This is a genomic window from Campylobacter sp. RKI_CA19_01116, from assembly GCF_025771405.1.
In the GTDB taxonomy this organism is placed as follows: domain Bacteria; phylum Campylobacterota; class Campylobacteria; order Campylobacterales; family Campylobacteraceae; genus Campylobacter_D.
The window spans coordinates 113,695-171,365 of the sequence record NZ_JAKMQF010000001.1 but is presented as its reverse complement, the minus strand read 5'-3'; the positions used below and the strand labels follow the sequence as shown (position 1 = coordinate 171,365).

The 57,671-nt window shown below is 29.8% G+C and carries 60 protein-coding genes and 1 tRNA gene (2 of these 61 only partly in view); 12 read left to right on the top strand and 49 right to left on the bottom strand.

From position 1 onward, the window contains the following. Positions 1-472, top strand: the 3' portion of a protein-coding gene (locus tag L8U41_RS00935) for a membrane lipoprotein lipid attachment site-containing protein (protein ID WP_263727570.1). The gene continues 326 nt to the left of window position 1, outside the view; 472 of the gene's 798 nt are visible here — the last part of the coding sequence; its start codon lies beyond the left edge, outside the window; its stop codon occupies positions 470-472. Here L8U41_RS00935 and L8U41_RS00930 read toward each other — a convergent pair. The 6 genes from L8U41_RS00930 to L8U41_RS00905 are packed head-to-tail and all read right to left on the bottom strand — an operon-like array spanning position 459 to position 4,648. Next, positions 459-998, bottom strand: coding sequence for a hypothetical protein (locus L8U41_RS00930; protein WP_263727569.1), 540 nt, complete (start codon positions 996-998; stop codon positions 459-461). The two genes, L8U41_RS00935 and L8U41_RS00930, sit on opposite strands and share 14 nt — an antisense overlap. After that, positions 982-1,536 (bottom strand): hypothetical protein, encoded by a 555-nt coding sequence (locus L8U41_RS00925; protein ID WP_039627963.1) that lies wholly within the window; start codon positions 1,534-1,536, stop codon positions 982-984. The genes L8U41_RS00930 and L8U41_RS00925 overlap by 17 nt, the downstream gene beginning before the upstream one ends. Continuing rightward, entirely contained in the window at positions 1,533-2,498 is a 966-nt protein-coding gene (locus tag L8U41_RS00920; RefSeq protein ID WP_263727568.1) for a hypothetical protein, read from the bottom strand. The genes L8U41_RS00925 and L8U41_RS00920 overlap by 4 nt, the downstream gene beginning before the upstream one ends. A gap of 5 nt (positions 2,499-2,503) precedes the next feature. Continuing rightward, positions 2,504-3,127 (bottom strand): lysophospholipid acyltransferase family protein, encoded by a 624-nt coding sequence (locus tag L8U41_RS00915; RefSeq protein ID WP_257928654.1) that lies wholly within the window; start codon positions 3,125-3,127, stop codon positions 2,504-2,506. Then, positions 3,111-4,409 (bottom strand): tRNA (N6-isopentenyl adenosine(37)-C2)-methylthiotransferase MiaB, encoded by a 1,299-nt coding sequence (gene miaB / locus L8U41_RS00910; protein ID WP_263724179.1) that lies wholly within the window; start codon positions 4,407-4,409, stop codon positions 3,111-3,113. Before miaB ends, L8U41_RS00915 begins: the two co-directional genes overlap by 17 nt. Next, positions 4,406-4,648, bottom strand: coding sequence for an HP0268 family nuclease (locus L8U41_RS00905; RefSeq protein WP_039617566.1), 243 nt, complete (start codon positions 4,646-4,648; stop codon positions 4,406-4,408). Before L8U41_RS00905 ends, miaB begins: the two co-directional genes overlap by 4 nt. Positions 4,649-4,771: 123 nt before the next feature. Here L8U41_RS00905 and nusA point away from each other — a divergent pair, with 123 nt between their 5' ends. Then, a complete protein-coding gene (gene nusA / locus L8U41_RS00900) occupies positions 4,772-5,863 on the top strand; it encodes a transcription termination factor NusA (protein WP_039617565.1) in 1,092 nt (363 codons plus the stop codon). Here the strand turns inward: nusA and L8U41_RS00895 are convergent. From L8U41_RS00895 to L8U41_RS00885, 3 genes are read right to left on the bottom strand one after another with little or no spacing between them, the layout of a single operon-like run. Beyond that, on the bottom strand, positions 5,860-6,213 hold the full coding sequence (locus L8U41_RS00895; protein ID WP_039627957.1) for a membrane protein: 354 nt from the start codon (positions 6,211-6,213) through the stop codon (positions 5,860-5,862). The two genes, nusA and L8U41_RS00895, sit on opposite strands and share 4 nt — an antisense overlap. Then, positions 6,210-7,583, bottom strand: coding sequence for a cytochrome P450 (locus L8U41_RS00890; protein ID WP_263727567.1), 1,374 nt, complete (start codon positions 7,581-7,583; stop codon positions 6,210-6,212). Before L8U41_RS00890 ends, L8U41_RS00895 begins: the two co-directional genes overlap by 4 nt. A gap of 9 nt (positions 7,584-7,592) precedes the next feature. After that, positions 7,593-8,723, bottom strand: coding sequence for a DUF829 domain-containing protein (locus tag L8U41_RS00885; protein ID WP_263727566.1), 1,131 nt, complete (start codon positions 8,721-8,723; stop codon positions 7,593-7,595). Positions 8,724-8,884: 161 nt separating this feature from the next. On the opposite strand from L8U41_RS00885, the gene L8U41_RS00880 reads away from it, so the two are divergent. Together L8U41_RS00880 and L8U41_RS00875 are read left to right on the top strand one after the other, a co-directional pair. Further along, positions 8,885-9,733 carry an SGNH/GDSL hydrolase family protein gene (locus L8U41_RS00880; protein ID WP_263727565.1) on the top strand — a complete coding sequence of 283 codons (849 nt, stop codon included), beginning with the start codon at positions 8,885-8,887 and terminating at the stop codon, positions 9,731-9,733. Positions 9,734-9,802: 69 nt separating this feature from the next. After that, positions 9,803-10,393, top strand: coding sequence for a hypothetical protein (locus L8U41_RS00875; protein WP_263727564.1), 591 nt, complete (start codon positions 9,803-9,805; stop codon positions 10,391-10,393). Here the strand turns inward: L8U41_RS00875 and L8U41_RS00870 are convergent. The 22 genes from L8U41_RS00870 to L8U41_RS00765 form a co-directional block, all read right to left on the bottom strand. After that, positions 10,390-11,568, bottom strand: a complete 1,179-nt coding sequence (locus L8U41_RS00870; RefSeq protein WP_263727563.1) for a capsule biosynthesis protein — start codon at positions 11,566-11,568, stop codon at positions 10,390-10,392. The two genes, L8U41_RS00875 and L8U41_RS00870, sit on opposite strands and share 4 nt — an antisense overlap. Further along, positions 11,565-13,592, bottom strand: coding sequence for a capsular polysaccharide biosynthesis protein (locus L8U41_RS00865; RefSeq protein WP_263727562.1), 2,028 nt, complete (start codon positions 13,590-13,592; stop codon positions 11,565-11,567). The genes L8U41_RS00870 and L8U41_RS00865 overlap by 4 nt, the downstream gene beginning before the upstream one ends. After that, positions 13,589-13,870, bottom strand: coding sequence for a hypothetical protein (locus tag L8U41_RS00860; RefSeq protein WP_263727561.1), 282 nt, complete (start codon positions 13,868-13,870; stop codon positions 13,589-13,591). The genes L8U41_RS00865 and L8U41_RS00860 overlap by 4 nt, the downstream gene beginning before the upstream one ends. Positions 13,871-13,915: 45 nt before the next feature. After that, positions 13,916-14,737 (bottom strand): glycosyltransferase family 2 protein, encoded by an 822-nt coding sequence (locus tag L8U41_RS00855; RefSeq protein ID WP_263727560.1) that lies wholly within the window; start codon positions 14,735-14,737, stop codon positions 13,916-13,918. Further along, entirely contained in the window at positions 14,730-15,821 is a 1,092-nt protein-coding gene (locus L8U41_RS00850) for a DegT/DnrJ/EryC1/StrS family aminotransferase (protein WP_263727559.1), read from the bottom strand. Before L8U41_RS00850 ends, L8U41_RS00855 begins: the two co-directional genes overlap by 8 nt. Positions 15,822-15,845: 24 nt before the next feature. Continuing rightward, positions 15,846-17,183 (bottom strand): 2-C-methyl-D-erythritol 4-phosphate cytidylyltransferase, encoded by a 1,338-nt coding sequence (ispD, locus tag L8U41_RS00845; RefSeq protein ID WP_263727558.1) that lies wholly within the window; start codon positions 17,181-17,183, stop codon positions 15,846-15,848. Beyond that, entirely contained in the window at positions 17,180-19,897 is a 2,718-nt protein-coding gene (locus L8U41_RS00840; protein ID WP_263727557.1) for a hypothetical protein, read from the bottom strand. Before L8U41_RS00840 ends, ispD begins: the two co-directional genes overlap by 4 nt. Next, entirely contained in the window at positions 19,897-20,766 is an 870-nt protein-coding gene (locus L8U41_RS00835) for a GNAT family N-acetyltransferase (protein ID WP_263727556.1), read from the bottom strand. Before L8U41_RS00835 ends, L8U41_RS00840 begins: the two co-directional genes overlap by 1 nt. A 77-nt stretch (positions 20,767-20,843) precedes the next feature. Continuing rightward, a complete protein-coding gene (locus tag L8U41_RS00830) occupies positions 20,844-21,749 on the bottom strand; it encodes a hypothetical protein (protein WP_263727555.1) in 906 nt (301 codons plus the stop codon). Position 21,750: 1 nt separating this feature from the next. Beyond that, positions 21,751-22,419, bottom strand: a complete 669-nt coding sequence (locus L8U41_RS00825; protein ID WP_263727554.1) for an acetyltransferase — start codon at positions 22,417-22,419, stop codon at positions 21,751-21,753. A 10-nt stretch (positions 22,420-22,429) separates the two neighbouring features. Beyond that, positions 22,430-23,182: a class I SAM-dependent methyltransferase gene (locus L8U41_RS00820; RefSeq protein ID WP_263727553.1), complete on the bottom strand. Its 753-nt coding sequence runs from the start codon at positions 23,180-23,182 to the stop codon at positions 22,430-22,432. Then, positions 23,179-23,592 (bottom strand): sugar 3,4-ketoisomerase, encoded by a 414-nt coding sequence (locus L8U41_RS00815; protein ID WP_263727552.1) that lies wholly within the window; start codon positions 23,590-23,592, stop codon positions 23,179-23,181. Before L8U41_RS00815 ends, L8U41_RS00820 begins: the two co-directional genes overlap by 4 nt. Beyond that, positions 23,585-24,511, bottom strand: coding sequence for a glycosyltransferase family 2 protein (locus L8U41_RS00810; RefSeq protein ID WP_263727551.1), 927 nt, complete (start codon positions 24,509-24,511; stop codon positions 23,585-23,587). Before L8U41_RS00810 ends, L8U41_RS00815 begins: the two co-directional genes overlap by 8 nt. Further along, a complete protein-coding gene (gene rfbB / locus L8U41_RS00805) occupies positions 24,504-25,511 on the bottom strand; it encodes a dTDP-glucose 4,6-dehydratase (RefSeq protein ID WP_263727550.1) in 1,008 nt (335 codons plus the stop codon). The genes L8U41_RS00810 and rfbB overlap by 8 nt, the downstream gene beginning before the upstream one ends. Beyond that, complete coding sequence (gene rfbD, locus L8U41_RS00800) at positions 25,508-26,389, bottom strand: dTDP-4-dehydrorhamnose reductase (RefSeq protein WP_263727549.1); 882 nt, start codon at positions 26,387-26,389, stop codon at positions 25,508-25,510. The genes rfbB and rfbD overlap by 4 nt, the downstream gene beginning before the upstream one ends. Continuing rightward, positions 26,382-26,957 carry a dTDP-4-dehydrorhamnose 3,5-epimerase gene (rfbC, locus tag L8U41_RS00795; protein WP_263727548.1) on the bottom strand — a complete coding sequence of 192 codons (576 nt, stop codon included), beginning with the start codon at positions 26,955-26,957 and terminating at the stop codon, positions 26,382-26,384. Before rfbC ends, rfbD begins: the two co-directional genes overlap by 8 nt. Positions 26,958-26,963: 6 nt before the next feature. After that, on the bottom strand, positions 26,964-27,851 hold the full coding sequence (gene rfbA, locus L8U41_RS00790) for a glucose-1-phosphate thymidylyltransferase RfbA (protein WP_263727547.1): 888 nt from the start codon (positions 27,849-27,851) through the stop codon (positions 26,964-26,966). A 24-nt stretch (positions 27,852-27,875) separates the two neighbouring features. Beyond that, the gene (locus L8U41_RS00785; RefSeq protein ID WP_412175015.1) at positions 27,876-28,832 is read right to left on the bottom strand and encodes a KpsF/GutQ family sugar-phosphate isomerase; all 957 of its coding nucleotides are present in this window, start codon (positions 28,830-28,832) and stop codon (positions 27,876-27,878) included. 8 nt (positions 28,833-28,840) lie between these two features. Continuing rightward, on the bottom strand, positions 28,841-30,499 hold the full coding sequence (locus L8U41_RS00780; RefSeq protein WP_263727546.1) for a polysaccharide biosynthesis/export family protein: 1,659 nt from the start codon (positions 30,497-30,499) through the stop codon (positions 28,841-28,843). Then, positions 30,499-31,614: a capsule biosynthesis protein gene (locus L8U41_RS00775; protein ID WP_263727545.1), complete on the bottom strand. Its 1,116-nt coding sequence runs from the start codon at positions 31,612-31,614 to the stop codon at positions 30,499-30,501. The genes L8U41_RS00780 and L8U41_RS00775 overlap by 1 nt, the downstream gene beginning before the upstream one ends. After that, positions 31,604-32,275 carry a capsular polysaccharide export system, ATP-binding protein gene (locus tag L8U41_RS00770; RefSeq protein ID WP_039617525.1) on the bottom strand — a complete coding sequence of 224 codons (672 nt, stop codon included), beginning with the start codon at positions 32,273-32,275 and terminating at the stop codon, positions 31,604-31,606. Before L8U41_RS00770 ends, L8U41_RS00775 begins: the two co-directional genes overlap by 11 nt. Then, positions 32,272-33,048 carry an ABC transporter permease gene (locus tag L8U41_RS00765; protein WP_263727544.1) on the bottom strand — a complete coding sequence of 259 codons (777 nt, stop codon included), beginning with the start codon at positions 33,046-33,048 and terminating at the stop codon, positions 32,272-32,274. Before L8U41_RS00765 ends, L8U41_RS00770 begins: the two co-directional genes overlap by 4 nt. 81 nt (positions 33,049-33,129) lie before the next feature. On the opposite strand from L8U41_RS00765, the gene L8U41_RS00760 reads away from it, so the two are divergent. Beyond that, entirely contained in the window at positions 33,130-33,927 is a 798-nt protein-coding gene (locus L8U41_RS00760) for a ferritin-like domain-containing protein (protein ID WP_263727543.1), read from the top strand. A gap of 1 nt (position 33,928) precedes the next feature. On the opposite strand, the gene L8U41_RS00755 is transcribed toward L8U41_RS00760, so the two are convergent. The 4 genes from L8U41_RS00755 to acpP form a co-directional block, all read right to left on the bottom strand. Next, positions 33,929-34,004 (bottom strand) — tRNA-Phe (locus tag L8U41_RS00755). Between the two features lie 68 nt (positions 34,005-34,072). Then, entirely contained in the window at positions 34,073-35,008 is a 936-nt protein-coding gene (locus tag L8U41_RS00750; RefSeq protein WP_173787044.1) for an acetyl-CoA carboxylase carboxyltransferase subunit alpha, read from the bottom strand. A gap of 1 nt (position 35,009) precedes the next feature. Further along, entirely contained in the window at positions 35,010-36,224 is a 1,215-nt protein-coding gene (locus tag L8U41_RS00745; protein WP_263727542.1) for a beta-ketoacyl-ACP synthase II, read from the bottom strand. Between the two features lie 26 nt (positions 36,225-36,250). Then, on the bottom strand, positions 36,251-36,484 hold the full coding sequence (acpP, locus tag L8U41_RS00740; protein ID WP_039617517.1) for an acyl carrier protein: 234 nt from the start codon (positions 36,482-36,484) through the stop codon (positions 36,251-36,253). A gap of 145 nt (positions 36,485-36,629) precedes the next feature. Between acpP and tenA the strand changes: the two genes are divergently transcribed. Next, positions 36,630-37,295, top strand: coding sequence for a thiaminase II (gene tenA / locus L8U41_RS00735; protein WP_263727541.1), 666 nt, complete (start codon positions 36,630-36,632; stop codon positions 37,293-37,295). A 15-nt stretch (positions 37,296-37,310) separates the two neighbouring features. On the opposite strand, the gene feoB is transcribed toward tenA, so the two are convergent. From feoB to L8U41_RS00700, 7 genes are all read right to left on the bottom strand, one after another. After that, entirely contained in the window at positions 37,311-39,335 is a 2,025-nt protein-coding gene (gene feoB / locus L8U41_RS00730; protein WP_263727540.1) for a ferrous iron transport protein B, read from the bottom strand. After that, positions 39,335-39,562 (bottom strand): FeoA family protein, encoded by a 228-nt coding sequence (locus L8U41_RS00725; RefSeq protein ID WP_039625344.1) that lies wholly within the window; start codon positions 39,560-39,562, stop codon positions 39,335-39,337. Before L8U41_RS00725 ends, feoB begins: the two co-directional genes overlap by 1 nt. Before the next feature lie 92 nt (positions 39,563-39,654). Then, complete coding sequence (locus L8U41_RS00720) at positions 39,655-40,995, bottom strand: MmgE/PrpD family protein (protein ID WP_263727539.1); 1,341 nt, start codon at positions 40,993-40,995, stop codon at positions 39,655-39,657. Between the two features lie 6 nt (positions 40,996-41,001). Continuing rightward, positions 41,002-42,366 (bottom strand): adenylosuccinate lyase, encoded by a 1,365-nt coding sequence (purB, locus tag L8U41_RS00715; RefSeq protein ID WP_263727538.1) that lies wholly within the window; start codon positions 42,364-42,366, stop codon positions 41,002-41,004. Positions 42,367-42,369: 3 nt separating this feature from the next. Continuing rightward, a complete protein-coding gene (metC, locus tag L8U41_RS00710; RefSeq protein WP_263682646.1) occupies positions 42,370-43,539 on the bottom strand; it encodes a cystathionine beta-lyase in 1,170 nt (389 codons plus the stop codon). 13 nt (positions 43,540-43,552) lie between these two features. Further along, positions 43,553-44,992 (bottom strand): C4-dicarboxylate transporter DcuC, encoded by a 1,440-nt coding sequence (gene dcuC, locus L8U41_RS00705; RefSeq protein WP_263727537.1) that lies wholly within the window; start codon positions 44,990-44,992, stop codon positions 43,553-43,555. A 3-nt stretch (positions 44,993-44,995) separates the two neighbouring features. After that, positions 44,996-45,358 (bottom strand): Rid family detoxifying hydrolase, encoded by a 363-nt coding sequence (locus L8U41_RS00700; protein ID WP_012661024.1) that lies wholly within the window; start codon positions 45,356-45,358, stop codon positions 44,996-44,998. A gap of 167 nt (positions 45,359-45,525) precedes the next feature. On the opposite strand from L8U41_RS00700, the gene L8U41_RS00695 reads away from it, so the two are divergent. Beyond that, entirely contained in the window at positions 45,526-46,200 is a 675-nt protein-coding gene (locus tag L8U41_RS00695) for a YheO-like PAS sensor domain-containing protein (protein WP_039617503.1), read from the top strand. A gap of 1 nt (position 46,201) precedes the next feature. Here the strand turns inward: L8U41_RS00695 and L8U41_RS00690 are convergent, their stop codons facing one another. From L8U41_RS00690 to L8U41_RS00675, 4 genes are read right to left on the bottom strand one after another with little or no spacing between them, the layout of a single operon-like run. Continuing rightward, on the bottom strand, positions 46,202-47,533 hold the full coding sequence (locus L8U41_RS00690; RefSeq protein WP_263727536.1) for an anaerobic C4-dicarboxylate transporter family protein: 1,332 nt from the start codon (positions 47,531-47,533) through the stop codon (positions 46,202-46,204). Continuing rightward, positions 47,533-48,936, bottom strand: coding sequence for an argininosuccinate lyase (argH, locus tag L8U41_RS00685; protein ID WP_263706527.1), 1,404 nt, complete (start codon positions 48,934-48,936; stop codon positions 47,533-47,535). The genes L8U41_RS00690 and argH overlap by 1 nt, the downstream gene beginning before the upstream one ends. Positions 48,937-48,996: 60 nt before the next feature. Further along, the gene (locus L8U41_RS00680) at positions 48,997-49,467 is read right to left on the bottom strand and encodes an ankyrin repeat domain-containing protein (protein ID WP_263727535.1); all 471 of its coding nucleotides are present in this window, start codon (positions 49,465-49,467) and stop codon (positions 48,997-48,999) included. A gap of 52 nt (positions 49,468-49,519) precedes the next feature. After that, positions 49,520-50,944 carry a catalase gene (locus tag L8U41_RS00675; RefSeq protein WP_263727534.1) on the bottom strand — a complete coding sequence of 475 codons (1,425 nt, stop codon included), beginning with the start codon at positions 50,942-50,944 and terminating at the stop codon, positions 49,520-49,522. 243 nt (positions 50,945-51,187) lie between these two features. Here L8U41_RS00675 and L8U41_RS00670 point away from each other — a divergent pair, with 243 nt between their 5' ends. The 3 genes from L8U41_RS00670 (at position 51,188) to acpS (ending at position 52,792) form a co-directional block, all read left to right on the top strand. Further along, positions 51,188-51,826 carry a transcriptional regulator gene (locus L8U41_RS00670; RefSeq protein WP_257403836.1) on the top strand — a complete coding sequence of 213 codons (639 nt, stop codon included), beginning with the start codon at positions 51,188-51,190 and terminating at the stop codon, positions 51,824-51,826. 64 nt (positions 51,827-51,890) lie between these two features. Next, positions 51,891-52,436: a flagellar basal body-associated protein FliL gene (gene fliL / locus L8U41_RS00665; RefSeq protein ID WP_412175014.1), complete on the top strand. Its 546-nt coding sequence runs from the start codon at positions 51,891-51,893 to the stop codon at positions 52,434-52,436. Next, positions 52,436-52,792 carry a holo-ACP synthase gene (gene acpS / locus L8U41_RS00660; RefSeq protein ID WP_263727533.1) on the top strand — a complete coding sequence of 119 codons (357 nt, stop codon included), beginning with the start codon at positions 52,436-52,438 and terminating at the stop codon, positions 52,790-52,792. Before fliL ends, acpS begins: the two co-directional genes overlap by 1 nt. Before the next feature lie 10 nt (positions 52,793-52,802). Here acpS and fabG read toward each other — a convergent pair whose 3' ends face one another. Both fabG and gpmI read right to left on the bottom strand, forming a co-directional pair. After that, entirely contained in the window at positions 52,803-53,546 is a 744-nt protein-coding gene (gene fabG, locus L8U41_RS00655; RefSeq protein ID WP_263678455.1) for a 3-oxoacyl-ACP reductase FabG, read from the bottom strand. A gap of 14 nt (positions 53,547-53,560) precedes the next feature. Further along, complete coding sequence (gene gpmI / locus L8U41_RS00650; RefSeq protein ID WP_263727532.1) at positions 53,561-55,039, bottom strand: 2,3-bisphosphoglycerate-independent phosphoglycerate mutase; 1,479 nt, start codon at positions 55,037-55,039, stop codon at positions 53,561-53,563. A 78-nt stretch (positions 55,040-55,117) separates the two neighbouring features. On the opposite strand from gpmI, the gene mraY reads away from it, so the two are divergent. Next, positions 55,118-56,176: a phospho-N-acetylmuramoyl-pentapeptide-transferase gene (mraY, locus tag L8U41_RS00645; protein WP_133319598.1), complete on the top strand. Its 1,059-nt coding sequence runs from the start codon at positions 55,118-55,120 to the stop codon at positions 56,174-56,176. Then, complete coding sequence (gene murD / locus L8U41_RS00640) at positions 56,176-57,375, top strand: UDP-N-acetylmuramoyl-L-alanine--D-glutamate ligase (protein ID WP_263727531.1); 1,200 nt, start codon at positions 56,176-56,178, stop codon at positions 57,373-57,375. Before mraY ends, murD begins: the two co-directional genes overlap by 1 nt. Here the strand turns inward: murD and L8U41_RS00635 are convergent. Beyond that, positions 57,367-57,671: the final stretch of a LysR family transcriptional regulator gene (locus L8U41_RS00635; RefSeq protein WP_263727530.1), read on the bottom strand. 559 nt of this gene lie beyond the right edge of the window; the window shows 305 of its 864 coding nt (coding positions 560-864); its start codon lies off the right edge, out of view — the gene reads right to left on this strand; it ends in the stop codon at positions 57,367-57,369. The genes murD and L8U41_RS00635 overlap by 9 nt on opposite strands.

Below are 57,671 nucleotides of genomic sequence, written 5' to 3'. Positions count from 1 at the left end.
TAATATAGTTATCAATGCTAGTTTATATGAAGATAAGGTTACAAGAAATTCAAGTCTTGGAGGCGATAGTGTGGAATCTTCTTTTATGATTATTTTAGAAGCTCAAAGTCATTTAAACAATTTGCACCAAGAAGATACTTTCCAAAGTACAACAAGCTCAGCAAAATTAAACGATCCTATTATTTTAAATTATCCTATAAAAGGACAAGCAAGCATAGAAAGCTTTAGAGAGGTATACAGTGCTGTTCCAACCCAAGTTAATGAAAGTCTTGCAGCAAGTGCTTTAGAAATTGATAAAGTTTTTGTTGCTTTTTATAAAGAAATCGCATCTAGTTTAAAAACGAGTATAAAAGAAATCAAAGAAAAACCAAAAACACAAGAAAACTCAGAAGTTCAAGATGTAAAACAAGATGATAAAAAAGAAGAAAAAGCTACTCCTTATCAAAATAATGAAGTAATCATTTTTGAATAGCTTGTGCGTAAAACACTTTGATCTTAAATTTAAGATTGATGTGTTTTTCTTCGGATTTAAACTCTACAGGAGTGCTAATTTCTATTAAATTTTTATATCTTTGCAAATCATTTAAAAAAGAATAAAAAGCTTGAGGATTTTTCATCTTTACATTAGCTCCAAATTGATATTTTAGATACTCTTGCTCTTTTTTAATAGGAATGAGATTGATTTTTACATCATCAAAGTAATTTTTTATAAATTCCAATAATTCTTTTTGTGAAAATTCTGTATTGATTTGAGCTAAATTTTGCGCATTCACCTTTTGAAACTCATCAATAACTTTTTCTAAAGCTTGTAACTCATTTATTGCTTTAGTGTTTTGAATTTGCTGGGTTGCTAATCTTGAATGTTCGATTTTATAATCTTTCAAAAAAGGTACGATTAAAAATAAAATCAAAATCGCACAAAGTGCAACAAATGAAAAAGAGTAAATCAATATCTTTAATACATCAGCTTCTTCTAAGCTCTTATCGTTTTTGCTCATACATTTCCTCTGGTATAGTGATATTTACACTTACAAAGCGATACCACCCATTTTCTAATTGATAATAACTTGTTTGAGAATTGGAAAAAATACTTCTTAATGGAGCCTCTAATAACAACGCAAACATTTCTTTAGTAGGTGTAATGCCTCTTAAAATAAGTGATCTATCTTCCATTAAAACCTCATCTAAAGATATGTTTTTAGGCACTAGAGTAAAAAGATTTTGAATACTTTTTAATAAAACTTTATTTTTACCATTTTCTTGTTCTTGCTCTAAATCTCCCAAAATTAACTCTGCTTTATCATTTTGTCTTACTAATTCTTGATATTTAAGCTTATTAGCATTAATTTGTGCGATAATTTGAGCTAATTCTTCTTTTTTATTATCAAGTTGCACAGACGCATAATAGCTTTTAAAAACCACCACAATAAATACTACAAAAATCAAAGCAACACTAATACTAGTAAAATAAATCCAAATTCTAGTAAAAAGATTAAAAACAGGTTTTATCTTAGGTTTGATTAGACTATATCTCATAGTTTTAAGTCCTTCACCATAAGTTCATTCATCAAATTTAAAGTATCTACAAGTTCTACTTTAGGTTTTATAAAAAGCTCATTTTCTAAATAATCAAGCGAGGTCGGACTAAAACTTTCTTCATCAAAAATCACAATTTCTTCTAAAAAGCTATTATCATACAAAGGATTTTGATAAAACTCTTTTACACTTGAGATGATGTATTCTATCATTTTCATATCTGAGCTAAAATTTTCTAAAGATTCCATAGGAAGCTCTTCTTTTTCTTCATCTAATTCCTCAAGTTTATCAAGCTCTTGACTCATTTCTTCTAAACTTTTTAGGTCATAATTTTGCTCATTTTCTTCTTCTTGATTTTCATCATCAATTTGTAAATCAAATTCTTCTTTAATATCATCAAAAAAATCATCTTCATTATAATTTTGACTCGCTATATTAAAATAACTTCCAAATAATATAGCTTCATTTTTACAAATTAACATCGCAACAAAATCATGGTATCTATATACATAAAGGCCTATTTTTTCTTCAAAACCTCTATTTGCCATACAATGATAAAGCAAAGAAAAAGGCGAATAAAGTAAATCTAAACCGCCAAAAGCCTCATAATCTTGCTCATATGAGCTTAAAGAATGATTAGATGCATACAATAAACCATTATTAAAAGAAATACACTTAACACTACTTGCATCGACACCAAAATTAGAAAGATCTTTAAAATTTGAGCTTGGCACAACGCCTTGAGCAATAGGAGTAAAAAAAGTACATATATAATAAATTTGAAAATCTTTAGTTAAATTTTTTACATATTCTATGGCTTTTTCTTTATCTTCAAAGCTTTTTTCAAAAGTATCCACAGCTTGAGATTTTTTCCAAGTATGACATCTTATAATGTATTGTTTTTCATCATAGCAAATACAAACTAAAAGTTGTAAAATATACTTTCTAAAAAAAGATAACATAGTGTTTATCCTTTGTCTATTTGACTTATCATATCAAATTTTTCTTTTATCAATACTTTAGCTTCTTCTAAATTTAAATTTTGTATTTTAATTTCTTCACTTAGTCTATAGGTAATCTTAGAAAAAGGTTTAGGTAAGATCATTTTATCCCAGCTTTTAAATTCCCAAAAAGAACTTGCTTCATAATTTAGCAAAAAAAGTGGAGTATTTTTTTTCAAAGCTATCATCACAGAACCATCTGAAACACTATGATAAGGTCCTCTTGGCCCATCTGGAGTGATAATCACATCATCGCCTTGATCTAAAATTTTAAAAGATTGTTTTAATAAAGCTAAAGCACCTTTGCTTGTACTACCTCTTAAAGTATCCAAACCAAAAAAGGCAATATTTCTAGCAATGATTTCTCCATCTTTATGGTGTGAAATCATCACATAAGCCTTTTTTCCTTTAATACCCATTTTACGATAGGCAAAAGGCATTAGAGCAAGACGCCCATGCCAAAAAAGTATCACACATGATCTTTTTGGAAGCTTTTGCCCTAAATAAACCTTTCTACAAGTTAAAAAAATCAGCCATTGTAATAAAAAAATTCCAAAAGCTAAAAGATTAATCTTAAAGGATTTCGCCATTTAACACCATACGCCTAGGATTGGTGATTTTTACTTTTTTCATTTGTCCTAATAACTCTTCACTACCTTTAACTTGAATCAAAAAGTTATTATCACTTCTACCTGCTACAAAACCTTCGCTTCTTAATTCTTCAAATAAAACTTCAAATTCTTTATCTTTTTGTTTTGCAACAATTTCATCTAAAATTTCTGTATGTCTTGCTTGTAAAATACTCAAGCGTTTTGAAGCTATATCATCAGGAATTTGATTTGGCATAGTTGCAGCTTTAGTTAGTGGTCTTTTAGAGTATTTAAAAGAAAACATTTGCTCAAAACGCACTTTTTCAAGTACATCCATAGTATCTTCAAAATCTTTATCACTCTCACCTGGAAAAGCTACAATCACATCAGTAGAAATACTCACATCCTCACACATAGAACGCAATTTCAATGCTCTATCTAAATACCACTCTTTAGTATAACCACGTTTCATAGCTTTTAAAATTTCACTCGAACCACTTTGTAAAGGCATATGCATAGACTTACATACTTTAGGATTTTTAGAAAAAACCTCTAAAAATCTATCATCCATATGCAATGGATGTGGGCTTGTAAAGCGGATACGCTCTAAACCTTCGATTTCGCTTAGTCTTTCTAAAAGATCTGAAAAATTAATCTTTTCATGTGCATTAGAAAATCTTTTGCCATAATTATTAACATTTTGTCCTAGTAAAAAAATCTCTTTAGCACCTTTAGAAACAGCTTTTAATGCTTCATTTTTAATAATCTCAAAAGGTATGGAAATCTCATCTCCTCTTGTATGAGGCACTATACAATAAGTACAATGCTTATCACAACCTATGGAGATATTAATATAGGTTTTATAAAGGCTATTTCTAAAATCTGCAAAAGCATAATTACTCTCATCAAAATCTATATCATTACCTAAAAATTTTGGAGTATTTACAGCCTTTGTAATTTTAGAAACATTTCTAGCACCCAAAACAAAATCCACATTTGGAGCACGCTTAAAAATCTCATCTCCCAAATGTGAGGCAGTGCAACCACAAACTCCTATTTTAGCACCATTTTTTTTGATTTTTTCAAAACTTCCAACTTCTGAAAAAAGCTTATGCACGGGTTTTTCACGTACCGAGCAAGTATTGATTAAAATCAAATCTGCTTCTTTTGCGTCTTGAGTTAATTCGTAATTTTCTTTTTCTTTAAGTTCAGCTATCATATGCTCTGAATCACGCACATTCATAGCACAACCTAAAGTTTGTATAAAAAGTTTTTTACTCAAAGAATGTGTACCTCATACATAAAATCTGTATCATCTAAACCATATTTGATCGTTCTATGATAAACACATTTTCCTTTTTTTTCAAAATGCTCTACTAAAGCGATTAATTGCTTATGTGCATTGTCTTTATCAAAATAGAAAAATTTTTGACCTTCTTTATCTACAGCCTTTTCAATACTTTCTAAACTTATACTTTTTGGCTTTTCATCAACAGAGGTTCTTGCTATTTTTAAATCCATATCATCATCCTCAAGTTTTTTTAATCTGAAATTATAGCAAATTTTACTTTTAATTAAACTTATTAAAGATATAATTTTATTCTTCAAACTTTTAAAATCCAAAATTAAGGTTGTATTGTCATTATGGAAAAAATCACAGATATAATTGAATCCATTGCTAATGAGAAAAATTTACAAATAGAAGATGTAAGAGAAAGAGTTAAAAAAGCACTTATTAATACTGCTAAGAAAATTTATGGTGATAAGTATGAATTTTTTGTTGATTCAGGTAAAAATTTACAACTTTATCAAAAAATCATCGTAGTAGCTGATAATGATGAAAGATTAGAAAATGAAAATGAGCATTTTATCGCTTTAAGTAAAGCAAGAGCAGAAGCTAAAGATGTAGAAATTGGCGATGAGCTAACTTATGAATGCTCTTTAGAAAATTTAGGCCGCACTGCTGTAAATATCTTACATAAAGAATTAGAATATAACATTCAAAAACTCTTAGAAGAAAAAATCTATGAAAAATACCAAAAAATGGTAGGACATATGGTTTTTGGTAGCGTAGTAAGAGTAGATAGTGAAGAAAATACTTATGTAGAAATTGATGAGTTTCGTGCATATTTACCTAGAAAAAATCGTATCAAAGGTGAAAAATTTAAAGTTGGCGATGTGATTAAAGCTGTTATTAGACATGTATATATTGATAAATCGGGTATGAGAATGGAGCTTAGTAGAACTAGCCCTAAATTTTTAGAAGCTTTATTAAAAGCTGAAGTTCCTGAAATCAAAGATGGTCTTATAAATATTTATGCAAGTGCAAGAATTCCGGGCGAGAGAGCAAAAATCATCTTACAAGCTAATAGCCCAAGTGTTGATGCAGTAGGAGCAACTGTAGGCATAAAAGGAGTTAGAATCAATGCTGTAAGCAAAGAATTAAAAAATGAAAATATTGACTGCATTGAGTATTCTAATGAAATGGCGATTTTAATCACAAGAAGTTTAGCTCCAGCCATTATAAACTCGGTTAGTATTGAAGATAAAAAAGCTATTGTAACGCTAAATAGTGAGCAAAAAAGCAAAGCCATAGGAAAAAGTGGTATTAATATACGCTTAGCTAGCATGCTTCTTGGATATGAGATAGAGCTTAATGAAGTAAATAATGAAGATAAAACTAATAACCAAGAAGAAGCATTCAAAAATCTTAAAGCTTTATTTGGAGAAAATTAAAGTTGCTTACCGACAGTTTGTTCGGTAAGCTTTCTTTCTAAAACTAAATCTACTATAGGCTGTTCTCTTTTATTTGCCTTTTGGCAGTGATTTTTGTCAAAAAAATCTGTGATTTTAATAACTATTTTAGCCCATCTTTTATCGCGTTCTCTCCAAGCATGAGATGATAAAGACTCCCAAGCATAACCATTAAACAAAGTAGCATTGACAAAATGATCAAGCGCTCTCACACCTTGTCTAACCCTAGCAGGATTACCAAAAGTACCCACTATAACAATAAAAAGATAACTAATTACCGCTAAAGGAACGATAGCACAAAGTAGTATAGTTCCTGCTAACTTTTCTTTCATTTTTGCCTTTTTATAAATCTTATATTCATACCATTTGCTGATCTTATAGTTAGTCTTCCTACAATATCAGGTACGAAATTTTCTTCTAATTCTAACTTATAAGTCCTTAAAATATTAGCTAAAATCAAAACAGCCTCTTGCATAGCAAAGCCCTGCCCTATACACACACGCTCTCCCATACCAAAAGGCATATAAGTGTCTTTTTTAATCTTACTTTTATCTTCATGGCGACTTGGATCAAACTCATGTGGATTTTCCCAAAAACTATCATGTCTATGGATAAGCCATGGAGCTACTACTACACCTGAACCTTTTTTGATAAGCTTATCTCTCATTTTGCTTTCATTTCTTGCTTCTCTAGCAAAAAAGCCAACTGGTGGATAAAGTCTTAAACTTTCTTTAAAAACATTAGTAAGATATTTCATCGCTCTAATATGCTCTATTTTAAACTCCTCATCACCCGCAACTTGCATGATTTCTTCATAAGCTTTTTGTTGCTCATCTGGAGAAATACTTAAAATATATAACGTCCAAGTTAGCGAGCTTGCAGTAGTTTCGTGGCCTGCTAAGAAAAGCATGGCAACTTGGTCTAAAATTTCATTAAAAGAAAATCTCTCATTAGTATCTGCATCTACTACCATAAGCAATGATGATAAAATATCTTCATATTTTCCTTGATCATTTAGGGCATTATCATATCTTGGTTTTATAATATCTGATAAAACCTTGCGTATAATTCCACCTGCTTTAAGTCTTTTTCTCTCGCCCAAAAGATTTGAAAGCCAAGTTGGGAAACGAAACATTCTTCGCATAGCTGTTTTAACTGTTTCTTCTTGCACAGTTACAAAAGCATCCAAAACAAGTTTGCCTTTTTGCTCATCAAGTTTTGATGACATGATGGTTCTAAAAATCACATCTGCAGTCACAAAAGTCATAGCTTCATCTACTTCTATAATCGCTTTATCTTCATACTTTGCAAATCTTGCCATCATATCTGAAGCTGCTTCACTCATCAAATTAAAAACCTTAGAAATCCTTGTCATTTCAAAAGAAGGTCTTAAAAGCTCTCTTTGCTTTTCCCATACTCTATCATTAGTTGTAAAAATGCTTATGCCTAAAAGTGGCTCTAAAAGCTCATGCAAAAGTTGGCTTTTTGGGTATTCTCTAACCTCATCTACCATAATGCGTCTAACTTCTTTTGGATCATTTACCACATATAGATCAAATCCAGGCATTTTTACTCTGCCCATCATCATTTTATAGCTTCGCTCATAAAGCCCATCAAGCCATGATCTTCTTTTTAGTAAAAAAGTGGTTAATGTAGAAGCTTTATTTTTATAAGGCTTTGGATGAAAGGGACACTGACCCATGTTTTTCTCCTATTTGATTTTTTCTTCTAGTTTATTTTTGCCTATGATAAATTCAAAAAAGTTATATACTCCTTGAATTTGTGTAGCAAATAAATATAAAAAATGTGCTTTATATTTGTCTTTTTTGATTTTTTTATAATCTTTGCTTTTATATAAGGTATGAAATTTAGCCGAAAGGTATTTTGGGCTAAATTGTGCTTTTACCCCGCTTGTACGTATGAAATCAACTTGTGCAAAACAAGCCCCATCGATAATAGAAGTAAAATCATACCATATTAAATTTTTACTTCCTAAATACTCTAAGTCTTTTCTAAACTCAAAAGATCTTTTTTGATAGCTTACCAAAGGTATACACTCACCTAGAGTTAAAACCTTTAAATTTTTAAAAGAAACATTTTCTTTTTCACATTTTCTAAGCACTTTTGCTAAAACATTTATACAAAGTACCGTTCCTACACTATGCGCACTTAAGATGAGTTCGTAATTTTTATCATTTACATTTTCTTTTAGTTTTTCAAAAATAACCCTAGCAAAATCATCCATTCTTAACTCAAGCTCGCCTTGGGAATTTTTCTCCCAGTTTGCACAAAAAGAACAAATTCTAGCTATCCAAAAAACAGCTAATTTCTTGCCTAATTTATAAAGCATTTTTGGCAAAAATACTAATGATAAAATAAAGGCTAAAATTCCCAAAACAATATGAAAATTTTGCAAATAAAACAAGCTTCCAAAAGCACAAGCTAAAGTAAAAATCAAACTCAAAAGTACATAAAAAAATGGATAATAACCTGTGATAAGTTGGTGCGGGGATTCTTTACCAAATTTTAAAAAAAGTCCTGTGATGGTATAAATTCTAAAAAAACTATAACAATCACTCAAAGCATCTTCTATACCTTCTGACCAGTTTTTTTTAACTATATCATTCCAACCTAAAAAAGTATAAGTGGTGTTTGTATATGGGGTTTGAATTTGCCAAAAAGCATATGCATTAATCTGAGCTTTTGATAAAGTATAATCATAATTTAAAAGTGCATTTTGCTCGACTAAATTTTTTTTAAACATAGCATAATAATGCCTATATCCTCTAGGATCATAACCAGCTATATAAAAAACATCTCTTTTTTGACACAATTTATCCATTAAAATCCCAAATAAACTCAAAATGAATTTAAAAATATAGCTAAAGTTGTTATCTTTGTCAAATGCTTATTTAAAGGCAAAATAAGGGGTTTTTGCTCTGAAATTATTCATTAAAAAATATTTTATAAAATAAATAAAAATTTATAAACAAGAAAGAACTTATGGATATAATCTTACTAGGTGGTAGCAATAGTGTAGTTAAAAATGGTCTTAGGATAGGTCTTGAAAATAAAGACATTACACTACATAATTATGCTTTAGGGCTTAGCACTTCTTTACAAAATCTTTATGAGTTAATACGCCATAAAGATACTATAAATAAAAGTGATTTTCTCATTAGCGAATCAAATATCAACGATTATCTAAGTCCTATGAGTTTAAATATTATACTTAGAAATATTGATTATTTTTACGAAGAACTTTACAAAGCAAACAAAATTACCATAGTACTTATACTCCCCATACCAGCTTGCAATGATAAATCAAAAGCTATCAATGAAGCTCATAGGAAAAATTGTGCTTATTATGGTTTTAATCTAATCGATGTAGACTTTTACTACCAAAAAAATAATCTTTATGATTTTGATCAAAACTATAAATTCCACCCTATGCCACTAGCTATGCAAGAGCTTGGAAAAAACATCGTTAAAAATTTACATAACTTTAAAAAATCCAAAGAAGATATCATTTGCTCAAAAAGAAAATATCATATCTTTGCACCTTCAAATTTAACCAAAATAGAGCATAAAAACTCATTTTTTTGTGAAAAAACTACAAAGATTAAAGCTAATGAAAAAATTATTTTCCCAAAAGAGTTAAAAAACTATCAAATCTTAGGCATACACACTTGGAATCACACTAGCTCATCAACCCATGCTATATCATCTATAAGCATTGAAAACTCATCTTTTAAATTAATAAAAAATTTTGGACTTATCAATACTTTTCAAGATATACAAAATGAAAAAGCAATTTGTGATGAGCAAACCTTTTTATATGTTAATACATAAATTATCAAGCAAAGTGAGGAAAGTTCAGGTTTAAGCATAGCAAATGAAAAAACACCAAGGCTTGATTATGTGGACTTAATAGGAATTTTACTTTTAGAAAATGATAATAATAAAAAAATTGAATGTAAAATTCAACTTACAAATGCTTATGAGCTTTTGATACCACCTATAGCATTTTATAAAGAATTAGTACTAGAATACCATGAACTAAAAAAACTTGATATGCAAACATTTTTACAAAGTCAAAATCATAATCTTTTGCGTTTTTTAAATCACAAAGGCTTAAAAAATGAATATGAAATATTCATCCATCAAAACAACCAACTTTATGGAGCTAGTTTAAGGATAAAAGAAAGATTAAGCTATAAGCTTGGAGAAGCTATCATGAAAAATAGCAAAAGTTATCTAGGATATTTTAAAATACCCTTTGAATTAAGAAAAGTCAAAAAAGAGCATTTTAAAAATCAAAAAGATCAAAAAAATCTACCGCCACTAAAAGCTTATGCGGATTATAAACACGCTCAAATAGCCAAAACACACTTGCCTTATCTTTTAGGTAATGCGCTTTTGCAAGCTTCAAGAACTCCCTTTAAAATAGGCTATTTAAGCTTACCTTTTAAACTAAAAAAAATTGCAAAAAACTATAAAAAGAAATTTTAATCTAAACTAGTATTTTTGAAAAAATTCCCATTGACTTGGGTTTTATATATCACATAATTTCTAAATTTAGCGTGTAAAACAGCATCAGGCTTATATGCCCTGCATTCTTTCCAAAAAGTATGCAAGCTTTTTTGATAAGTCAAACCTTCAATATCATAAAAGGCTTTTCCCATAACTTTTAAAGGGCTATTGTGATATAAAGCAGAAAGCCCTACTGTGCTATTTATCACTATAGTACCTCTTGCATTGATTAAGAGTGTAGGTAAGTGTAAGTCATGTACATATAAAATTCTGCCCTCGACATTGTATTTTAAACTCAAATCTTCTATAAGCTTAGTATAATCTCTATAACCACGATCCATAGGATGATGTTTAAAAACCAAATAAGACTTTGCTTTAGCATGATTAGCAAAAGAGATAATCACTTCTTCTATAAATTTTTCTGTAGTTTTTTTATAATGATGGGAGAGTTGAGTATCATTGTGCACTTGCAAAATAGCTAAAAAATACTTTTGTTTTAGAGAAAGAATTTTTTCATTTAAACTTTTTTCTGTGATTTTGTATTTATTTTTTCTATATACTGAGCAAAGCCAAGGTAAAAAGTCAAATAATTTTAAGCTTCTATGATGTAAAGAATTATTAAAATACCAAGAAAATAAAAAAGCAAAAAGCCAGTATAAAAACGAAGCAAAGGCCATATTTTTAAAAGTACTTGAGAAAGTTTTAAATTTAAAATCTTTATCAAATTTTTTCTGACTTAGATAAAATTCTTTTTCTCTTGGTAAAGTCGAATTTGCATTCACTCCATCTTTTTCAAAAGTAATAAAATTTGGTCTTATATAACCTTCTTCAAAAATCCATATTTCAATACCCATTTGTTTAGCAACATTAATGGCTATCTCATGTACTTTTCTACAATCATTATACATCAAGATAACTTGAATTTGTTTTTGTTCAAAAAGCTTTTTATAAAAGTCTTCAAGCTCGGCTAAACTTTTAGTATAATTAATGCTTTTAAAAGGGTAAAAGAAAAAATCTCCACCATTAAAATTTACTTTATGAACCTTAGCTTGTGGAATTTTTGTAGCAATTTTACGAAAAAATCCTCCTACAGGCCCTTGGAGCAATAAAACATTTTTACCAGAAAATTTTTTTAACTTTTTACTTAAATTCATCTAATCAAAATAAATTCTATCAATCTTCTTATTTTTCTTAATATATAAATTCTTATATCCATAAACCAACGCAAATAAAATTTAGAAAAATAATCTTTTTGCATTTTTAACATTATATCTAATGCAAGCTCAACTTCACATAAATTTTTACTTTTTGGATGGATGTATCTTGGATAAAGGATCAAAACGCCAGCAACAAGTTCTTCTAAGCTAAGCATTCTTGTGCGTCTTGGAATTTTATGAAAATCGCTTGTCAAACCCCAGCCCGCATAAAAAGGCTTACCATATACCACTACTTTTTTACCACGCAAAAGAGCATCAAAACCACTTGTAGAAGTGATGGTATGCACTTCATCACAAGCATTTATAGCACTATCTATGCTGACATTTTCTATAATCTCATCACAATATTTTAAAATAATACTTTTATCTTTTAAACCCTTACGGTTACCGCTTAAAACATCAGGGTGAGGTTTAAAAACTATGAAGGTGTTTCCATTAGCCTTTCTTACGCTTTGTAAAAGTTTTAAGGTGTCAAAACCTGCACCACCTAAGATCATAGAAGCATCATCTTCTACTTGAGCAGGGATTAAAATAACTTTTTTATTAGTATTAAAATTTAATTTTTCATGCTTTAAGCCATTATACTTTGAAAATTTATTGTGTGTGATGGTGGTGATGAGTTTTTTAACTCTTTGTTTTAAACTTTCATCAAAAATATGATTTTGTAAAATATCTTCTAAATCACTTGGTTTACTTGGATCAACATACAAACCTTTACTATCTACTATTAAAGAAAAAGGACGTGTGAGATCTGAACCTAAAAAAACCGAGCGTAAAAAGCCATCTTCTACTAAGAAAATTTCATTACTAAAATATTTAGCTAGCAAAGTTTTATCATACTTTTTACCCCAAATAAAAATTTTATCCTCAGGATTTAAATTCGCTTTGTAAAGTTCATCAAGCGAGTTTAAAAAAATGATTTTATTATTCTTAGCTTTAAAAAATGGCTTCATAAACCAACGCTTCCACAAAGTAAAACCTAAAAAATATAAAGTATTAGAATTAGCTTGTTCTATCTTTTTATACTTTGCTAAAGTATGAATAGTGTCAAAAATATCACTTTTTTGATTTAAGTAAGGATTAAAATACTCACTATATAAAATATAAGTAGCATAAAAAACCTCTTCCAGGGTTCTTTTTTTAAACCTTCTTTTGCACGCTTGCTTATCTTGAGTTAAACCCCAACCTGCATAAAACGGCATACCATAACATACACATTCGCGTTCTAACATCAAAGCTTCAAAACCCATGCCAGAAGTCTTAGTATAAACTTTTTTAAAATAACTTAGCAATTCTATGGGATTATAATTTTCTTTTATAACTACACATTTGCTTGGCAAATCTTGTGCGTTAAAGTCGCTTTGTTTTTTACCACTTAATACATCAGGATGAATTTTTATATATATTTTAGCATTTGGATTTTCTTTGATAGCATCATTTATGATATCTTGAGTTGAAAAATCCCTAGCTAAGCCAAATTTAAGAGAAGCATCATTTGCTACTTGAGTGATGATTAATATGCGTTCTTCATTATCGTTAAAAAGCTCTTTTGGTACGCAAAGATTATTATTATACTTGCTAAGTTTTTCTTTTTTTATGAGTTCTATAGCTTTTTTTGCTTGCTCCAACTCTTTAGAGCTAAACTCATAAGTATTTAAAATATTTTCGAGTTTAGATGATGCAGTCGCATCGTAGTAAATTCCTATATCATCTTTGACGATAGAAAAACTTGGGCTATTTTCTACACCTAAATTTAATGAACGCAAAAAGCCATCTTCTAAAAGTAAAAAATTTGCATTATGCTTTTTAGCAAGCTCTATAGCTTTTAAACCTGACTTTTTTCTACCCCAACCTACAAAGACATCTTCTTTTGTGATATTTTTGTAGGCATAATATAGAGCTATTTTATAAAATTTTTTTACATTTTCTTTTAATCTTTTTGATATGGTATAAAACTTCATAATCCCACTTTCACTAAGCGAGATTGTATCAAAATTTTACTAAATTGAACTATCGAAGTATCTATTGCACCTAATGATGCCAAAGTTTGCTCATTGTTAAATACATTTACTATTGCACTAGTTTTAACTTTACAAAATGGATGTGGCAGTTCAAAATAATCTGATTGTGAAAGTTTTTCTATATATTCTAATAGTTTATAATATTTATTTTGATCTATTAAATCAGCTAATTCAACAAAATTTGGGTTTAAATTATTAGATTTTAAATAATATTTCATATTTTTTGTTAATTCGAATCGATTTAAAAAATATGCTCAATAAAATCACTTATCATTATATTTTCCCTTTTTTAACAACAAGAAAAAGAATTTTGTAAAAAAATTTTTTATTTTATTATTCTTTTTATTTTTTATAGTATTTGTATCATGCCAACGATAAGAAAATAAAATTTCATTAGTAAATTTGTATTTACCCAATTTAGAAAGTTGCAAATGCATAAACCAATCTTCCATAGGTGCTTTTGCTGTAAATTTCTCTATTTTTTTTAATTTTTCTGCACGAATTAAATAACCGTTTGGAATATAATTACCTTTTATGAGGGTTCTATAACTTCCAAAATTTTTCATATCTTTTGAAATTTTTTTCACCCTAGGGTGTTTATAGCAAAAATACTCCCAGAAAGTATTGTACCCTTCATTAAATTTAACAATATTTTGCTTAATATCCCAAGCTATGCGATTAGAATTGCAATCTATAATTTCACTATCTCCAACAGCCAACACTATTTTATCATCATGTGATATTATTTGATATAATATACTTATTGCTTTTTCATTTTGAATCCTATCATCGGAAGCCAATAAATAAATATATTCGCCATTTGACAATTCAATCAACTCATTCAATGTTTCATAAATACCTTTGTTTTGTCTTGTCATTGAACTAAAATTAGAAAATCTCACTCTACATTTTTTTTCTAATTCAATTATTTTAAGCCAAGTTAAGTCAGAAGACCCATCATCTAAAATAATTAATTCTAAATTGCCATAGTCTTGACATATAACTGATTCTATACATTCTTGAATATAATTTTGATGATTATAAGCAGGAATTAATATAGAAATCAGAGGTAAAGAGCTACTCATCGTACTGGTTAACCACCTCGATAACTTTAGAAACCTCCCATTCTTCCATAACAGGAGATATAGGTAAACTTAACACCTCATTATGAATTTGCTCAGTTATAGGAAAAGATAAATGATTCCACTCTTTATAAGCTTCTTGTTTATGAGGTGGTATTGGATAATGAATAATATTTTCGATTTTATTTTTACTCAAATAAGCTTGAAATTTATCTCTATTTTTTACACGAACAACAAACAAATGCCACACATGAGACATCTCATCTTGCATTCGTGGCAAAACAACCATCGGGTTTTTAATACCATTTAAATACCGCCTTGCTATTTTTCTACGCTCTTGATTGTCTTGATCTAAAAAAACAAGTTTGACATTTAAAATCGCTGCTTGAATTTCATCAAGTCTAGAATTAAAACCTTTATAGATATTATGATATTTTTTATGTGAACCATAGTTTGACAATGCTTGCATTTTATAATACAACTCCTCATCATTGGTTGTGATACAACCACCATCTCCCAAACAACCTAAATTTTTTCCAGGATAAAATGAAAAAGCCGCAGCCTTTGAAAGACTGCCAACTTTTTTCCCGTTCAATGTTGCACCGTGAGCTTGCGCTGCATCTTCAAATACTATTAAGTTGTATTTTTTTGCAATAGTGCAAATTTCTTCCATAGGTGCAGCTTGTCCGTATAAATGGACAGCCATAATGGCCCTTGTTTTTGGTGTAATTTTATCTTCAATTAATTTTGGATTAATGTTATAAGTCTCTATATCGGGTTCTACTAATATAGGCCTATAACCATTATCACTTATAGCCAAAATTGTAGCAATATAAGTATTGGCTGGCACTATAACCTCATCATCTTGTTTTAATCCAGAAGCTTTTAGCATAATTCTAAGCCCATCTAATCCATTTGCTACACCTAAACAATATTTTACACCACAATAATCGGCATAATTTTTTACAAACTCTTCATTTTTTTTGCCATGAATATACCAGCCACTATCTAAAATTTCTTTAATCTCATGATTAATTTTTTCTTGAAACCTATTATTAATTTTGTATAAATCTAAAAATTTAATCATAATATATCCTCATTTATTTAAGTTTTATTTTTTTATATCTATAATTTTTCCATTGCATTTGTTAACAAGTGTTTTTAATGATATCTCGGCAACATCATATGGATCCAATAAAGTATTAACATCTTCTTTTCCAAAAGCTTTAAATCTCATTTCAGTCGCAGTTCTTTCTGGATTAATAACATTAACTCTAATATTATCACTTTTAAACTCTTCCGATAATGCCTGAACTAAATTTACAACTGCAGCTTTACAAGATGAATATATTGAATAAAATTTTCTTCCTCTAGTATATGAACTTGAAGTAAAAAAAAGAATAGAACCTTTGGTCTTAGATAAATATTTAACACTGGCTTTTGCTATATTAATAGACCCAATATAATTAATCATTACTTCATTATTAATTGCTTTAATATCTTTATCACATAATTTTCCCATTTCTAATATTCCAGCAGTATTAACTATATAATCAATTCTACCAGTATGCTTAAAAACATCTTCTAATACTCGCTCTATATCGCTATAATTTGATACATCACAACCATTACTCCTAGAGAATGCAAAAACTTTTATGCCTTTATTTTGTGCATTTTCTACAATACATTTACCTATACCTCCATTACCCCCAAAAACAATTAACACAGAATCTTTGAATAAATTTAAATTTTTATCTAAATCTACTTCATTACCAAATTGAAAAAGCTTATCAGCTAAAATTAAATCTTCAGGATATGTAATTTTTATATTACGATGATCGCCATTAACAATATATATAGGAGCTAAATCATACTTAACAATTAAACCGCAATCATCTGTAAAATTATCATCTCGCCTAGAGAGCAAGTGAGCTTTCTTTATTAAACTTAATTTAAAACATTGAGGTGTTTGACCCCTTAGAACATTTTCTCTATCAGGGATAGCAACAATCTCATTACCATTTTTTTCAATTAAAGTATCGGAAGATGTAATAGCAACATCTACAGCATCATATCTTTCCAAAGCTTGAATACAATCATTAATAATTCTGTGACTTAAAAATGGCCTTACACTATCATGTATCAAGACATTTGCCTCATCATCCTCAATTGAATTTATGCCAATAAAAGAACTTTCCTTTCTTGAATCTCCACCTTTTAAAATTTTCATTATCTTAGTATATTTATTTTGTAAAATTAGTTCTTCTATAAACTCTTGATATAAAGGATGTATAACCAATATAATCTTATTTATATTTTCAGCGCTTTCAAAAATTTCAATTGTGTGTTCTAGTATAGTCTTTCCAGCTAATTTTAAAAACTGTTTTGGTTTATTTGCTCCAAATCTATTTCCAGAACCAGATGCTAATATAATTGCATAATTATTCATTTCATTATTTCCTCTTTAATGTGATATAAAATTCCTTCACCAACTTTAGGGAAATTCATTTTTAATTTTTTTGAAAAAACTGCCCTTTGATGAGCTAACTCATCATTACCAACAATTACAACATCTTCAATAAATTTACAAATATCGTCTTCGCAATATGCTTTATAATAATTCTCTAAGCATTTTTGTCCAATTGGAAGAAAATCCTTTTGAATTTGTTCCTCATTTTTAAGCATGTAGCATGCTGGTTTATTCATAAATAAATATTCCGCTGTAAATGAGCCACAATCATGAATAATTGCATCAGAATCAACAAAAGATTGCTTAAAATCTTTATTATCATCATAAAAAACATTCGGAAAAGACTTCATTTTATTCAAATATTCATTAGTTGCTTTTTCACTCCAAATTTGTTTTAAAGTCCAAAATAACAACAAATGCGGTCTAAAAATAAAATCAACTTCTGGATATTTTTCTGGTAATTCTAAGAAAAAATTTGAATACCTTAAAAAATTAGAAATTGCTAGTGCCTTCATATTAATCGTATGATGAGGACACAATAATATTCTTTTTCTTAAACTTGGTGTTCGAATAAAATTATCAAGATCATCCATTTTGCAATAACCAGATACAAAAGTATTTTTTGCTTTTATTGGCTGATGAATCAGCAAATCCTGATAATTTTCCGGAGAATCTACAAAAATTTTCCAACATGAATTATAAAATGGAGTTTGCGCTATATGTGTTCTTCCGTATATTAAAGTAAAAAATCCATAATTTTGAAAACAAGTTAAAACTTTTTTATTTAAAAAATTCCATATAAAATGCTTTTCATGAACCATAGATTGATAAGGATTTGAAAAAAATACTATATCAAAATCATTTGAATAATCTAAATATTCATCATTATCCTCATCATAACCCATAATAACATTTTGAAATTTTTTGCTAAAATTTTTATATGAAGTATGCATAAGTTCTATCATACGATCTTTTCTTGCAACATCAGGAATAATCACAACGCAAGGCTTAAATAACGTAGAATTTTCCATAGCCAATATTAAACTATCATATTGTGAAACTTCCACTAGAAAAAATCCAACACGTATTTTTCCACCAAGCAAAACAGCCTTTTTTATGTCCTGACGAACATACTCATAATGTTTTTGGATATTATTATACTTGTTTTCTATATTAATTGTCTTATGAAACAATGGAATTAAAGCAAATAATTTAAATGAGATAGTATTTTTATTAAAAACCTTTTTTAGAATTGGTATATCATAATCTAAAATTGGCACATGGAAACAAAAAAGTTTTCTTTTATGACTTTCAAAAGTTTTAAACAAAGTTGTAAAATTTAAAATCTTATATTCATTTACAGTATCATTATTTAAAGATATTTTTTTTCTGTTATATCTTTTTTGAATAAAATTTTTTATTTTTTTAAAAAATATTTTAAGATATATATTATTTGTAAATTTTTCATTTTTAATTTTTATATAATCACTTGCATCATAACCATTATTTTTCATTATCGAAAGTTCTTTTACAAATTTTTTTATTGATTTTAATTTCAAACATATTTCAATATTTAACTTAGTAGTTAAAGCTATATCCAAAAAATTCAAAGAAGAATGTCTTAATGAATGATTTGCAATAGCATATTGAAAGCATTTTTCCCCAATTACATCTCTATTTTCTATAATTTTCTGAAGTATTTGAGTAATATTATTTATCTGCAAATTGAGTTTATCAAATGTTTCTTTTTTTCCTCCCAATATACCATCAAAACAATCGTGCAAGAATATAAATTCATTACAAAAAAATTTTTTTTCACTATAATATTGAATAACAGTTGGTATTTTCAACATAGCAATATCTAGCGCTGCCATGCCAACAGCCACACAAAAATCAACATTACTTAATAAATAATTATTTAATTCATCTTTTGTTAGATATCCACATAATGAAATTTCAAATCTTTTTTGATAATGATGAAACGGAATAATCGATTTACAATTCCCATCTCCTATAATATGAACTTTGATTTTTTTGCTACTTTGCAACAAATATAGATTATCTAACAAATTAATCAACTGCCAAATTTTATCATTATCCAATCGTGCAATATATCCAATATCAATATAATCATCTTGTTGTATTTTTCTTTTTATTGTTACATCTGGTATTTTATTTAATGAAAAGGCAGGAATATATTTTTTTAGATATTCCAACTTCGACATTTTACAAGTATTTTCCCAACAAGAATAGTCCATAAAAGCTAAACTTTGACTTTCATAAAGCAATTGAAAAATTTTATTTTGCTCTACTATATTTTTTTTTATGCCTAAATTGTTGAAAAGTATTTGCCATCCATATAAATGAAAATCTATAATAACAATTTTTGCATTTTTTAAATGTGAAAATTTTTCTAAAAATAAAGGTAACATATTAGAATATACCAAAAAAATTGTACTATCATCTAATTCTTCACATTTATCTTCATAATTAATAATATTTAGTTTATCCGACCAATCAAATAAAGTGTTAATATAACTATCTTTATAGTTTAAAACATAAACATCTACGTTTGAATTCAAAGCAATATAATTAGCTATTCCATAAAAATATTGCAACCCACCACTAATTCGTTGACGATGAGGATAGAAAAAACAAAATTTATAATTTAACAATTCTTTTTCAATATACATTATTTTCCTTTTATATCTACAGATAAATCATATGTCATATGAGTAATTGTTCTACCTCCGAAACTTTCCTTTTGAGCTGATAATCCACTATTAAATTTCTTTCCGTCATTTTCGGTTGAAATACCAAAATCAAAATATATTTTATCATCACTAAATTTATCAATCAAAGTTTTGATTAATAAATCTAACGCCCCCAATTCTCTTCCCTTGTCATTAGAGGCAAGGTATTGAGTGTGCACTAAGTTATCATATATATAGATTAAACTTGCTGCTATAATTTCTCCATTAAAACTTGCAGTATATAAAGAAATATTCTTTTGAAATCTACCATATAATAACTTCAACTCATATGCATTGTGTACAGCACTAACACCATGTTGTTTTTGCAAAACAGAATTTAATAATACAACAAAAGAGTCAAAATCCTCACTTAAAGCAACCTTTACACCTTCTCTTATTGCTTTAGAAATTTGTGCTTTTCTTCCCTTGTTAAATTTTATCTTTTTCTTCAGGCTAATAGTTGTTGAACAATCTACTCTATAGGCAATTGCATTATTTAAAAACAAAGCATATAAATCTTCATCTGATGGTAGCTTGTGATAAATATATGGAATACTTTTATATATACATTTTTTAATATTATTATTAATCATATATTTTTTTAGAGTGTCAAAACAATTAAGCATTTTATATTGTTTCATACTTTCATCTATTATAAATCCACCAAAAGTTAGTCCTTGATGTGAATACAAAATATTATCTTTTATATTACATGGAAGTAAAGCTAATATTTTATTATCGTCATAAAACAATAAAGAATGATCTCTAAATCTATCAGCATGATAATCCATATAATCTCTATCAAACATAAATAATCCATTTTTTGATTTCTTATTAAAATCATTCCATAGATTTTTTAAATCAGGGCTATACTGTACAACTTTAATCATTCTTCTATAAGCTCCGCATAACCAAATCCATCATATCCATAATTATTGCCATTATAAAATAAATAAGCCTTATGATTAACTCTTAAGAAAGATGGATATGCCATCATTTCTGAGTCCCATCCCGAAGAACTTAAATCAAAATTAATATTTTTACGTTTCCAATCTATACCATTTGTAGATTCTGCATAGGCTAATTTATAAGGATAAGTTTCACTGCCATAGCCATAAAACATTTTAAATAAACCATTCTCGTAAAATACAAATGGTCTTCCTACTCTATGATTTCCTTCATCAATAGGAATAACAATTTGTCCTTGTTGCGGAAAACTAGTTAAAGCATCTGATTCCATATATCGAATATCGTAAACTGGTAAAGTTTTTCTTTTACCTGTTAAAAAATAATTTCCTCCACCATACCAAAATTTATAAACATTATTATGTTGAATTACAGAATGAACAACCCTAAACAACTCCTCCCCTTTGGCTCTATCTGTAATAGGATATTCTTGAATTCTTTCAAAAGTATTACCCATATCATGACTAATTGCTAAACCAGTAAATACAGTAAAACGTACTTTCACATTTAAAGAATATCCAGAATAATACATATATAATAAATTATTTTTTACGACAATACTTGTTGGAGAAACGCCATTATCATCAAACATTCCATTTTTACCAATATCCAATATAGGCTTTCTAGAATAATCTATAACACAGCTAGGGTTATTTTTATCTACATCCACATAACCTATTCTAGCAACACCCTTTTTATCTCTAATTCCTCCAAAAATTCTAATACTATTTTTCATCAACAAAGGGGTTGGTTGTAAAAAAGAATTATCCATCCATTCACTTTCGTGATTTGGGCAAAAAATCAGCCCTTTTTTTCTCCACTTCATATTACTCTTTAACTTTACAAAATTTTTTAGCAGGAATTTTTGACACTTCAGAAGAACTTCCTTTGTAAATTTTATTTTCTTCAGTATGTTTATTAATCACTGTACCCAGTGCTATAAAATTATCCCTAGCTATCTTTATTTTATGCGCAACACAAGAATTTACCCCCATAAAAGTATTTTCTCCAATTTCACAAAACCCAGAAATTACAACATGAGAACTAATAAAAACATGGTCTTTGATGATGGTTTGATGACCGATATGATTTCCACTCCAAAGAGTTACATTATTGCCTATTTTTACATATGGTTCCAACACATTATGAGGTAATATAAAACAATTTTCACCTATTTCAACATTATGCCATACAAGAGCTTTAGAAGAAATATAAGAGGCGAAAGAATATCCTTTATCTTTTAATTGATTGTAAATTTTTTTTCTTTGATAATTTAATTCACCATTTCCAATACCTACAAATATTAAATAATCTTTCGGATTAAATTTTTGTTCTATATTTTCTAGCGAAACCACAGGTAAATTTTTAAATGTATCTGAAATTCGATATTCTTCATTAACACTAAAGGCGCATACTTCATAATTACTATCATAAGTAAAAAATTCATGAGCAATGTTTGCTATTTCGCCAATTCCTATAATTATTATTTTTTGCATTTCAAACCTCCTATATCTTTTTAAAATTTACAAAAATCTCTGCTCCTAGATCTGGCATATATTTAATCATATTATTTAAACCATTTAATAAATTATAATTTATTATTTCATCTTTTAAACATTCTGACATTTTACTATGATTAAATGGTTTTATAAAATAAGAACCACTATCTAAAATTTTTATTTTATCACCAAAAACTTCTATAAAAGATAATAGTTTTTGTATATCAAAAGTCGTATTTTGTTGAAGTTGCTTTGCAGTATTTGTTAACTTCCCAATCTCTTTAACTAATCCACTCTCATATGCCCACAATAAGTGAAAAGATTTAGAATTTGGAACATTAATATGTACAATACAATTATTTTTCATTAGTAAAAAAATTTGATTTAAAAAATCACTAGGATTATCAACTTCATGAATTAAGCTAGAACATACTATAAAATCAAAATTTTTATTTTTTAAATGCGGTATTGTATTTTCCAAAAAATCATTAATTAGAAATATTTTTTTATTTTTATTAGCATCTTTTAGTGCCTTATCAAAAAAAACTTTTGCAGGTTCTATCAGTGTAAAAGTTTCATAATTTTTATAGTAATTAAATAAACTATCCATACCACAACCAATTTCTAAAATATTTTTAGCATGGTAATTTTCTAAAAGTTGCAATACTTTTTCTCTACGAAATTTCACCATAATATTCTCAAAATCATGCTCCCCGCTTGCGTATTTTTCACCATAATTCTTCATATCACGAAAATTCATATTTTTCTACCAATCTCATCTAAAAAATTAGAATAATTCTTAATATAATCTTGCTTGTCATAATACTTAGAGGCAACTACCATCACAACGCAATCTTTTGAAAAATTGGTAAATTCTCTCCAAATATTATTACCTATATAAAGCCCTTGATTTGGTTTATTTAAATGAATAAGCTTTTGAGTAAAACCATTATCTAAAATAAAATCGCAACTTCCTTTTACACATATCACAACTTGCTCCAAATCCTTATGTGCATGTTGTCCTCTTATTTTATCTTGCTGATTACCCCATATATAATAAACTCTTTTTATTTCAAAAGGTATATTTTTATTACTCTCTAAAGCCACCAGAAAACCATCGCTTTGGCCTCCTAAAGCATTAAAATCTATTATTTTATAAAATTCACTCATTAATCTTCCAATACACATTATATAAAAATCTAAAAAATAATTTGCAACGATAAACAATACTTCTTTTTATTAAATTATATCTAATTAATTCTAAATAATAATACATATTTTTTGGATTTTGAATATAAGATTGAAATTTATTTATAATCAACAGATCATTTTTTTTTAAATCCTGTTTAATATTATCCAGCCAATCAAGATTTCGTTCAAGATAAGGTAAAGTTGTATTTTTCTTCTTTTTAATATTTAATTTTGAATTACTTGTGTTGTTTTGGTGAATTCTGTACAAAACAAAAGATTCACTTAATGTTATTCGTTTTCCAAAAAGTTCACACATAATAGCTATATAATGATCATGAAAATTAATATTTTTTGGAAATGGTAATATTTTTTCTTTTAAAGCTTTATTTATCATCATAGTATTACCCATCACTCCACAAGGTCCAAGTATATGCCCCAAATCTTTTTTTAAGTTTATTTTGTATTTTTTAAATTTAAAAAAAGATTTATATAGAATTTTTTTATCCTCATCTATCATAATCAAATCACTATGACACATTATTGGTAAATTACATTTTTTTTCCATTTTGATTATTTCTTTCATTTGTTCTTCTAATTTATTAGGCAACCAGATATCATCCTGATCACTGAAGGCCATATAATTCTCACTACAACTTTGAAGAAGCTTTTCAAAATTCTTAATAAACCCCATATTTGTGTTATTCTGATAATATATAATCTTATTGGGATATAAATCCTTATAAGTTCTAATAATATCAATAGTGCTATCTTTTGAACAGTCATCACCTATATAAATCTTAATATCTTTATAAGTTTGATTTAAAATCGAGTCAATTTGCTCTTTTAAATATTTCTCACCATTATATGTGGCAAGCAAAACCGCAACTGTATTATTCATATTTTTTTAAATACCACTCTACTGTTTTTATTATACCTGTATCAAAATTCTCATCAGCTTTCCAGCCAAGTTTATTTTCAATTTTACTAGCATCAATAGCATAGCGTCTATCATGTCCTGCCCTATCCTCCACAAATGCAATTTGTGCTTTATAGCTAATATCTTTTGGTCTATATTGATCTAATAATTCGCATACTTTATAAGCAATCTGTAGATTTGTCCTCTCATTTCTACCGCCAATATTATAAGTATGGCCTGATCTTCCATCATGAAAAGCAAGATCAATGCCTTTACAATGATCCAAAACATATAACCAATCTCGAATATTTTTCCCATCTCCATAAATTGGGATTTTATTACCCGCCAATGCATTTCGTATGATTGTAGGTATTAATTTTTCATCATGCTGTTTTGGTCCATAATTATTAGAACAATTAGTAATAATAGTATTTAATCCATAGGTTTCATGATAAGATCTTACAAGCATATCAGAACTAGCTTTGCTAGCAGAATAAGGTGAATTTGGAGCATAAGGGGTATTTTCTGTAAAAAAACCGCATTCCCCTAAAGTCCCATAAACCTCATCTGTACTTATATGATGGAATCTACAATTTTGGTATTTCTCTTTATATACAAATGGCTTCTTCATCCAATGTTTGTATGCTATATTTAGCAGGTTAAATGTCCCATTTATATTTGTTTGAATAAAAATTTCAGGATTTTTAATAGAATTATCAACATGCGATTCTGCAGCAAAGTGAATAACACCTTGGATGTTATATTCTTCAAAAAGAAATTGAACCAGCTCTTGATTACAAATATCTCCTCTTATAAATTTAAATCTAGGATTATTTTGACACTCTTTTAAATTTTCCAATCTACCTGCATACGTTAAAAGATCAAGATTGATTAAAACATAATCCTTGTATTTCTCTAAGAAATACGGCACAAAATTCGAACCAATAAAACCTGCTGTTCCTGTTAGTAATAAATTTTTCATAAAATATCATCCTTCTGCAACATACTTATGCATTTTTCCAAACTATCTCTCCAATATGGAATTTCAATATGAAATTTTTCTTTAATTTTTTGTTTATTTAATACAGTATAAGAAGGTCTTGGAGCTAATGCTAAAAAATCTTTACTTTCTATAGGTTTGATATTGCAATCTAATTGCGATAATTTCATTATCTCTTTTGCAAAATCATACCAACTAGCAATACCCTCATTAGAATAATGATAAATTTCTGGTTTATCATTCTGTATATATGGTAAAATATTTAAAATTACTTCAGCTAAATCTCTGGCATATGTAGGTGTCCCTATCTGATCATAGATAACATTAATCTCTTCTTTTTTTTTACCAAGACTTCGTATAGTATAGACAAAATTTCCTTTATAATTACTGTATAGCCATGATGTTCTTATGATAATTGTATTTTTTGGCTTAACATCTATAACTGCTTGCTCACCTCTTAGTTTTGACTCGCCATAAACATTCAAAGGCTTTGTCTTGTCATCCTCTTTGTAAGGAGTGCAACTTTTACCATCAAAAACATAATCAGTAGAAATATGAATAAAAGTTAAATTATATTTTTTAGCCAAATCTGCTATATTTTCAACACTATTATAATTAAGCATATAAGCTTCTTTCTGTTTGACTTCCGCTAAATTCACATCAGTATATGCAGCACAATTAATTATATAATCAAACTTATATTTATCAATAAAATACTCTAGTAAATTTTTATCTTGTATATTTAATTGTGTTTTATCAAAAAAAAACATACTATATTTTTTTTTATACAAGCTAGATAACTCCTGAAAAGTCTTTCCTAGTTGACCATTAGAGCCCAAGATAGCAATACTTCTATTCATAATAATCCACATTATAATCAAAAAAATCTTGAATTTGCTCGAGTGTAGGCAAATACAGATCTTTATCGGAAATTAAAACATCAGAATCATTTATACCCCAATCAATTTTTAACTGTGGATCATTATACAATATACCTCTTTCACTCTTTGGATTATAAAAATTATCAACCATATAAGAAACTTTTGTAAAATCCTCTAATGCTATAAAACCATGCGCAAATCCACGGGGAACAAACAACAATATATTATCTTCAGCTCTTACTGTAATCTTAATATGTTCTAAAAAAGTTGGGCTATCCTTGCGTAAATCTACAATCACATCTAAAATTCTACCGCTAATAACATTTATTAATTTAGTTTGCGCAAAAGGATGTATTTGGTAATGCAAACCTCTTATGGTATTTTTTTTTGAGCAACTTTCGTTTTCTTGAACAAAATCTATATTTTTACATATTTTTTCTGTAATTTTTTTTTGGTGAAAAACTTCTGTAAAATATCCCCTATTATCAAAAAACAATTCTTTCTTTATTAGCTTAACATCAATAAAATTCGTATTAATTATTTGCATCAAAACTCATTTAAAATAAATATTCTCTGATATTTTTGATAGATATTGACCATACTGATTTTTTAATAAAGGTTTTGCTAGCTTTAGCAATTGCTTTTTGGTGATATATCCTTTATTATAAGCTATTTCTTCTAAACATGCTATTTTTAAAGCCTGTCTTTTTTCTAATGTCTGCACGTAAATATTGGCATCCAATAGAGAATCATGCGTACCTGTATCAAACCATGTATAACCTCTCCCCATAATCTCAACATTTAATCTTTCTTCTTCAAGATATATTTGATTTAAAGAAGTAATCTCTAATTCACCTCTGCTTGATGGCTTTACCAGCTTTGCTTTTGATACAACATCATTAGGATAAAAATATAACCCTGTAACCGCATAATTACTTTTTGGTTTTTCTGGTTTCTCTTCTATACTAATCACTCTACCTTGTTGATCAAATTCTACAACACCATATCTTTCAGGATCGTTAACATAGTAGCCAAAAACAGTAGCCTTAGAATTATTTTTTGCTCTTTCTATACTGTCTACCAGCAAATATGATAATCCTTGACCATAAAAAATATTATCACCCAGTATCAAGCAAACATCATCACTACCTATAAATTCTTCACCTAACAAAAAAGCTTGCGCCAAGCCATCAGGACTTGGCTGTTCCTTATAACACAATGTAATTCCCAGCTCGCATCCATCTCCTAGTAATTCTTGGAATCTTGGCAAATCTTTAGGTGTGGATATAATTAAAATTTCTTTTATTCCAGACAGCATCAAAACCGATAATGGATAATAAATCATAGGTTTATCATAAATTGGCAACAATTGTTTACTAGTGCCTTTTGTTATTGGATAGAGCCTAGTACCACTTCCACCTGCTAAAATTATGCCCTTCATTGCAACTCCTTATATAAAAACTACTTACACATTTCCTATCGCATAAAGTTGTATAATACCTACTATTTTTTCATTTTGAATGACAACTATCTCTTTGATTTTATGTTTTAGCATAAGCTTTTCTGCTTCACTTGCCATAGCACTTGCTTCTATGGTTTTTGGACTCTCACTCATGATTTCTTTAGCTTTAAAATCAAATCTTGGCTTATCATTTGCCCTTAAAGCCCTTCTTAAATCTCCATCTGTGATAATCCCAACTAGCTTTTCATTTTCAAGTACTATACAAAGTCCTAACTTACCACTAGTCATCACATCAACCAACTCATTAAATTCACTTTCAGGGCTTACTATAGGTAGATTATTTGATACCATCAAATCACTCACCCTAGTTAAAAGCTTTCTACCCAAGCTTCCTCCTGGATGAAATAAAGCAAAATCATCAGGTCTAAAATTCCTTGCCCTCATTAAAGCCACTGCTATAGCATCACCCATCGCTAAGGTAGCCGTAGTAGATGAAGTTGGAGCAAGCTGAAGTGGGCAAGCTTCTTTTTTTACTGCTATATTTATAAAAATATCTGCTTGTTTAGCTAAAGTAGAGTTTTGATTTCCTGCCATAACAATTAAAGGAATTTTTCTTTTTTTAATCACTGGTATGAGTTTTAAAACCTCTTCAGTTTCTCCTGAATTTGAAATAGCCAAAAGCACATCCTCACTTGTGAGCATACCAAGATCTCCATGCAATGCTTCACCCGGATGCATAAAAAAGCTTGGAGTGCCTGTGCTAGCTAAGGTTGCAGCTATCTTAGCTCCTATATGACCTGATTTACCCATGCCACTTACAACACACCTGCCTTTAATAGATAAAATCAACTCAACTGCTTTATTAAAACCTTCATCTAAGTTATCACGTAAATCTAAAATTGTTTTTGATTCTATCTCAAAAACTTCTTTGGCTATTTTAATTGCATCGATTTGACTCATCTAAATTCCTATATATTTAACACTACATTAGTTGCAATAGCTATTTGATATAAAATTTGTGTTAACATGCTAAAGATTTGTAAATTTTGACTATCTACTTTTGGTAAAACCAAAATAGAATCTCCCGCTTTGATATCTGCTGCACTTCTACCGCTGTATTTAGTTGCTTTACCATTAGCATTGATTACTAAAACCCTTGATATATCTGCTCTATCGCTAAAACCACCTGCTAGGTTGATATAATATCTTAATTTTTCTTTATCCATATACACAAATGCACCTGGTATAGAAACTTCACCTTGAACTAAAACAAGATTATTTTTACTAGGTACATTTACTACATCACCTTCTTCTAATACTATAGAATTATACGCTTTGACATTGTCTATAACGATTTGTCCTTTTGGCTGAGCTTGTTTTGCACGCGCAATAAATTCTAAAATCGTTTTCGCTTGAGTAGCTCTAATGCTAGCTTGCTCAGCATTGACTGAAGAGCTTGTTAGAGCTAGTGTTTCAAGCTCTTTAAGCTGAGCTTCAATAAGTTGTTTTTGAGTAGCTGCTACACTTTTTCTAAAAACCTGTAAGGCGTTAATGTTTGATTGATCATTAACTGTAATCATTTTAGCAAGTTCAGCTAAAGTTGTACCTTTTTTTATTACCACCGAGTGCAAACCACTATGCTCACCTTCTATACTAATGCTAATATTTTGTGCTGTATAATCAGGTCTAAATTCTATCTCATCACCATTGTATAACTTCACACCTAAAAACTGCTTTTTGCTATATGCATCCACATGTAATTTATGATCATCTCTATAGCTTTTTACCACTGCATTAGTTACTATAGGCTTAGCTCCTGCGACTTTGGCTATATCTTCTAAATTTAAAATATCATTACTGAGCTCAAATCTAAAAGGCTTTTGCACATCTCCTTCTACAAAAACATACTTTTGTACACTATCCACTAAAATCACATCACCCATTCTAAAAGGAAAAAGATCAAGCTGACCTTTAAGTAAAAAATCATATAAATCTACTTTTTTAATAACTTTATTATCTCTTAAAATTTGAATATCTCTAAAGCTACCATATTCTAAATTAATTCCACTTGCTTTATCTAAATACTGTATAATAGAATCTGAACTTAGTCCTTGATAAAGACCAGGTTGATTTACATTTCCTGTAACAAATACCGATACATTTTGATAAATATCCATATCCGCATATACATAGACATTGCTTTTATAGATTTTATTAATAGCTTTTGTAATAACTTGAACCAAAGCACTATTTTTCACACCCAAAAGATTAATCGCACCTACTTTTGGTATAAAAATATTTCCTTGAGAGTCTACTGTTAAGGTTTGTATAAACTCTACTGCACCCCAAATTTTTACATTAATCCTATCGCCTACTGCTAATTTATAATCAGGATTGTAAACATGTTGGGTGAATTTAGTAAAGTTTCCGTTAAATAAATGCGCACCAAAAACTTTAGTTATCGGAGCTTGAGTTTGATTAAAATCACTTTGGTTGTTATCATAATTTATAATTTGTGGCTCTAAAGATGGAGTTAATGGCTGATTTTGAATTTTAGCAATTTGAGAAACATCTACCGCTGAAAATAAAAACAAAGGTAAAAGTAAAAGTAAAAATATCTTTTTCATTAGTATCTATGCTCCTCTATAATCATTTTAATAAATTTAACAATTCCATAAATCAAAGATAAAATCATAAAAGCTGTGAGTATATTATACAAAACTTCTGGGTATTTAGCACTTTGAGGTAAACTTGGACTTTGCACTATAACCACTTGTTTTATCTTTCTTAAAGCTTCTATCCTAGCGCTCTCATAAGCTTTTAATGCAGCTGTGTAAGCGCTTTCTGCAAAACCTGCTTCTATGGTTAGATCTTGAAATTTAGCTGCAAGATCATTAAGCTTTTGAGAAGATTTTGGGGATGAAACTTTAGATTTTTCTTTTTGAAGTTGTTTTTTTAAGGCTGTGATTTCACTTTTTATAGTAACAATTTGTGGTGCATTATCATTTATATAGCTTTGCATCATTAAAAGCTCAGCTTCTTTGGCTGCTATTTTTGATTCAAGTTCAGCAATGAGTTTTAGAGCACCTTCTGCTTGTTTGAGTGGATCAAATACTCCATATTTGTTTTGAAAAGCTAAAAGCTCATCTTTAGCCTTTTGATATCTTTTTTTAAACTGCAAAAGTTCTTCTTCAGCAAATTGCATTTGATCTCTTGCGGCTTTGTGTGAAATTTCATTGATAAATTTTTCACTTTCTTTAACTATAGTTGAAGCTATCAAATGTGCACTTTGTGGATCAAAACCTTCAACTTCTACACGCAAAAGCCCATTAGCTGAGTCTTCTTGAATAATCTTAACACGGTTTTGATAATACTTTAAAAAATTCTCTTGATCAGCTGATGAAGAAATACTATAAAAAAAATCAAGTTTTTGTTTTTGATATAACTCGCGAATTTGTATTTTTTCTTCTAAGATATTTAGCATATCTAAAGAATGAATATAAGATTTTAAGAAAGTTATATCCTCGCTTGAAAAAGAGTTATTAGTTAAAAAAGCAGCTATTCCGGTAATAGCTCCGCTATCTCCTGTGGTTGATTTCACACTTAAAATACTTTCACTTACATAGCGATTTGCTGCTATGAAAACATAATAAAATACAACAAATGCTGTTAAAATCAATACTATTTTAAAAGAATTAAGTATCTTTAAATTTTTAAACTTTTTTAATAAATCATTTTGCATTTATTTTTCCTTGATACACCGCTATGCCCTCATCTACATCATCATATATAGTAGCTTGTCCATCTTGCATGAATATAATTTTATCACACCATTGTTTAATTTCAGCTACATTATGCGAAACCATGATAACTTTTGACTGACTTAGCTTTTCTTTATAGATTTTAGAGCTTTTTTCTCTAAATTTAGGATCTCCCACAGCACCTGCTTCATCAATCAAATAATAATCAAAATCAAATGCCATACTTAAGCCAAAAGATATCCTAGCACTCATACCTGCTGAATAAGTATTCATAGGCTCATCAAAAAATTTACCAAGCTCAGCAAAATCTTCAACAAATTTAATCTTTTCTTCTAAAGCCTTTCCTTTATAACCATATACTCTAGCCACAAAGCGTGCATTGTCCCTTGCTGAAAGTCTGTGTTGAAACGCACCTGCCAAACCTAATGGCCAAGATAATTTTTTATTAGTGATAATCTTACCTCTATCAGGAAGCAAGGAACCACTTAAAAGTTTCATTAAGGTTGATTTTCCAGCACCATTGCGCCCCATCAAGCCAATACTACAATTTTCAGGGAATTCAAAACTTAAGTTTTTAAAAACATAATGCCTTCCACCGTTACGCAAAGGAAAAGATTTGGTTAAATTAACTAATTTTATCATCGCACCGCTATCAACTTTTCTCTAGTAAAATAATAAAAAAACAAACCCAAAAACAAAATCACACTCAAACATACAATAGGATAGTAGTAATTATAATCATCAAGCAATGGATAATTTTGAAAAAAATTATATTTTAAAAGTTCCATGATATGCAAAAGCGGATTATAATATAAAATGTCTAAAATAGGTTTTGGAACTATCCATATAGGAAATACCACCAAAGCTGTCCAGTATAAAACTATATTTAAATAATTTAAAGCCATTTTTAAAGGCTCTGCAAAATGTCCTGCTATAGCAAAACACATTCCCATAGCAAAGCCAAACATCACAAGCAAAAAAAATGAAAACATCACTTCTAAAAAATGCTTAGGTATAACTTGCATATGCAAAAACCAACCTGCTAAAAACATTACACAAATAAAAATAGTAAAATAAATACAAAACTCAAGCATGGTTCTAGCAATAAAAACATGTATAGGGCGAATAGGTTTATAAGCAAAAAGAGCTAGATTTGCACCTATGCCATTTAAAAGCTGAGTAATAATGCTTCTAAACATAAAAAAAGGTATAATTCCTACTGCTAAAAATAAAAAGATGGAAACACCTTCAGGCATGATTTGATGATGAAATTCTCTTATAGCTGTTATAATGGAAGTAATTACCAAAACCACCATCATAGGCTCTCCGATCACCCAAAAATAGCCCAAATATTTATTAATACCAAATCTTGTCTTTAGCTCTCTAAAAAAAAGAGCATGTATGACATTAAACATATTTTTAGCAAACCTTTTTAAATTTTCAAAATTTTTATATTATACTTTTTTATCTTATATAATATTTAACAAGGTTTAAAAATGAAAAGAAATTTCTTTGGGGAATTAGAAAAAATTTTATATCATAAAGATATTTTTAAAAAGATTGAATTATTTAATGAATTTTATGAAAATTTTAAAGCTAATTTGTATGATTTTAATCATTCCCATGAAGCGATCATTTGTGAAAACTCACAAGTTAAAATCCTTCATCCTATGAAAATAAGGCGTCCAAAAGAAGCAAATAGCACTTTATCTTTAGCTAAAATCTTACATTCAGTTGCGCATATAGAATATAGTGCTATAAACTTGGCTTTAGATGCTAGTTATAGGTTTAAAAACTTGCCATTGAAATTTTATCAAGATTGGCTTGAAGTAGCTGATGAGGAAATTAAGCATTTTTTACTTTTAGAAAAAACTTTAAATGAACTTGGTTTTAAATATGGAGATTTCCATGCGCATGATAATCTTGAAAAAGCCTTGTTTTTAACCAAAGATAATCTTGCTCATAGAATGGGCATAGTCCATAGAGGGCTTGAAGCAAAAGGACTTGATGCTAATCCTTTTGTTTTAGAAAAATTAAACACAACCAATCATCCTATAAAAAGTTTATTTGGTGAAATTTTTACCATTATATTAAATGATGAAATTAAACATGTAAATAAAGGGGATTTTTGGTGGAATTATGCAAAAAACGAAAATGATAATTATATTGACCTTTGCGCCAAATATAAAGAATTTAATCTTTTAGGAAAAGTATATAACAAAACAGCTAGAATTCAAGCAGGATTTAACGAAAATGAACTTCAAGAATTAGATGATTTTTATAATAGAAAATGAATGGTGGTTAGAGGCAGAATCGAACTGCCGACACGCAGATTTTCAGTCTGCTGCTCTACCGACTGAGCTATCCAACCACTGAATTGAAGTTGTAATTATACAATAGTTTTTTTAAAAAAAGTTGAAATTTGCATAAAAATGCAAATCATTCAGCAAAAGCTCCAAATTTAAAGATTTTTTGCATTCTTAATGCAGCTAATTCGCGTTTATCGTATTGTTCTAATTCTTCTATAGCTTTTAAGACATAATCACTCAAATTTTTAATCGCGTTTTCTTTGTCTCTATGAGCTCCACTCATTGGTTCCTCAATAACATCATCTATTAAACCTTGAGTTTTTAAATCATCAGCAGTTACTTTCATCGCCTTAGTAGCAGCTTCACTTTTTGATGGATCATTCCATAAAATAGCAGCACAACCCTCAGGTGAAATCACAGAAAAAACTGAATTTTTCATCATAGCAAGTTTATCAGCTACTCCTATGGCTAAAGCACCACCACTTCCACCTTCACCTATAACTACTGCTATAGTGATTGTTTTAAGGGCACTTAACTCATATAAATTTCTAGCTATAGCCTCACTTTGACCACGCTCTTCAGCACCTACTCCTGGGTAAGCACCCGGAGTATCTACTAGAAATAACACCGGTATGTCAAATTTTTCAGCCATTTTTGCCACTCTTAGAGCTTTTCTATAACCTTCAGGATGAGGCATACCAAAATTTCTATGAAGTTTATCTTTAGTACCCCTACCTTTTTGCTCACCTATAACAATAACTTTTTTACCACCTATATAACCCGCATAACACACAATAGCAGGATCATCTCTAAAAGCACGATCGCCATGAATTTCATAAGCATCACTTAATATAGCTTGAATATAATCAAGTGCATAAGGACGATCAGGATGTCTTGCAAGCTGTAAGCGTTGGTAATCGCTTAAATTTTTATAAACTTTTTGAGTTTCTTTTTCAAGATTTTTTTCTAAAATTTTTACTGCTTCATCATCGCCTTTGATTTTAGCATTTGCTAAATCCTCATCAATTTGCTGAATATTTTTTTCAAAATCTAAATAAGAAGCCATATTAATCTACTTTTTTGAAAATCACACAACCATTTGTTCCACCAAAACCAAAAGAATTGCTCATTACAACATTAACTTCGCTTTTTCTTGCAGTATTTGGTATATAGTCAAGATCGCAATTTTCATCTGCTACGATTTGATTGATAGTTGGCGGTAATACACCTTGATCAAGCGCCATTAAAGAAATAACAGCTTCAATAGCACCAGCAGCACCTAAGCAATGCCCCGTTTGACCTTTTGTAGAACTAACTAAAGGAATTTGATCTTTGAAAAGCTCTTTAATAGCTGCTGTTTCATTTTTATCATTTACCGGAGTAGAAGTTCCGTGTGCATTAATATAATCTACTTTTGGATTTCCTGCCATTTTTAAAGCTTTTTTCATAGCACGCAATGGCCCTTCTAAAGTAGGCGAAGTGATATGATGTGCGTCTGCACTTTCGCCAAAACCTACTAACTCAGCATAAATTTTAGCTCCACGCTTTTTAGCAGCCTCATACTCTTCAAACACTAAAGCACCAGCACCCTCACCCATCACAAAACCATCTCTTTCTTTGTCAAATGGTCTTGAAGCCTTAGCTGGATCATCATTTCTAGTAGAAAGAGCTTTCATAGCAGCAAAGCCACCTATACCCACGGCACAAATAGCTGCTTCAGCGCCTACTACAAGCATTTTATCTGCACTACCTAAAGCTATGCTTTTATAAGCTTCGCCTATAGCATGAGTTCCCGCTGCACAAGCAGTTACGCATGAGATATTTGGTCCTTGTAATCCATGCTCGATTGAAATAATCCCACCAAGCATATTAACTAAAGCCGATGGTATGAAAAAAGGAGTAATTTTACGTGGTCCACGCTGTGCGCAAGTAACGGAATTTTTTTCTATATTTGGTAAACCACCTATACCAGCTGCTGAAACTACACCAAACTCTTCTTTGTTTAAAGTTTCATCAAATTTAGCATCTTCCATAGCTTCTCTTGCTGCTTTAATACCAAGTTGTATAAAACGATCTATTTTTTTAACCTCTTTAGCATCACAAACACTTAAAGGATCAAAATTTTTTACTTCAGCAGCAATTTGCACTGGAAAATCAGTGGTATCAAAAAGAGTGATTTTATCAACACCGCTTTTGCCATCACAAATTGCTTTAAATGAGCTATCTTTGTCTAAGCCAAGGGCATTGATCATTCCTACACCTGTTACTACAACGCGTTTCAAACCGCACTCCTTATTAAAAATTAAAATTATTTTTGAAGATTTTCTATATAATTAACAACATCTTCGATTTTTACTAGTTTTTCAGCATCACTGTCTGGAATTTCTACATCAAATTTTTCTTCTAAAGCCATAACTAATTCAACAACATCTAAAGAATCTGCACCTAAATCTTCAATGATTTTAGATTCCATTTTAACTGCATCTTCATCAACACTAAGTTGCTCAACAACTACTTTTTTTACATCATCAAAAATTGCCATTTTTATCTCCTAGTTTAAAAAATTAAACCACATTTTACAATAAAAAAATAAATTTCTTGTTTAAAAAGTTAAAAATTAAAGATTATTACGAAAAATTTAATTATCTGTGTTTAAATAAAAGCTTAATTTTTAACAAAGGAAATTAATGCTTTTAGATAGACTTATAAAAGAAAATAAAAAAACTTGGGATCAATACATCCATCATGAATTTGTAAAAAAACTTCAAAATGGCACTTTAGAAAAAGATGTATTTTTATTTTATCTTAAACAAGATTATATCTTTTTAAACAATTACGCAAAATGCTATGCCCTGCTTGCTTTAAATGCAAATAATGCTAAAGAAATTCAATTTGCCATTAAAAATCAAAACTACACTTTAGAAGGAGAATTAGAGCTTCATAGAAGTATTTTAAAGCTAGGTATTGATGTAGAAAAACTAAATTATAAAGATGAAAGTTTAACTAATATTGCTTATACAAGATATTTACTAAGTGTGGGGCAAAATGGAGATTATTTAGATATGCTATGTGCTTTGAGTGCTTGTGCTATAGGTTATGCATACATAGGAGAAGAAATTTATAAAGGACTTGATGAAAAAAGTTTAGAAAATCATCCTTACAAAGAGTGGATTTTAACCTATGCGGGTAAAGAATTTCAAGATGAAATTAAAGAATTTAAAGACTTTTTTAATTCTTATACAAATAGCATTAGTGAAGAAAAATTTAAAAAATTAAATGAAATTTTTTATACTACCATAAGACTTGAAACAGCCTTTTGGCAACACTCTTTAGAACAAAAAATGGAAATTTAATCATCATAAAGATGATTAAATTATCAATTTAGCAATATTAATCCCTACAAAAGCAACCAAATACGCACATAAAGATGTAAATATAAAAAGATACCATGCATATTTTTTATTTCCCGCTTCTTTAGCAAAAACTATAGTTGCTGCAAAACAAGGATTATAAATCATAACAAAAAGTATAAAAGCTACTGCTGTATTAAAAGGGATGTTTTCTTTTATGGCTTCTTGTAAATTTAAACTTGTCTCATCAACTTCATCACCTAAAGAATAAAGCACACCCATAGTAGAAATCATCACTTCTTTAGCAGCTAAACCACTTACCAAAGATACACTAAGTTTCCAATCAAAGCCAAGTGGTGCAAAAATAGGCTCTATTGCTTTACCAAATTGTCCAAGATAACTATTTTCTATCTGAAGCTCTTGAGTTAAAGCATTTTGAGTATTATTTTCTTGTGCAGGAAAATTACTCGCAAACCAAATAAGCAAAGAAGCTATCAAAATAAATGTTCCTGCTTTTTTTAAATACATTTTGGCTTTGTTAAACACCATAAACCATACTAAATTCCAATTTGGCATTCTATATTTTGGCATTTCCATTACAAAAGGTTCATCTTGTCCTTTAAAAGCACTCATTCTTAAAATCTTAGCTGCAATCAAACCTAAAAACGCACCTAGAAGATAAATCCCAAAAAGATAATTTCCCGCCACATCAGCAGGAAAAAACACTCCAACAAAAAGCACATATACAGGAAGCCTTGCACCACAACTCATAAAATTAATAATAAAAAGAGTTAATAGCCTATCTTTTTTATTTTTTAAAGTTCTTGTAGCCATAAATGCAGGTACTGAGCAACCAAAACCCGTGATTAAAGGGATGAAACTTTTACCATGTAAGCCAAATTTGTATAAAATTCCATCTAATAAAAATGCAACCCTAGCCATATATCCAGTTGTTTCAAGCAAGGCTATACCAAAAAATAAAATCATAATATTTGGTAAAAAAGTTATAACCGCACCAACCCCACCTAAAACACCATCAGCTAAGGCTGAAGCGATGAATTCATTGCTAATATTATTTTTTACCATATCACCTAAATTAGCAAAAAACATTTCTATATAATCCATAGGGATTTGACCTAAAGTAAAGGTTAGTTGAAATAAAGCCCACATAAAAAACAAAAATATAGGAATTCCTAAAAATTTATTAATTAAAATAGAATCTATTTCTTTGGTATGATTTTTATACTTAACACCCTTACTTAAAACCTTAGCACATATACCATTTGCAAAAGCAATTAGCTCTTCTTTAAAAATACTTTCTATATCTTTGCTATGATATGCCATATAAATTTTTTCTAAAGCCTCATCAAGTATTTTTCTCAAAGCGTGTGAAATGACTATATTAGCTTCATTTTTAAGTAAAGCAAGTGCTAAATCTTTTGTAGAAAAATCTAAATAAGTAATTTCATTTTGATTTAAAAATTCACTTATTTTGGCAAGTTCTTCTTCTATGATATCACTATAAACACGCTCTTTAGCTTCAAATTTAGCTTCATGGGTTGAAATGATTAAATCCAAAAGTGCATTTAGATTTTCTTTAGTTTTAGCACACACGCCAAGGCAAGGTGTATTTAGAAGTTGGGATAAAATTTTAAAATCTATACTAAAACCTTCATTTTTAGCTTCATCTTGCATATTTAAAGCCATAATCATTTTGATTTTAGCTTCTATTAAAGATGCACTCAAAATCAAATTACGCTCTAAATTTGTAGAATCAAGTACATTTACTACAAGATCAAATTTACCCTTTTTTAAAAAATCTTTTGTAATTTTTTCTTCTTCACTATAACCATCTAATGCATAAGTTCCTGGTAAATCTATAAATTTAAACTCATAATTTTTATAAACTAATCTAGCCTCAGCCTTTTCAACCGTAACACCACTAAAATTGCCAACTTTCATATTAGCTTTGCAAAGTGCGTTAATCAATAAACTTTTACCGACATTTGGCTGACCCACTAAAGCAACAATGATTTCTTTCATTAAAACTCTTTTGAAATTTGTATTATTTTTGCTTCACTTGAGCGTAAAATCACGCAAGTTGTATCAAGCTCTACCATAATAGTAGAATTTGCTATAGAAGAGCGAATTTTTTTAACTTTTTTGTTTTTTGCAAAACCAAAACTAAATAGTCTTGCTTGGAGTTGTTTATCTGCTTCAAAGCCTACTATAATAGCTTCTTCATTATCTTTTAATGTATCTAAAGTCATGTTTTTCCTTACAAAAACTAAGATAAAACATTATATAAAAAATTAAATTATTTCTTTTTTAAAATAATAAGCAATCTCAAAAAATGAGATTGCTAGAAATCAAAATCATTTAGATTTTCTAAATTTTGAAGCTTTTTGACTAATTCCTCAGCCTTTTCTAAAGAAAGTGCTATGCTAGCATTAGAAAGAAATTTATCTTTTAATTCATCAAAACTTAAAGGATTATCAAAATTTCCTTTATTAATCAGTACATCTTTTTTAATTACTCTTCCATCATTTAAAACAGCTTCTAAATGTCCTGGAAAGTATTTAGGGAAACCACTAGATTTTTTCTTTTCATAGCTAATTTTTTTAGCAAATTCTATTAGTTCAGCTCTATTTAAATTTTCATAAGATTTTAAAGTGATCTTACCGTCAAAAAATGCCAAAGCCATTAAAAAAGGCATGGAAAATTTAGCAGCATAAGCACTTTGTGGAGTATATTTTGCTTCTATTGGATCACAGATAAATGAAATTGGCACCTCATCTACAAAACAATGCAAACTTTTGATATCTTGTGCTTTTAAGCCATCATTTCTTAAACTCATAGCACAATCAATAAGCCCATGTGCAAAATGACAACTTGGATAAGGTTTTAGTGAAACTTGCATTACTTGCCAAATTTCATTCAAGCCCTTGCAAAGTTCATTTTTATCACACTCATCTTCTAAGCCAAAAGTTCTAAAGATATTATCCCTTCCTTCAAATATACTCAAAGGACCGCTCATATTAGCTTTTGCGCAATTTGCTACTAAAATTCCATTTTTCAAAGCATTAGCTATGTGTAAAACTTTAGAATTAGAACCATTAGATAAAAACTCATTTACCCCACTTGCAAAACTTCCTGCTAAACCTAGTGCATTGATGATTTGTTCTTTGTTTAAATCAAGTAAAACGCAACTTGCAGCTACACTACCAAAAATTCCTGCTATAGCTGTAGTGTGAAAGCCGCGTTTATGGAAACTTCCTTTGCTTGCTATACCCACTCTAGCAGCAATTTCCCAACCAACTATAAAAGCTTTTAAAACTTTTTTTCCATCTTTACTTACGCTAAATCCATAAGTTAAACAAAGCGGAGTTAAAATAGCACTAGCGTGCAAAATAGCTTCAGTATGAGTATCATCAAAATCAAGAGCATGCGCTGCAATAGCATTTACCATCGCAGCATAAATTACATCAAGCTTTTTATCTTCACTCCAAATTTTTTCACTAGGATTTACGCTTAAAGCTTCAAAAGCCTTAGTCGCATTTAAAACACAAGCTTCATTTTTAGCAGCTAGGGCTGTTCCTAGTGCATCAAGCATAAGCTCTTTTGCTCTTTGCTTTACTTCACTAGGGATAGCTTCATAGTCTAAATTTACGATAAATTCGGCTAGTTTTTCACTTAAATACATTTTTTCCTACTTTAGAATTGGTGCATTAGCGATTTTTTCTAAGAACTCATCAACTAATTTTGGTGCATAACCTACATAAGTTGTAGCATCCATTAAAACATCAATATCTTTTTCACTTAAAACCTTACTCACACGCTCATCTTCAAGTAAAACTTCTTTGAAAGTTTTATGATTTTCTATACCTCTCATAGCATTTTCATAAACAATTTCATGTGCATGTTGCTTACCATAATGATCACTCAAAGCAAACATCACGCGCTCTGCTAATACAAAGCCATTAAGCGTATCAAGATTTTTTAACATTTTGTCTTTTTTAACTTCTAAATCATCAAAGACAAATTTCATATTTGCTAATACCACTGAAAGCATTAAAAACGCTTCTGGCAAAAGCTTCCATTCCATTTTCCAAACTTGGCCATCTCTTTCATGCTCATGTCTTTCTATATCGCTTAAAATTGCAATATTAGCTCTTAGGGCATTACTTACAGTCACTGCATTTTCACTTACTGCAGGATTTCTTTTATGAGGCATAGTAGAACTTCCTACTTGACCTTTTCCAAAAGGCTCAGCAATTTCATCAATTTCATTATGAGCTAAGATTAAAAGTTGATGCGCGATTTTGTTAAAGGTTGCATTGATATTACCTAAAACATAACCAAGTTCAATGAAACGATCTCTTGCTGGTTGCCATGAGATATCAGGAACTTCTAAACCTAAACTTTCTAAAGTAAGTTTTTCTACTTCATTAGCCTTGTCACTTAAACTTGCTTTAGTTCCCACTGCACCTACGATTAATCCTACATATAATCTTTTTTCAAGTTCGATAATTCTTTCATAGTGGCGATTAAGCTCACTTAGCCAAATTGCAACTTTGTGTCCAAAAGTTATAGGTAAAGCTTGTAAAGCTAAGGTTCTTCCCATCATCGCAGTATTTTTATGCTCTTTTGCGATTTTTGCTAAATTTTTAGCTATATCTTTTAAATCTTGCTTGATTAAAGTCATAGCTTCTTTAAATTGTAAAACTATACCTGTATCAATGATATCTTGCGTTGTTACACCAAAATGTACATATTCGCCAAGACCATTTTCGCAAGCTTTTTCCAAACCACGCACAGTAGGTACTAAAGGGTGTTTGGTTTTTTTAAACTCAGCAAAAATAAAATCCATATCCATAAATTTATAATGCGCTTTTTTAGCTATTTCTACAGCTGCTTCATTAGGGATAATGCCAAGTTTTGCTTGAGCTTTTGCTAGGGCAGCTTCTACATCAAGCCATTTTTGAATTCTATTTTCTTCACTAAAAATAGCTCTCATTGCAGGGGTGCTCCAAGAATCTTGAAGCAACCTCATATCAAATACACTCACACCCATGTTTTATCCTTTAAAATTTATTTTTTCAAATGCTTGTTTTAAATCAGCAATCAAATCCTTACTATCTTCAAGACCTATATGAAATCTCACAAAAGGCCCTCTAGCACTCCAATCTGTTGCGGTTCTTGGTGGAGTAGTAACAGTAGCTAAACTCTCATATCCACCCCAGCTTGCACCAATTGAAAAATACTCTAAATTATCTACAAACTCGATAGCTTGTTCTTTAGAAATGCCATCTGCAAATTCAATCGTTACCATACCATTAGCACCTTTATGATCGCGCATAAAAACTTCGTGGTTTGGATGAGTTTTTAATTTTGGATAAAAAATTGTTTTAACTTCTTTTCTACTTTGTAAAAACTCTACTACCTCATCTGCGCTTTTTTCATGTGCTTTCATTCTTACATCTAAAGTTCTCATACCACGAAGTACTAAATAAGCATCATCAGGACTTGTAGTAAATCCTAAAGCTTCTGGTAATTTGTCAAAATTTTTCCATTCTTTTTCATTAATTACTACTATACCCATAGTAACATCTGAATGCCCACTTAAGTACTTAGTCGCTGCAATTACTGAAATATCCACTCCAAGCTCAAGTGGATTTAAAAAATACCCACTTGAATAAGTATTATCAATCGCTACTGGTATGTTATGTTTATGCGCAATTTCACAAAGTTTTGGCAAATCTATGATTTCATAAAGTATAGAACCTGGGCTTTCACAAAGGATTAATTTTGTGTTTGGTTTGATTTTTTCTTCTACATCAGAAGCATCAGCTTTTAAAAAGTCAATTTCTACACCCATTTTAGTTAAAAATAAATCACAAATTGTTCTAACAGGTCCATAAATAGCATCAGTGATTAAAAAATGAGCATCTTTGCTAGCATAATTTAAAAGCACCATAGCTAATGCTGCAAGTCCTGTTGGGAAAAGTTGTGCTCTATGGCCTCCTTCAAGCGCACAAATTAGTTTTTCAAGTTCAAAATTAGTTGCTGTTCCTCTAGCGCCATAACTTAAAACACGATCTGTTTTTCTTAACTCGCGGTATTTTTGCCAAGTTGCATGATCTTTAAAAAGTATAGTTGATGCACGCATTAGGGTTGGATTAACTGATCTTACTTCGGCATTTTGATCGCCTCTTCCTAGATGGATTAATTTAGTTTTGTTGTTCATTTTATACTCCTTTTTATAGATAAATATAAGTCATAATCACATTAACAATAGCAGCTACAAGCATAGGTATAGCCGTTCTTTTTACAACTTGTAATGGATTTACTTTAGCCATAGCTGAAATTGCCAAAATAGCAGGTGCGATAGGCGAAACACATCTACCAAAACCTGTCATGATTTGAATAGGTGCTATCATAGCTATGGTTTCAACGCCAAAAGATTTTGCTATATTTGGGATAAGTGGCGCAAAAGAGAAAAATGCTGCATTTCCTGAACCCATTAAAAATGCACATACAGCAAGCAAAATAGAAACTGCTATAATAATAGCAAGCACTCCAAAACCTGCATCTTTTGCAAAACCTATTAAAGTATCCACAAAGCCAACTGATAAAAGTCCGCTTGCAAAAACTTGACCACAAACGATCAAAGAAACTGTGATTACAAACAAATGCCCCATACCTTTGAAAAATACCATGATAGAATTTAAAGTATCAATAAAACTTCTATAACGAATGATTTCAAAAATAATCGCTATAAAGGTTGAAATCATCATAGCAACTGGTACATTCATTCTAATAGCAGTAGATGAAGCTGCTTTAACCTCTTCCATAGTGGTAAGCCCCATTAGCACCATAATGCTATCTAATACACTACTAAAGCCCAAAATCAATACTAAAGGTATAATAGGTAAAATCGCATAAATTCTAGGTGGCTTTTTAAGCTCTTCACTTTTGCCATCATGTTCTGCTAATTCTTTTTCAACATCATCACGGTTAAATGTGAAATTTTCTTTTTTATCAAAATATTTTGAACAAAAATAAATCGCAATACCTACTGCTATGATAATAGGCACAGTTGTAGGAAGCTGATAATGTACAAAATACACTGCTGGATCAATTTCAGCTGTTTTTGCAGCCAAAATCACATTACCACTACCTGGGCCATGGTCAATATATTGACAAATAGCAATAATTGAAAGTGCAGAAAGTTTAGAAACACCTGAACGAACTAAAATAGGATACATTGTAACCATAAGTAAAAGTGCTAAACCTGCATGTGAAGGTATAAAAAGCACTAAAAACTGGATTACAAAATATGAAACTAGCAATAAAATATAAGGTGATTTTACTGCCTTTAAAGGTCTTTCAAATACTTTAAATAAAGCATAACTTGCACCCACATGATCCATATAAGCAGAAAATCCTGCTATACACATTAAAGTAAGTCCAAGCCCTGCTAGAGTACTTGACATTTTGGTATTTACTACTTGGAAAATATCAAAAAGACCTAAATGTAAAGATTGCTTTTCACTAATAATAGGAGAAAGTCCAAAAATTCCTGCTAAAGTTAGCAAGAATAAACCACTTAAAAGCAACGCCATATGGGCGTTGATTTTTTTATAGAGCATAAATACAAGTAAAAATACAGAACATCCTGCAAAAAATAAACCCAACATGCTCTATCCTTTATGAGCAATAACCTCTATCTCCACTTTAGCACCCTTAGGAAGATCTTTTACCGCAAAAGCACTTCTTGCAGGATATGGAGCTGCGAAAAATTCAGAATAAACCTCATTGAAAGCCACAAAATCATCAATGTTTGCTAAAAAACAAGTCGTTTTAACTACATTATTAAAATAAAGATTATTTTCTTCTAATATAGCCTTAATATTTAACAATGATTGTCTTGTTTGTTCTTTCACATCTTCACTTTCTATATTTCCGCTTTCTGGATTAATAGGAAGTTGCCCTGAAATAAATAACAAACCATTAGCTTCTCTATAAGCTGAATATGGTCCTATAGCCTTTGGATAATTTGCCATGTATACTCCTTGTGTTTAAATGAAATCATAATATAATATTATCATCATAATAATAAATTGTCAATATTTTTTTATCATAATAATAATTTTTTTTATTGTTATAATTATTAACAACTTTGATGAAAATATTATGTAAAATAACAAAAAACAACAAAAAGGTCTAGATCATGGATGAGCAACAAAAAGAATTATTTATCAAACTCACTCAATTTTTAGGACAGGTGCTTGGGGATCAATATGAAATAGTTTTTCATGTGATTGCACCTGAGGGTTCATATATTGCAGCCATTGCAAATAACCACATTAGTGGAAGAACCATTAATTCTCCATTAACTTCTTTTGCAAGTGAGCTTGTACAAGAAAAAGAGTATTTAAATAAAGATTTTTTATGTGATTATAAAGCAAAGGTTGGAAAGTCTAAGATTGTTACTGGATCAACTTTTTTCATTAAAAATCAAAATAAAATCGTGGGAATTTTATGTATAAATCACGATACCACAGAGCTTAGAAATGCTATTAGTAAAATCATAGAACTTGAAAAAATCAATGATTTTAGTGATTTGTTAGATATTCATAATCAAAACAATGTAAATTTGCATAATGTGAGTAATATAGAAACACTTAGTCATTCTATAGAAGATATTTTAGCTGAAAACATAGACTTAAAATATTTAAATTCAGGATATAGCTTAAGCACTGAGCAAAAAGATGAAATTATTAAAAAGCTTCATTCAAAAGGAATTTTTAACATTAAAGGAAGCATACCTATAGTTGCTAAATCGCTTAATATATCAGAACCTAGTGTTTATAGATATTTACAAAAACTTAAAAACAATCTCTAAGCTAAAATACAAGCTTAGAGATAAAATAACCTGCAATAGTCGCACTAATAATCAAAACAAAACCTGGTCTTAAATAAGAGTGATTGATCACAAATTTACCTATTTTTGTTGTGCCTGTTCTATCAAAAGCCACACATGCTATTTGATTAGCTCCTGGGACTATAAAATCTCCGCTCACACAAGGATAAAGCACAATAAGAATTTGAGGAGGAATTCCCAAGCTCACACCCAAAGGCATCAAAGCAGCCACTGTTGCTGAAGGAGAAAAAATCACCATAGAAAAGGCAAATAAAGCCACCCCGAATAAATACGGATAATCCTCTACAATATGCGATAAAGAATCACTAAATAAAGGCTTATAAGCTTCAAAAAATGTTCCTGTCATCCAAGCTATACCAAAAACCCCTACAACTCCTATAAGTCCTGATCTAAATACCGAAGCTTCACCAAGTTTATTAGCAGGAACTTTAGCAAAAAGCATAATCAAACAAGCCGTTGCAAGCATGATCATTTGGATTAAATTTGGAGTAGAAAGTCTTTCTATTTTACCATTTGCAAGCTCATAATGAGGCAATAAATTCGTAAAAGTTCCAAAGAAAATAATAGTTAAAATCCCTAAAGCAAAAATATACAAAGACTTTCTAGCCATAGGATCATGTTCGCTGTCTTTATTTTGCAAATCTTCGCTTAAGAAATGATATTCTCCTGCTCTTACTCTTTTTTGAAATTCCTCATCTTGCTCAAGCTCTTTTCCTCTTTTTAAAACACTCAAACAAGCAAGAAACACACCTATAAAAAAGGCTGGTAAACTTACTATTAGAATTTGCACTATTGTTGTACCACTAAAAGCTAAAACAGCCACCATAGCAGCAGTAGCTGCACTCATAGGTGAAGCTATAACGCCAATACCTGCTGCTACAACTGAAACCGAAAGCGCTCTTTCGGGACGAATTTTAGCATCGGCTGCCACTTCAGCAATCACTGGATAAATAGAAAAAGCTACATAAGTAGTACCGCAAAAAATCGTAAAAGCAGAGCTAATCAAAGGTCCCATAAAAACAATAGCTTGAGGTTTTTTCTTTAGAATTTTCTCTGCTATTTTTACTAGTAAATCAAGCCCACCTGCGCTTTGCAAAACACTCACACAAGTAATCACAGCAAGTATAATAAACACAACACTCACAGGAAGTGAAGCTGGTTGCATACCAAAGACCAAAACCAAAATACACATACCAAGCCCACCTGCAACCCCAAGTCCTATACCACCATATCTACCACCTATGGCTATCATAGAAAAAATGATGAAAAATTCTAATAAAAAAATAACATCCATTAATCTTGTACCTTATATTGCTCCAAAAGCTCTTTTGCATGTTTAATTTGCTCTAATACTACTTTAGTTCCTGTACCACCATAAGATACTCTTGCGTCTATACAAGTTTCTAAAGCAATTGCCTCATAAATATCTTCTTGGATATTTTCATTAAATTGATGAAATTCCTCCATGCTAAGTTCTTCAAGCATTTTTCCATGTTTAATACAATAATTCACAGCCCCGCCAACTATACTATGAGCTTCTCTAAATGGTATATTTTTTCTTACTAAATAATCAGCCATATCTGTGGCATTTGAAAAGCCTTTTGCAGCTGCTGCTCTTGTATTATTAGCATTTACTTGCATTTTTTCTATCATAGGAGTTATGATTTTCAAACTTGCCATTAAAGTATCCATAGAATCATAAACTTGAGCCTTATCTTCACTCATGTCAGTATTATAAGCTAGTGGAATACCTTTCATAATAGTTAGCATTGCCATAACATTGCCATACATTCTACCTGTCTTACCACGCATTTTTTCAGCTACATCAGGATTTTTCTTTTGAGGCATTATGCTTGAGCCTGTGCAAAAATCATCACTTAATTCTATAAATTTAAAATCTTGACTTGAAAAAAGTATAAGCTCTTCACAAAAACGACTAAGGTGCATAAAGCACATTGCAGCCACAGAAGTAAATTCAACCATATGATCTCTATCACTAACGCTATCAATGCTATTTTCTGTTGGTTTTGCAAAACCTAGTTCTTTGGCGCAAAAATGTCTGTCTATATTAAATGTGGTTCCACCAAGCGCAGCTGCTCCTAAAGGACACTCATCCATTCTTTTATATAAATCTTCAAAACGAGAATAATCCCTACTTAACATCCAAAAATACGCCATGATCCAATGTGAAAAAAGCACCGGTTGACCGGTTTGTAAATGTGTATAACCTGGCATAATAGCTTTGATATTTTTTTGAGCTTGATTGATGATTTCTTCTTGCAAAGCAATAATTTGATTTAAAATTTCTTTTATAACGGCTCTCATATGCATTTTTGAATCAAGCGTAGTTTGGTCATTTCTACTTCTTGCAGTGTGAAGCTTTCCACCTACTGGGCCTACAATTTGTGTCATTCTTTTTTCTACAGCCATATGAATATCCTCATCAGCTATATCAAAAACAAAGGTTCCATTTTGAATTTCTTCTCTAACTTGTTCTAAACCCTTGATGATAGTTTTTGCTTCATCTTCTTTTATAATACCTTGTTTTGCAAGCATAGTACAATGAATTATACTTCCTTGTATATCAAAAGGAGCAAGTCTTGGCTCAACTAATAATGAAGCGGTGTATTCTTCAACTAATTTATTTGTAGGTAAATCAAAACGTCCACCCCATAATTTCTCTGCTTTTTGTGACATATTTATCCTTCTATTTACAAATAAAAGGATAATTTTATAATTTTTATTTTTTCAAAGAGTTTAACTTTTCTTTCTTTTAAAAATTTTTAACATACCAAAAGCTATTTTTTTAAGAAAGCTTTTTTTAGAATGCTTTGTTAAAAACTCTACTATATCTCTATGTCCAAACATTAGTGCAAAAGTAAAAGGTGTCATACCAAGACCGTTGTTTTCATCAATATTTGCCCCATATTCTACCAAAAGCTTACACATAGGCAAATATCCTTTAAAACACACCCCTGCTAATGGAGTTTGTCTTCTGTCATTTTTCTCATCTACCCTAGCATTATTTTCTAGTAAAAACTTAGCGCATTCATAAGCATTATGATAACTTGCAAGCATTAAAAGACTATCGCCTTTGTGATTTTTTAAATTCACACTCAAACCTGCTTCTATCATAATCTTTAAATTTTGCAAATCATTTTTTCTTGCATAATCAAAAGCCATAGTACAAAGTTCTTGAATTCTTTTTTCTTCTTCGTTGCTAAACATTTTTTTCCTTTTATAATCTTTAGTTTGCCACTTTTAAAGTGGCAAGTAAAAATTACATTTTCAAAGCTTTTTTAACACCATTTGCATATTCACTTGAAATTTTTTCAAAATGACTTAATGCTCTAGCAATAATTTTTTCATCAACCCCACTCATAGAAGCTGCTATATTTTTAAACAACTGCTCTTTTTGATCTTGGTTCATTATATCAAACAAGGCTCTTGGTTGAGTATAAAAATCATCATCAAGTGGAGCATATCTTTGCGCACTACCTTCAAGTGCTAAGTCAGGCTCAAGATAGCTTTTATCTTCTTTTGGACTATCATCATAACTATTTGGCTCATAGTAAGCTGCGCCATTTTTATAAGTGTCAAAATTCATAGCTCCTGCTACATTATAAGTATTTACTTCACTTTTTGCACGATTAACTGGCAATAAATGATAATTTGTTCCTATGCGATATCTGTGTGCATCAGGATAAGAAAAGATTCTAGCTTGCAACATTTTATCAGGACTAAAACCAATACCAGGAACGATATTGCTTGGACTAAATGCAGCTTGTTCTACTTCATTAAAGTAATTTTGCACATTTTTATTAAGTACTAATTCACCTACTTCTATTAAAGGCACAATGCTATGTGGCCAAACTTTAGTTAAATCAAAAGGATTAAAACCTAATTTTTCTGCTTCATCTTCTTTTAAAACTTGAATTTGGAAAGTCCATTTTGGAAAATCTCCTTTTTCTATAGCTTCATATAAATCTCTTTGATGACTTTCTCTATCATTTGCTATTAAATTTGCCGCTTCCTCATTAGTTAAATTTTTAATACCTTGCTTGGTTTTAAAATGAAATTTCACCCAAAATCTTTCATTTTTATCATTAATTAAACTATAAGTGTGACTTCCAAAACCATGCATATGACGATAACTTGCAGGAATTCCCCTATCGCTCATTAAAATAGTAACTTGGTGTAAGCTTTCAGGACAAAGGCTCCAAAAATCCCATGCAGCATTATTGCTTCTTAGATGAGTTCTTGGATCTCTTTTTTGAGTATGGATAAAATCAGGAAATTTATACGCATCTCTTATAAAAAATGTCGGAGTATTATTACCTACTAAATCCCAATTTCCTTCTTTGGTATAAAATTTAATCGCAAAACCCCTTACATCTCTTTCAGCATCAGCTGCACCTGCTTCACCTGCAACGGTTGAAAATCTTATAAATAAAGGTGTATTTTTTCCAAGCTGTAAAACTTTTGCTTTAGTATATTGAGAAATATCTTTAGTAATTTTAAGTTCTCCATAAGCACCACTTCCTTTTGCATGTACTGTTCTTTCTGGAATTCTTTCTCTATTTTGATGAGCAAGTTTTTCAAGCAAAATATAATCTTGCATTAAAAGTGGACCTTTAGCACCCGCACTTAGTGAATTTTGATTATCAGCTATGATATTTCCAAAATCATTTGTTAGTTTTTTCATTGTGTCTCCTTTTTAAATAATAATTTTTATTATTTGATAAATTATATTCCTATATTATTAAAATAAAATTAAACGATAAAAATTATCATTATTTAAAAAATGATTATAAAATTCTTATTTTTAAAAAAATAATCTTTTTTTAAGCATAAATATTTTTATTTTGTAATAAAATTGTTAAAAAATAAGAATAAGCATTCTTATTTTAAATATTTTTACTACAAAATTAATAAAAAAGGAGAGCTTATGGATAAAGAAACAAGAACTTACTATATTAAATTAGTTAAATTTCTTGCAGAAGCCTTGGGTAGAAATTATGAAATAGTCTTGCACGATGTAAGCGAAGATGGAGCCAATATAGCAGAAATTGCTAATAACCATATTAGCAAAAGAACTATAAACTCACCTCTAACTGGTTTTGCCATTGAAATGATTAAAAATAAAATCTATTTAGAGCGTGATTATATAACACATTATAAAACTTCAGCTAAAAGCTCACAAGCAATGTCAGGCTCTACTTTTTTTATTAAAAAAGATGAAAAACTCGAAGGTTTGCTTTGTATTAATCATGATACCTCAGCGTTTAAAAAAATCTCTGATGAAATTTTAAATCTTGGAAATATTTATGATAATGCTTATGAAAACCCTGAGCAAGAAAATAAAGAATATATTAAACTTGATTTAGAAGAAATTGTCGAAGATATTTCGGGTATGGATATAGAAAGTTTTAAAAATAAAAGCTTAAAACCAAAAGAAAAGCAAAAAATGATAGCTAGTTTATATGAAAAAGGTGTGTTTAATGTAAAAGGTGTTATTCCTAAGGTTGCTGAACTTTTAGGTATTTCTGAACCTAGTGTTTATAGACATTTACAAAAGATTAAATAATCATAATTTAAAAAAATTGTAATTTTTGATACAATAACACTTTAAATTTAATAAAAGGAAAAATATGGCTGATGATATGATGGATGAACAAGGCGAATCAAAGAAAAAAGGTGGCAATACTTTAGTAATTATTATCGTTGTATTTTTATTTGTATTTTTACTTGTAATCGTAGGAGCGATTGCTTATTTAATGTTTAGCGGTGGTTCTGAAGAAAATCCTGCTCCACAAGCTGAAGAAAGCGTACAAGTTGCACAAGCTCCTAAAAAAACAAATGCAGTAGCAGCTAGAGGGAGTGATTATGCAAATATTGGCGTGATGTATCCTTTAGCACCTTTTACACTAAATTTATTAAGCGATGGTGGATCAAGATATGTAAAATGCACCATTCAACTTGAACAAAATGTTGAAACCCTAACCCCTGAACTTGATAAAAAAGTTGCTATTATTAGAGATATTATCATTAGAACTTTAACTTCAAAAACCTTTGAAGAAGTAAGCACCACAAAGGGTAAAGAAAGATTAAAAGATGAATTAACTGGTAAAATCAATGAGGTTTTAACCGATGGTTTTATCAAAAATATTTATTTTACTGACTTTGTAGTATCTTAATGATAGGCTGTGACATAGTCGTATGCTCTCGCATAGAAAAAATTTATGAAAGACATAAAACGCTTTTCTTGGATAAATTTTTATCCAAGCAAGAGCAAAGTTATATAAAAAATACCAACACTCTAGCCGGATTTTGGGCTATTAAAGAAGCTACTTCTAAGGCTTTGGGGGTTGGAATTTCTAAAGAATGTTCTTTTTTTGACATCATCATCTCTAAAGATGACAAAAATGCCCCACACATTAGTTTTTCTCAAAAAGTCATACAAGAATTTAAAATCAAATCAGCAAGTGTAAGCGTAGCACATGATGGGGGTTTTGCTATAGCAGTAGTGGCTATAGAAACTAAGCAAGGTTAAAACCTTGCTTTTACATATAAAGCCCACCGTTGACTTTTAAAATTTCTCCTGTGATATAAGAAGAATGATCGCTTAATAAAAACGCCACAGCTTGAGCTACCTCGCTTGCATCTGCAAAACGCTTTAAAGGGATATTGTTAATATAATTTTGTTTTATTTCATCACTTAAAACTTCAGTCATATCACTTTTTATAAAACCTGGGGTAATACAGTTATATCTTATATTTCTTGCTGCACCTTCTTTAGCAAAAGATTTTGTTAGTGCTATCATACCGCCTTTACTAGCACTATAATTAGTTTGACCTGCATTTCCCATTTCTCCAACTATAGAAGCGATATTTACAACTGCACCAAAACGCTTTTTACTCATAGTTTTTAATGCCTCTCTACAACCTAAAAAGCTTGAATTTAAATTAGCATTAATCACTGAAGAAAAATCATCCATGCTCATTCTAAGCGCTAGTTTATCATTAGTAATACCTGCATTATTAACTAAGTAACTAAGCTCACCATCACTTTCTACTATAGTTGCAATAGCACTAATAAATTCTTCTTCAACACTTGCATCAAATTTAATCACAGCTGCAGTGCCACCACTTTTTTCTATCTCTTCTTTTAACGCATCAGCAAGTTCAGGTTTACTTCTATAATTAATCCAAACTTTTAAACCATGACTTGCTAATTCTTTAGCTATTGCTGCACCTATACCTTTACTTGCACCTGTTATTAAAACATTTTTTCCACTAAATTTCATTGTTCTCCTTTAAATTAAAATAAAGCCTCATCCATTTCTTTTGGGATAGGTAAGTTTAAAATTTTAAGCACGCTTGGTGCTATATTACTAAGCCCCATGCCTTCTTTAAGCTTTTCTACTCCTTTAGCTTCCACAAAAGCAAAAACATCAAAGGTTGTGTGGTTAGTGAGCATATTTTCATTTTCATCCCTCATTGCTTCACAATTTCCGTGATCTGAAGTAATAATAAAAGCATAATCATGCTCTCTTGCTTTAGCAATAACCCTACCCAAACACTCATCCACACATTCAACCGCACTAATCGCAGCTTCAAAATCACCCGTATGTCCTACCATATCACCATTTGCAAAATTTACTACGATAAAATCCATACCATTTTCTATACCCTTAATCACTTCATCTGCGACTTCTTTAGCGCTCATTTGAGGTTTTTCATCGTATGTTTTTACCTTAGGACTTGGGATTAAAACTCTTGTTTCATTACACTCTAATTCTTCTTTTCCCCCATTAAAGAAAAAGGTTACATGAGCGTATTTTTCTGTCTCAGCTGTGTGAAGTTGGCTTAAATTTGCATTAGCTATCACAGAAGCTAAGGTATTATTTAATTCTTCTTTTTCAAACATCACAGGCAGTTTAAAACTCTCATCATACAAACTCATAGTAATAGCATTTTTTACAAGTACTTCTTTTGGAAATTCATTAAAACTTTCTTGGGTTAAAGAAGCAACTAATTGACGCATTCTATCATTTCTAAAATTGATAAAAATCACACCATCTTCAGCCTTAATTCCATCAAAGTTTTGACTAATAACTGGGCTTAAAAACTCATCTGTAATGTTTTCATCATAGCTTTTTTGTATAAATTGTGCAAAATCATCACACTTTGGCGCCTTAGCAAATAAAGCATCATAATAAGACTTAACCCTATCATAGCGCTTATCTCTATCCATAGCATAAAATCTTCCTGATAAAGAAGCAAAATTAATCCCTTCTTTTTCGCAAAATTCCTGTAAAGATTTTATAAATTCTAAACCTGAATTTGGAGGACAATCCCTACCATCACTAATTGCATGCGCAAAGACTTCTTTATTTTCTTGCTTACAAATTTTTAAAAGCGCATTAAAATGTGTATGCATAGAATGCACCCCACCATCACTATAAAGCCCTATAATATGTACTCTTTTACATTTTTGTAATAATTCTTTTAAAGCCTTATTATCTTTTAAAGTGTCATTTTCTATGGCTTTATTTATCTTGACTAAATTTTGATAGATAATGCGTCCGCTACCTATACACATATGCCCTACTTCGCTATTACCCATTTGACCTTCAGGTAAGCCAACTGCCAAGCCACTTGTTTTTATCAAAACATTAGGGGTATTTTCAAAAAGCTTATCATAAGTTGGCTTTTTAGCATGAAAAAAAGCATTATAGTTTGAATTTGTATTATGTCCTATACCATCTGTGATTATCAAAATACATTTTTGACTCATTTTTTACTCTTTTTTATAATTTATTTATGTGATTTTACTAAAATTATGCTTTTAAAAAACAAATACAAGGTTAAAATTTTGCTTTATCTTACAGAATATACAAATTATATGTTTTTTTCTTATATTAGCGTGCGTGCTGGTTTTGCATTTTTTATCGCTTTGTTTTTGAGTTTGTATTTAATGCCAAAATTTATCAAATGGGCTCAAAATAAAAAAGCAAATCAACCTATTTATGAATACGCTCCACAATCACACCAAGCTAAATCTCACACTCCTACTATGGGTGGGCTTGTTTTTATCTTTGCTACTATCATAGCAAGTGTTTTAAGTGCTGATTTAAATAATAGTTTTGTAATTGTTGGATTATTATGTTTGGTATTATTTTGCACTATAGGTTTAGTGGATGATTTAGGGAAAATTTTAAAAAAAGATAATCACGCAGGACTAAGCCCAAAAATGAAACTTCTAGGACAATTTAGCGCTGCTTTTATTTGTGTTGGATTATTATATTTATTTGATATAAATACTGAATTTTATTTACCTTTTTATAAACATGCTATTTTTGATGGTGGTATGTTTATGTTGTTTTTATGGATTTTAGTTATTGTATCAAGCTCTAATGCTGTGAATTTAACCGATGGACTTGATGGGCTTGCAACTGTGCCTTCTATATTTTCTCTTTTAAGCCTTGGTGCTTTTTTGTATTTAAGCGGAAATGCTATTTATAGTTCTTATTTATTTTTACCTAAAATTCAAGGCCTAGGAGAACTTGTGGTAATAAGCGCGGCTTTAGTTGGTGCGCTTATGGGGTTTTTGTGGTATAACTGCTATCCTGCACAAGTTTTTATGGGAGATAGTGGGAGTTTAAGCATAGGGGCATTTTTAGGCTATCTTGGTATAGTAAGTAAAAATGAAATTTTGCTTTTGCTTATAGGTTTTGTATTTGTTTTAGAAACTATTTCAGTGATTTTACAAGTAGGAAGTTTTAAAATCTTTAATAAAAGAGTATTTAAAATGGCACCTATTCATCATCATTTTGAAAAAATAGGCTGGGTGGAAAATAAAATCATCGTGCGTTTTTGGATGATAGCCTTACTTGCAAATATCATTGCATTAATTAGTATAAAGTTAAGATAATGAAAATTTCACTTTTTGGATACGGAAAAACAACCAAAGCTTTTGCGCAGCGTTTTGGAAATTGCGATATTTATGATGATCGTTTTACAAGTATAAGTAAAGATGAATTTGGCAATACGCTTTTACCACCTTGTAAATTTGATCCTTTAAAAAGTGACTTAGAAATTCCAAGCCCTGGCTTTCCAAGTGATCATCTTCTCATACAGCAAGCAAGAAATTTAAGTAGCGAGTATGATTTTTTTTACGATGGCATGCCAAAAAGTGTTTGGATAAGCGGAACAAATGGCAAAACCACTACCACTCAAATGACACATCATCTTTTAAAACACATTAACGCACAAATGGGAGCAAATATAGGAACTCCTTTAGCACAAATGGACGCTAATGCTAAATTATGGATTTTAGAAAGCTCATCTTTTTCACTTTTTTACACCAAAGTAGCTAAACCTGAAATTTATGCACTTTTACCTATCACACCTGATCATCTTTCTTGGCATAAAAGTTTTGAAAATTATGAGCAAGCAAAGCTTAGCGTGCTTGAAAGAATGAATGAAAATGATGTGGTAATTTTACCTAAAAAGTATGAGACTTATCCAACTCATGCTTATGTTGTAAGCTATGAAGATGAGCAAGATTTAGCTAAAAAAATGCAAATTGACTTAGAAAAAATTCATTTTAAAACCCCATTTTTACTTGATGCACTTATTGCCTTAAGTATAGAAAAAATCATACTAGATCGTTGTTCTTATGAGCTTTTAAACGAGTTTAAAATAGAAAAAAATAAACTTGAAGAAATATTTGATCATAAAAATAGACTTTGGGTAAATGATACTAAAGCGACTAATCTGGATGCAAGTTTAGCTGCTCTTAAACGCTATAAGGATAAAAAAATTCATCTTATCATAGGTGGGGATGATAAGGGAGTGGATTTAAGTGCTTTATTTGCTTTTATGAAAGAGCTTAATATAGAGCTTTATGCCATAGGAAAAAGCACTAATAAAATGCTTGAATATGCTAAAAATACTAATTTAAAAGCACATTTTTGCGAGTTTTTACCTAAAGCAGTAGAAAAAATCAATCAAAACTTAACTAATGATGAAGTAGCCCTGCTAAGCCCTGCTTGTGCGAGCTTAGATCAGTTTAAATCCTATGAAGAAAGAGGGGAGCTTTTTAAAAAATGCATTCAAGAGCTAAACTAAATCTTTTTGAATGCAAAGTTTTAAAAACTCACATAAATTTATAAATTTCTTGCTTGGCTCTTTATTTTTATGATAAATCAAGCAAAGCTCTCTTGAAATTTTAAAATTTTTTAATCTTACTTCAAATAAACTTTTAGCTTCAAGCTCTTCTTTAACACTAAATTTAGGTAAAACTGCTAAAAAATCACCTTTTTTAACCAACTCTTTTATCATAGCAGTTGAGTTTAATTCATAAATTAAATTAAGCTTTACATCTTTAGGTAAAGCATTTAAAAACACTTCTTTTGCACCTGAAC

Coding starts and splice junctions, on each gene's coding strand:
- L8U41_RS00930 (WP_263727569.1), bottom strand. CDS start 998: ATGAGCAAAAACGATAAGAGCTTAGAAGAAGCTGATGTATTAAAGATA.
- L8U41_RS00925 (WP_039627963.1), bottom strand. CDS start 1,536: ATGAGATATAGTCTAATCAAACCTAAGATAAAACCTGTTTTTAATCTT.
- L8U41_RS00920 (WP_263727568.1), bottom strand. CDS start 2,498: ATGTTATCTTTTTTTAGAAAGTATATTTTACAACTTTTAGTTTGTATT.
- L8U41_RS00915 (WP_257928654.1), bottom strand. CDS start 3,127: ATGGCGAAATCCTTTAAGATTAATCTTTTAGCTTTTGGAATTTTTTTA.
- L8U41_RS00905 (WP_039617566.1), bottom strand. CDS start 4,648: ATGGATTTAAAAATAGCAAGAACCTCTGTTGATGAAAAGCCAAAAAGT.
- nusA (WP_039617565.1), top strand. CDS start 4,772: ATGGAAAAAATCACAGATATAATTGAATCCATTGCTAATGAGAAAAAT.
- L8U41_RS00895 (WP_039627957.1), bottom strand. CDS start 6,213: ATGAAAGAAAAGTTAGCAGGAACTATACTACTTTGTGCTATCGTTCCT.
- L8U41_RS00890 (WP_263727567.1), bottom strand. CDS start 7,583: ATGGGTCAGTGTCCCTTTCATCCAAAGCCTTATAAAAATAAAGCTTCT.
- L8U41_RS00885 (WP_263727566.1), bottom strand. CDS start 8,723: ATGGATAAATTGTGTCAAAAAAGAGATGTTTTTTATATAGCTGGTTAT.
- L8U41_RS00880 (WP_263727565.1), top strand. CDS start 8,885: ATGGATATAATCTTACTAGGTGGTAGCAATAGTGTAGTTAAAAATGGT.
- L8U41_RS00870 (WP_263727563.1), bottom strand. CDS start 11,568: ATGAATTTAAGTAAAAAGTTAAAAAAATTTTCTGGTAAAAATGTTTTA.
- L8U41_RS00865 (WP_263727562.1), bottom strand. CDS start 13,592: ATGAAGTTTTATACCATATCAAAAAGATTAAAAGAAAATGTAAAAAAA.
- L8U41_RS00860 (WP_263727561.1), bottom strand. CDS start 13,870: ATGAAATATTATTTAAAATCTAATAATTTAAACCCAAATTTTGTTGAA.
- L8U41_RS00855 (WP_263727560.1), bottom strand. CDS start 14,737: ATGAGTAGCTCTTTACCTCTGATTTCTATATTAATTCCTGCTTATAAT.
- L8U41_RS00850 (WP_263727559.1), bottom strand. CDS start 15,821: ATGATTAAATTTTTAGATTTATACAAAATTAATAATAGGTTTCAAGAA.
- ispD (WP_263727558.1), bottom strand. CDS start 17,183: ATGAATAATTATGCAATTATATTAGCATCTGGTTCTGGAAATAGATTT.
- L8U41_RS00840 (WP_263727557.1), bottom strand. CDS start 19,897: ATGTATATTGAAAAAGAATTGTTAAATTATAAATTTTGTTTTTTCTAT.
- L8U41_RS00835 (WP_263727556.1), bottom strand. CDS start 20,766: ATGTTTGATAGAGATTATATGGATTATCATGCTGATAGATTTAGAGAT.
- L8U41_RS00830 (WP_263727555.1), bottom strand. CDS start 21,749: ATGAAGTGGAGAAAAAAAGGGCTGATTTTTTGCCCAAATCACGAAAGT.
- L8U41_RS00825 (WP_263727554.1), bottom strand. CDS start 22,419: ATGCAAAAAATAATAATTATAGGAATTGGCGAAATAGCAAACATTGCT.
- L8U41_RS00820 (WP_263727553.1), bottom strand. CDS start 23,182: ATGAATTTTCGTGATATGAAGAATTATGGTGAAAAATACGCAAGCGGG.
- L8U41_RS00815 (WP_263727552.1), bottom strand. CDS start 23,592: ATGAGTGAATTTTATAAAATAATAGATTTTAATGCTTTAGGAGGCCAA.
- L8U41_RS00810 (WP_263727551.1), bottom strand. CDS start 24,511: ATGAATAATACAGTTGCGGTTTTGCTTGCCACATATAATGGTGAGAAA.
- rfbB (WP_263727550.1), bottom strand. CDS start 25,511: ATGAAAAATTTATTACTAACAGGAACAGCAGGTTTTATTGGTTCGAAT.
- rfbD (WP_263727549.1), bottom strand. CDS start 26,389: ATGAATAGAAGTATTGCTATCTTGGGCTCTAATGGTCAACTAGGAAAG.
- rfbC (WP_263727548.1), bottom strand. CDS start 26,957: ATGCAAATAATTAATACGAATTTTATTGATGTTAAGCTAATAAAGAAA.
- rfbA (WP_263727547.1), bottom strand. CDS start 27,851: ATGAAGGGCATAATTTTAGCAGGTGGAAGTGGTACTAGGCTCTATCCA.
- L8U41_RS00785 (WP_412175015.1), bottom strand. CDS start 28,832: ATGAGTCAAATCGATGCAATTAAAATAGCCAAAGAAGTTTTTGAGATA.
- L8U41_RS00780 (WP_263727546.1), bottom strand. CDS start 30,499: ATGAAAAAGATATTTTTACTTTTACTTTTACCTTTGTTTTTATTTTCA.
- L8U41_RS00775 (WP_263727545.1), bottom strand. CDS start 31,614: ATGCAAAATGATTTATTAAAAAAGTTTAAAAATTTAAAGATACTTAAT.
- L8U41_RS00770 (WP_039617525.1), bottom strand. CDS start 32,275: ATGATAAAATTAGTTAATTTAACCAAATCTTTTCCTTTGCGTAACGGT.
- L8U41_RS00765 (WP_263727544.1), bottom strand. CDS start 33,048: ATGTTTAATGTCATACATGCTCTTTTTTTTAGAGAGCTAAAGACAAGA.
- L8U41_RS00760 (WP_263727543.1), top strand. CDS start 33,130: ATGAAAAGAAATTTCTTTGGGGAATTAGAAAAAATTTTATATCATAAA.
- L8U41_RS00750 (WP_173787044.1), bottom strand. CDS start 35,008: ATGGCTTCTTATTTAGATTTTGAAAAAAATATTCAGCAAATTGATGAG.
- acpP (WP_039617517.1), bottom strand. CDS start 36,484: ATGGCAATTTTTGATGATGTAAAAAAAGTAGTTGTTGAGCAACTTAGT.
- tenA (WP_263727541.1), top strand. CDS start 36,630: ATGCTTTTAGATAGACTTATAAAAGAAAATAAAAAAACTTGGGATCAA.
- feoB (WP_263727540.1), bottom strand. CDS start 39,335: ATGAAAGAAATCATTGTTGCTTTAGTGGGTCAGCCAAATGTCGGTAAA.
- L8U41_RS00725 (WP_039625344.1), bottom strand. CDS start 39,562: ATGACTTTAGATACATTAAAAGATAATGAAGAAGCTATTATAGTAGGC.
- L8U41_RS00720 (WP_263727539.1), bottom strand. CDS start 40,995: ATGTATTTAAGTGAAAAACTAGCCGAATTTATCGTAAATTTAGACTAT.
- purB (WP_263727538.1), bottom strand. CDS start 42,366: ATGGGTGTGAGTGTATTTGATATGAGGTTGCTTCAAGATTCTTGGAGC.
- metC (WP_263682646.1), bottom strand. CDS start 43,539: ATGAACAACAAAACTAAATTAATCCATCTAGGAAGAGGCGATCAAAAT.
- dcuC (WP_263727537.1), bottom strand. CDS start 44,992: ATGTTGGGTTTATTTTTTGCAGGATGTTCTGTATTTTTACTTGTATTT.
- L8U41_RS00700 (WP_012661024.1), bottom strand. CDS start 45,358: ATGGCAAATTATCCAAAGGCTATAGGACCATATTCAGCTTATAGAGAA.
- L8U41_RS00695 (WP_039617503.1), top strand. CDS start 45,526: ATGGATGAGCAACAAAAAGAATTATTTATCAAACTCACTCAATTTTTA.
- L8U41_RS00690 (WP_263727536.1), bottom strand. CDS start 47,533: ATGGATGTTATTTTTTTATTAGAATTTTTCATCATTTTTTCTATGATA.
- argH (WP_263706527.1), bottom strand. CDS start 48,936: ATGTCACAAAAAGCAGAGAAATTATGGGGTGGACGTTTTGATTTACCT.
- L8U41_RS00680 (WP_263727535.1), bottom strand. CDS start 49,467: ATGTTTAGCAACGAAGAAGAAAAAAGAATTCAAGAACTTTGTACTATG.
- L8U41_RS00675 (WP_263727534.1), bottom strand. CDS start 50,944: ATGAAAAAACTAACAAATGATTTTGGAAATATCATAGCTGATAATCAA.
- L8U41_RS00670 (WP_257403836.1), top strand. CDS start 51,188: ATGGATAAAGAAACAAGAACTTACTATATTAAATTAGTTAAATTTCTT.
- fliL (WP_412175014.1), top strand. CDS start 51,891: ATGGCTGATGATATGATGGATGAACAAGGCGAATCAAAGAAAAAAGGT.
- acpS (WP_263727533.1), top strand. CDS start 52,436: ATGATAGGCTGTGACATAGTCGTATGCTCTCGCATAGAAAAAATTTAT.
- fabG (WP_263678455.1), bottom strand. CDS start 53,546: ATGAAATTTAGTGGAAAAAATGTTTTAATAACAGGTGCAAGTAAAGGT.
- gpmI (WP_263727532.1), bottom strand. CDS start 55,039: ATGAGTCAAAAATGTATTTTGATAATCACAGATGGTATAGGACATAAT.
- murD (WP_263727531.1), top strand. CDS start 56,176: ATGAAAATTTCACTTTTTGGATACGGAAAAACAACCAAAGCTTTTGCG.